Raw genomic sequence first — 55,167 nt, forward strand, 5'->3', positions numbered from 1 at the left:
TGGCGGTCGGTGAAGCCGCGGCCCCACAGACTGCCGCCGTCGTGAAACGGGTAGAGCAGCAGCCGATAGTCCCCGAACGCGCGACTGGCTCCCCCGTCCGGCAGATCGATCGGCGCCACGACTTGACTGACGCCCTGCGCTCGGAGGAAGCCGGGCAGCAGGACGGCCGCCCGGGTGAACTCGCCGAGGCGCACCTTCAGGAAGTAGCTCCCGCCGTCGGACGTGTCCACCCGGTACGCCCATGCGTGCCCGTCAAGCCCGACCGGCATGAACACGATGTTGGCGATGTCCACGGCCCAGGCGGCGGCCACCTCAGCCGCCAGCAACGATTCGTCGACGTCGGGCTTGTCGATCATGATCGGAGCGTCGCAGTCCGCTGCCCGGCCGGCAAGGCGATTTCGCTCGCATCGGTGGGCCGCGGTGGTCGAATCGGTGAAGGCCAGCGTCCCTGCCCTCGTCACTTGGCGTTGTATTGATCGAGGGTGAGGGCGTAGTCGATCAACACGGACAGAATGCCGCCTGAGCTGCCCGTTCATTGGTGGCCGGTGGTCAACGTTCGTTGCTCATAGTCCACCTCTGCCGGCCTGGAAACGGCATGATCTTGGGACTCCCTCAGGCTCCCGACCCCTCGCTTGTAAGTTCTGGGCGCTTCGTCCAGCTGAGTCCATCCGCGTTCGCGACCTCGTGGGGCGACGGTCCGCGCTCGGCCGCCGACGGCCGCCTTCGTCCCGGCTGGTTGCTGTCACCGTTGCTGTCGGCAGCTACCTCTTGCCGCAACCCGGGCACGCCGCCCCATTCGCCACCCAATTCCGGCACTCATCGGTGGAGCGCCCCGACGCGAAGCCGATTACCGTCAGGGTCTACCACCTCAAACTCACGTCCCCAGTCCTTCTGTCCGACGGCGCCCACGCCGCAGGCCGCCGCTGCGGCATCGATGTCGTCGACGTACAGGTACAACAGGGTCCCGGGCCGAGCATCCCCGGTGTGTTCAGACAGGTGGATCTCAACATCGCCTCGGGCGATGCTCACGTAGAGCGGCAGGTCAGAGGCGAACCGGTGTTCCCACTGCTTCACGAAACTGAGGCGGCCGAACCAAGTCGCGGTGGCGTTCGCGTCCGTGGTCCACAGCACAGGCGCAAGGCGTTCAGTCATCTAAGGGACGTCTCGTAACTCGGTGATCGGTCCATGGTGGATCATGTCGGGGTGCAGGTGATCTCGGCGGCCCGCCCGGAGTGGATCTTTCCGTTCACCGGGCTGCAGCCCGCCCAGTTCCGCAGGCTGGTCCGCCTGGTCGCCGAGCGTGGCGGTGACGCCATCGCTGACGGTCGACCGGGACGGCAGTGGTCTCTCGACCTCGCCGATCGGGTGTTGCTGGTCGCCGCGTACTGGCGCACGAACCTGACGATGCGCCAGATCGGCCCACTGTTCGGGGTGTCGCACTCCGCCGCACATCGCGTCATCGACACCGTCGGCCCCCTGCTCGCCCTGTCGCCGGGACGCCGACGTCGAGTCGACCAGATCACCATCGTCGACGGCACCCTCATCCCGACCCGGGACCACCGCCTGGCCGCCCCGAGTAAGAACTACCGCTACAGCACGAACCTGCAGGTCGCCATCGACGCCCACACCCGCCTCGTCGTCGCCCTCGGCGACCCCCAGCCCGGCAACCGCAACGACACCATCGTCTACCGCACCAGCGGCATCGACCAGAAACTCACGGGACGGCCAGTCATGGCCGACGGCGCCTACCGCGGCAACCCCGACGTGATCATCCCGTACCGCAAACCCGCCGACGGCAGCGAACTACCCGACTGGAAAGCGGACCTGAACAAGCAACACCGCACCGTCCGAGCACAGGTCGAACACGCACTGGCCCGCATGAAGTGCTTCAAGATCCTGCGCGACTACCGACGCGCCGCCCACACATTGACCGACACGGCCTCCGGCATCGCCCACCTCCACAACATCATCCTCGCGGGGTGACACCAACACCGTTGCCGGGCAACGCCTTCACCGAGTTACGAGACGTCCTTTAGGCAGTCTGGCACCCGTTGCGATCAGAGGGCACCTCCGCTGATCGGAAGTGCCCTCCGAACTGGTTCGGGACGGCCGGATTTGAACCGGCGACCCCTTGACCCCCAGGCAACCAACACGGCGTCTTGACCTGCTGCTTCGCGGCCGTTGGGCTGCCGAAGTTGTCCGTCAGCGTCCAGGCTTGTCCGTTGGCGTCCGCGCCGATCGTCACTCACTTTGTCACCCAACCGAACGGCATACACTGCTGCCATGCGGCGACGGGATGTGGTCTGGTGGGCCTTGTTCGGCGCAACCGCGTCGGCCTGGCTCGTCATCGGCGTCTGGGTCCATCTCGGCGGGGAGCCATCTCATCTGCTGTTTGCACTCATGGCCGCCTGCGGAGTCGCTCTGGGTGGCACCTTCCATGCCTTCCGCGTTCGTGGCATCCGGCCCAAGCACCGACCCGACGCTGTCAGACGTTGAAGCGGAACTGAGACCGGCCAGGCCACGACCTGAGGAAACTCGACCGGCCGCAGTGCCCTCCGATCGTGGCATCATCGTGCCGTGAGTCACCCGGACGAACTCGACGACAACTGGCTCAACGGCGAGGAAATTACCTGTCCGGAGTGCCACGAACGCCTTTACCGGCTCGATCACTCACCGCTGTTGGACTGCTACTTCCTCTACTGCGACAGCTGCCCAATGCGGGTGGATGTCAGTTACTACGACAGCACGTGTATCGCCATCGCGGATGCGCTCCCTGCCCGGGACGGGACCCGTTCCACGCTGATGGACGCACTTGAAGCGCGACTACGACGGTGTGACTGCGGCGGGCGGTTCCGGGACTCGGCTCCTCGGCGCTGCCACCAGTGCTCCGCCGTCCTGACGGCCATCAGTGCGCCCTCCGGTGTCGACGTCTGGCCAGGCTGGTGGACGGATGAGACGGACACGGACTCCATGGAAGAGGAGTTCACCGCCAGGTACTTCCGCACGGAGGACCTCTGGAAGCACTGACGCCGCCGGAATCCGTTGCCGGCCCAGGGACGGCCCATCTGCTGGCGTCGAGACCTCGACCACGGCGAACCCCACCATCCTCACTGTCTGCCGTCGACCCGCCCTCCTGGGGAGCGGGCCACCGCCCGGCCCGCCACGTCAAGCGGACCTTGACGGCTCGTACGGACGCTGGCGGGTCGGGCGGTGGTCTGCTCGGCTCGCCCGGGTCGATGGCAGGCGGGATGGCCTACCGCAACCACCCACGGACCGCGACTCGCCGACGGAGCCCCGGCCATCCTGGAGCCGGAGCGCCCCCGCCGGAGGCGCACTAGCCGCAACCCCGCGACCGCCGCCAGCTCGCCGACGCAGCCGGCGTGCGCTTCCCTACGCCGCGCGGGCTCGTGGCCGCGCGGCCCGGCCGGCTGCCGGCCCACCACCACCCGGTCAACGCTGCTGTCGTGCTGCGGCGGCCCCTTGGGCTTCCCGCTCTCCGCGCCAGCCGCCGGGCGTGTTGCGTGGCCGGAGCCGGAGCGCCAGCGGAGCGACGGACGCGCGCCCAGGCGGCGGCGCGTGCGGCCCGTCAAGGGCCGCCTTGAACACGTACAGAAAGTTTGAACGGGGATTCTGAGGAGGTGTTGTCCGACTCCGGTTGATGCGTTACATGGTGGCTTCGGTTGATGGGTGACACTCCGCCGAGTGCTGGTGGAGTTGAGCGTGACTGAGCAGCGTTATCGCGCAGTGTTGGAAGTCGAGGCTGGTCTGTCCGTGACGGAGGTCGCCGAGCGGTTCGGTGTCTCGCGTCAAGCGGTGCACCGCTGGTTGGGCTGGTATCGCGACCAGGGACTGGAGGGCTTGGCCGACCGTTCGCACCGACCGCATGCGCATCCCGCCCAGACCCCTGCTGAGGTGGAGGCGGCGATCTGCGAACTACGCCGTAACCATCCCCGGTGGGGTCAGCGGCGGTTGTATTACGAGCTGGGCCGCCGCGGTTGCCCGGGCCCGGTGCCGTCGTTGAGCACGATCTACCGGGTGCTGGTCCGGCACGGGCTGATCGATCCGACGCCTCGCAGGCGCAGGCGGGCCGACTACCGGCGGTGGGAACGCGGCCGGCCGATGGAGTTGTGGCAGATGGACATCGTCGGCGGTATCCGGCTGGCTGACGGTGGTGAGGCGAAGGTGGTCACCGGCGTGGATGACCACTCCCGGTTCTGCGTGATCGCCGCCGTGGTCCGGCGGGCGACGGGCCGGGCCGTGTGTCTCGCCTTCGCCGAGGCTCTGCAGCGGTTCGAGGTGCCCGAGGAGGTGCTGACCGACAACGGCAAGCAGTTCACCGCCCGGTTCGGCCGTGGTGGCGGGGAGGTGATGTTCGACCGGATCTGCCGGGAGAACGGCATCACCCACCGGCTGACCAAACCTCGCTCGCCGACCACCACCGGCAAGGTTGAGCGGTTCCACCAGACCCTGCAACGAGAACTCCTCGACAACGTCGATGTCTGGTCTGATCCGGAAGAGGCCCAAGCAGCGATCGACGCCTTCCGGCACGAATACAACACGCAGCGGCCTCACCAGTCCCTCGGGATGGCGTTCCCGGCTGACCGGTTCACCGCCCGGCCGACCCAGGAGCAGCTACCGCTGCGGCTTCCGCCAACGCTGGCCACCACCATGCCCGCACCCCGCCAGCCGCTACTGGCGCCAGTGCCGGCACCTGCGCCATCAGCCGGGCAGCCCGTCGCCCCACCAGCACCAGTGGCGACCGGCGACGACATCGACCTGGCCGTGGAGGTCACCCGCCTCGTTCCCGGCTCGGGCAACCTCACCGTCTGCGGACAGCAGTTCTGGCTCAGCCCTATCCGCGCCGGACTCCCGGTCACCCTCTGGGCCGACATCACCGTCGTCCACCTGCTCATCGACGGCGTCCGGCTCAAGACCGTCCCGTCCCGGCTCACCCCAACCCACCTGCGCCAACTCCTCGCCGACGACGGCCAACCCGCCGGACCACCACCGATCACCACAGGACCCGCCCGGGCCGGCGCCCCAATCGAGGTCGAACGGCTCGTCAACGCCACCGGCCTGATCAGCCTCGCCGGCCGGCAACACCCCGCCGGCTACCACTTCGCCGGCAGACGCGTCACCATCCGCCTCGACCACGGCCTCATGCAGATCACCGCCGACGGGATCCTGCTACGCAGCCTGCCCAACCCCCTCACCACCGCCGAGATCGCCCGCATCCGCGACGCCCGCCCCGCCGGACCCCCACCGCAACCCGCAGCCCAGCCGCTGCGGATCGAACGCCGCGTCAGCAGCCGAGGAACCCTCGTCGTCGCCAGTCAACGCATCCACGTCGGCATACGCCACGCCGGAGCGACTCTGACCGTCGAAGCCGCCGACGCCACCTTCCGCATCCACGACGGCGACCACGTCCTCACCGAAGTCCCCCGCACCACCCTCAAACCAATCGCCCGCTTCAAAGCCCGCAAGCCCGAACCTCCACGAGGTGCACCACGATGACCCAGTGACACCCGACCCAAGACCGGCCACCGACGACGACCGTCAACCGGTCATCCTGATCAACAAGCAAGGACTGACGCTCGGACTCGACCCCACCGGAGCATGGATCATCTGGGGCCCCACCAACGCGGTCAGGCCAGCGCAGGAACGTCTCCTCTGGCTGCTGCCGCTACTGGAAAGGCCACCACACGAGGTAACAACAGCAGTAACGAACACGGAAGCAGACGAGTCGATCATCCCAGCCCTGCTGCGGTTCGCGCTCGAATCGTGGAGCAGCTACTGGGCTGGCCTGGCCCTCGGGTGGCTAGAGGCCGGGGTCCCCACGACCAACCTGATCAACACTCTCGCAGACCTGAAAGACTCCCCAACCCAACCACAACCCATCCAACACCGCGCGCTGCAGTTGTGGCGCACGGCAACAACCACCTAAGTTCCCACACGAAGATCGTCTAGCCGGACGTGTCACCCAACATCCGACACCAATCCGTCACGCAACAATTGGAGCCCGACATCGCCGGCAGCCGGCCTGTCCTCCGTCGACTGATGCGCGACACTCGTCCGCCAACTGATCCGCGACACCTCACCGCGCCGATCCCGGCTAGGTCAGTGCACGTACCGCGGACGACCTGCCCGCGATTCGTGCGGCATGATCGAGGCGTGGCGAATCCAGTGCAGCGTTGGCACCAACGGGCCGAGAAGGCGCGGAAAATCCGCACCCTGGGCGATTGTCCTGTCTGCGGCCACCCGTGGGTGGAGCACGGCTTCGGCAACGACGTCAACGACACGTGCGGTGAATGCGTGTACGAGTTCGAACATGACCAGCGGGAGACTAAGGAGCCTGGCTGCAGGCTGTCGGCTCCACCTATCAATTGAGGATGCAGCGCAGGCACATCGAGCACGAGTCGGAAGGATCACCGCGACTTTCGGCCGACATCCGTGAGCGCTCGCTCACCCCAAGGTCATCGCCGCCAATTCGCGGTCATCGCCAAGGACTTGCGACGGCGGCCATCCTGTCGCCCCTAGCTTGCTGGAGCTGTCGCACATCACCTGGCGGAGCTGCGTCGCACATCAGTTGTCGGATCACACGGGCAGCCGGCCGCCTCTAGGTCTCCGCGGCTTCCGTGCGCTGGACGTTTTCGCTGACTAAAGGACGTCTCGTAACTCGGTGAAGGCGTTGCCTGGCAACGGTGCTGGTGTCACCCAGCGAGGATGATGTTGTGAAGGTGGGCGATGCCGGAAGCGGCGTCGGCCAATGTGTGGGCGGCGCGGCGGTAGTCACGCAGGATCTTGAAGCACTTCATGCGGGCCAGGGCATGTTCGACCTGCGCTCGGACGGTGCGGTGCTGCTTGTTCAGGTCGGCTTTCCAAGCGGGTAGCTTGCTGCCGTCCGCCGGTTTGCGGTAGGGGATGATCACGTCGGGGTTGCCGCGGTAGGCACCGTCGGCCATGACCGGCCGTCCGGCCAGCTTCTGGTCGATGCCACTGGTCCGGTAGACGATGGTGTCGTTGCGGTTGCCAGGTTGCGGGTCGCCGAGAGCGACAACGAGGCGGGTGTGAGCGTCGATGGCGACCTGCAGGTTCGTGCTGTAGCGGTAGTTCTTGCTCGGGGCGGCAAGCCGGTGGTCCCGGGTCGGGATCAGGGTGCCGTCGACGATGGCGATCTGGTCGACCCGACGCCGGCGTACCGGGGCCAGAGCCAGCAGCGGGCCGAGGGTGTCGATGACCCGGTGCGCGGCGGAGTGCGACACCCCGAACAACGGGCCGATCTGCCGCATCGTCAGGTTCGTCCGCCAGTACGCGGCCACCAGCAACACCCGATCGGCAAGGTCAAGCGACCACTGCCGGCCCGGCCGACCATCGGCGATCGCGTCACCGCCACGCTCGGCGACCAGCCTGACCAGGCGACGGAACTGGGCGGGTTGCAACCCGGTGAACGGAAAGATCCACTCCTGACGGGCTGCCGAGATCACCTGCACCTCAACATGATCCATCATGGACCAGCTACCGAGTTACGAGACGTCCCTTAGCTCGGCTGCCATGTCTGCCGACACCTTCGATGTGTCAATGGTGAGGTCGGCGAGGGCCAGGGGCTCTGTCTCATCCCATGCTCTGAGGCGTTCCACGGTGTCGCCGGTCCGACGTTGCGCGATGCGTCGTTGCGCCACGTCTCGGGGACATGTGAGGGCGACGACGGTCCACTGAACGTGGGGGAAGGCGTTGCGTACAGCTTCAACGGCCTCGGCCTGGCCGAGGTGCACTACAGGGATGCCGTCGTGGAGCTGCCTGTGCAGGCCATGGGCATCGACGACGTAGACGGATCCGTACCGCTGGTTCTCCCACACCACGCCGCCTGCGGAGCGTAGTGCTGCCAAGTCCTACTCACTCGCGACCGGATCGAGTACGAACTTCGGCTGCACGTGTACCCGACCATCGGTAACAAGCCGATCGCGTCGATCCAGCCGGCGACGATCCGAGCGTGGGCGCGTGGAATTCAGGAGAAGGGACTGTCCGCCGGCTACCGCCGGGTCCTGTTCAGCGACGTGTCGATGATTCTGAATGCCGCTGTGGACGACAAGAAGATCGTCAGCAATCCGTTCTCAGCCAAGAGCGTCCAACGTCCCCGCCATGTCTCTACCAAGGTCCAGCCGTGGTCGGTCGACCGGCTCGCCGCGTTCCGCGAGGAGCTGCCGGACCGCTACCGAGTCGCCGTCGACCTCGGCGCGGGCTGCGGACTGCGGCAGGGAGAGATTTTCGGCGTAAGTCCGGACGACCTGGACGCGACCCGGCCAACCCTGCGAGTCGTCCGTCAGATCAAGCTCGTGCGCGGCGCTCTCATCTTTGCCCCCGCCCAAGGGCGGCAAGACGCGGGAGGTTCCCCTGCCGGCCTCGGTAGCTCGTCGCCTGAACGAGCACGCCAAGCAGTACGCGCCCGTAGAGGTCACCTTGCCGTGGGGAACCCTCACTGGCGATCCCACGACCGTCACGCTCTACCTGACCACCGCTGACGGCCTGCCGCTCAGCCGCTCGAAGTTCAACCCCGGTGTCTGGAAACCTGCGATTCGGGCGACGGCCATCCCCGACGACCGGCGCAACGGCATGCACGTCCTGCGGCACACCTACGCCTCGGTCCTCCTGGACGCCGGGGAGAGCATCAAGGCCCTGTCGACCTATCTGGGCCACGCCGACCCGGGCTTCACTTTGCGGACCTACACGCATCTCCTGCCGACCAGCGAGGACCGCACGCGCCGGGCCATTGATGCGGCCTTCGGTGAGGACCAGGCCGCCGAGGACGTCTCGGAAGCCCTTGACGGCCTGGAGACGGCATGATCATGGTTCAGTGGCCCTCGGAACGACCGTAATTGCAGGTCAGCGACCCTGCGCCCGTCACTTGGCGTTGAAGTAACTCGCCTCCGGGTGGTGCACCACGATCGCGTCCGTCGCCTGCTCCGGAATCAGCTGGAACTCCTCCGACAACTGCACGCCGATCCGCTCCGCGCCGAGCAGCTCCACGATCTTCGCCCGGTCCTCCAGGTCCGGGCAGGCCGGATAGCCGAACGCGTACCGGCAGCCCCGGTAGTCGGTGCGCAGCAGCCCCGCCAGATCCGCCGGATCGCCGTCAGCCACCGTACGGCCGCCCGGCAGGGTCAGCTCGGAGCGGATCCGCCGGTGCCAGTATTCCGCGAGGGCCTCGGTGAGCTGCACGGACAGCCCGTGCACCTCCAGATAGTCGCGGTACTCGTTGCGGGCGAACATCTTCGCCGTGTACTCGCTGATCGGCTGCCCCACGGTGACCAGCTGCAACGCCACCACGTCCAGCTCGTCGCCCCGCGGCCGGAAGAAGTCGGCCAGGCAGAGCCGCCGCTCCTGCCGCTGCCGCGGGAAGGAGAACCGCGCCCGCTCGGAGTGCCCGTTCTCGTCCAGCAGCACCAGGTCGTTGCCCTCGGCGTACGCCGGGAAGTAGCCGTACACCACGGCCGCCTCCAGCACCTGGTCGGCGATCAGCCGGTCCAGCCAGTAGCGCAGCCGGGGCCGCCCCTCGGTCTCCACCAGCTCCTCGTAGGACGGGCCCTGCCCGCCACGGGCGCCCCGCAGGCCCCACTGCCCGAGGAAGGTGGCCCGTTCGTCGAGGAGCGCCGAGTAGTCGGCCAGCGGCACGCCCTTGACCACCCGGCTGCCCAGGAACGGCGGGGCCGGCACCTCCACGTCGGTGGCCACGTCGGAACGGACCGAGGCGTCGTCCAGCTCCGGCAGCGACTCGCTGACGATCGCCCGCTGCCGCTCCCGGCGCGCCCGGCGGGCCGCGAGGGCCGCCTCCCGCTCCGCGTCGATGACCGGCGCCCCACCACGCTTCGCGGTCATCACCCGGTCCATCAGCGACAATCCCTCGAAGGCGTCGCGGGCGTAGTGCACCTGGCCGGGGAACATCGACCGCAGGTCGTCCTCGACGTACGCCCGGGTCAGCGCCGCCCCGCCCAGCAGCACCGGCCAGCGCTCCGCGACCCCGCGCGACGCCATCTCGGCGAGGTTCTCCTTCATGATCACGGTGCTCTTGACCAGCAGGCCGGACATGCCGATCGCGTCGGCCCGGTGCTGCTCGGCGGCCTCCAGGATCGCGCTGATCGGCTGCTTGATGCCGATGTTGACGACCTCGTAGCCGTTGTTGGACAGGATAATGTCGACCAGGTTCTTGCCGATGTCGTGCACGTCGCCCCGCACGGTGGCCAGCACGATGCGGCCCTTGCCGCCGTCCTCGGCGGTCTCCATGTGCGGCTCCAGGTACGCCACCGCGGTCTTCATCACCTCGGCGGACTGGAGCACGAACGGCAACTGCATCTGGCCCGAGCCGAACAGCTCGCCGACGACCTTCATGCCGTCGAGCAGGATGTCGTTGATGATGGACAGCGGGCTGCGCCCCTTCGCCATCGCCGCGTCCAGGTCGGCCTCCAGGCCGTTGCGCTCACCGTCGATGATCCGCCGCTTAAGCCGCTCCTCCAGCGGCAGCGCGGCCAGTTCCTCCGCCCGCCCGGCCCGCGCCGAGGCGGCGTCCACGCCCTCGAAGACCTCGATGAACCTCTGCACCGGGTCGTAGCCCTCGCGACGCCGGTCGTAGACGAGGTCCAGCGCCACCTGCCGCTGCTCGTCGGGGATCTTGTTGAACGGCAGGATCTTGCTGGCGTGCACGATGGCGCTGGTCAGGCCGGCCTCCCGGCACTCGTGCAGGAAGACCGAGTTGAGCACCTGCCGGGCGGCGGGGTTGAGCCCGAAGGAGACGTTGGAGATGCCGAGGGTGAAGTTGACGCCCGGGTAGCGGCGGGCGATCTCCCGGATCGCCTCGATCGTCTCGATGCCGTCGCGCCGCGTCTCCTCCTGGCCGGTGGCGATCGGGAAGGTCAGCGCGTCGATCAGGATGTCCGAACGGTCCATCCCCCACCGCCCGGTGAGGTCCTCGATGAGCCGGCCCGCGACCCGCACCTTCCAGTCGGCGGTCCGCGCCTGCCCCTCCTCGTCGATGAGCAGCGCCACCACGGCGGCGCCGTGCTCCCTGACGATGGGCATCACCCGGGCGTACCGCGACTCCGGCCCGTCCCCGTCCTCGAAGTTCACCGAGTTGACCACGCACCGGCCGCCGAGCATCTCCAGCCCCGCCTCGATCACGGCCGGCTCGGTGGAGTCCAGCATGATCGGCAGGGTGGAGGCGGTGGCGAAGCGGCCGGCGAGCTCCCGCATGTCCTGCGTGCCGTCGCGGCCGACGTAGTCGACGCACAGGTCCAGCAGGTGCGAGCCGTCGCGGGCCTGGCTGCGGGCGATCTCCACACAGGCCCGCCAGTCGCCGGCGAGCATGGCCTCACGGAACGCCTTGGAGCCGTTGGCGTTGGTCCGCTCCCCCACCATCAGCAGGGAGGCGTCCTGGGCGAACGGCACCGGGTGGTAGACCGACGAGACGCCGGCCTCGTGCCGCGGCTCGCGGGACGCGGGGCGCGTGCCGTGCAGGCGCTCGGAGAGGACCCGGATGTGCTCGGGGGTGGTGCCGCAGCAGCCGCCGATCAGCGAAACGCCGTACTCGGTGACGAACCGCTCCAGCGCGTCGGCCAACTCCACCGGGGTCAGCGGGAAGTACGCCCCGTCCGCGGTCAGCACCGGCAGGCCCGCGTTCGGCATCACCGACAGCGGGATCCGCGAGTGCTGGGAGAGGTAGCGCAGGTGCTCGCCCATCTCGGCCGGCCCCGTCGAGCAGTTCAGCCCGATCAGGTCGACCCCCAACGGCTCGATGGCCGCCAGCGCCGCCCCGATCTCGCTGCCCACCAGCATGGTGCCGGTGGTCTCTACGGCGACGTGGCAGATGATCGGGACGTGCCGGCCCAGCCGGGCCATGGCCCGCTTCGAGCCCACCACCGCCGCCTTGACCTGGAGCAGGTCCTGACAGGTCTCCACGATCAACGCGTCCGACCCGCCCTCGATCAGGCCCTCGGCGTTCTCCTGGTAGGCGTCGCGCAGGGTCGCGTAGTCGGCGTGCCCGAGGGTGGGCAGCTTGGTGCCCGGGCCGATCGAGCCCAGCACGAAGCGGGGCCGCTCCGGGGTGCCGTACGCGTCGGCGGCCTCCCGGGCGAGGCGCGCCCCGGCCACGGAGAGCTCGCGGATGCGGTGCCCGATGTCGTACTCGCCGAGGTTGGCCAGGTTGGCCCCGAAGGTGTTGGTCTCGACGCAGTCCGCGCCGGCGGCCAGGTACGCCTCGTGCACCCCGCGCACGACGTCCGGTCGGGTGACGTTGAGGATCTCGTTACAGCCCTCATAGCCCTCGAAGTCGTCGAGGGTGAGGTCGGCCGCCTGCAGCATCGTGCCCATGGCGCCGTCGGCGATGAGAATCCGGTCTGCCAGTACGTCGAGCAATGAGGTCCGCACGGGATCAGGTTAGTGCCGCCGCGACACGATCGATTCCCCCGCACGTGTCTTCCCACAATGTGTCAGCGGGATCACGCTGTCCGGTTCATCGTGGTATGGCCGGCCGGCGCCGCGCGCGACCGGCGCGGCCGACGGGCCGCATCCCGCCCCGACCCGTAGGCTGACGGACGTGAAGGACTACAGCGACAGCACCACGCCCGGCGGGCGGACGACCGGGTCCGGTCCCGGCACCGCCTCCGACGAGCAGGGTGAGGTGACGGCGTGACCGAGTTCGACGGACTGCCGGTGCTGCGGTCCCCCGTGGCGATCGCCGCGTTCGAGGGCTGGAACGATGCCGCCGACGCGTCCACCGCCGCAGTCGAGCACCTCGAGCAGGTGTGGCAGGCGCGGCAGGTCACCGAACTGGACCCGGAGGACTTCTACGACTTCCAGGTCAGCCGGCCCACCATCACGATGGCCGAGGGCGAGACCCGCCGGGTGGAGTGGCCCACGACGCGCTTCATGGTGGCCAGCCCCGAGGGCACCGAACGGGACGTCGTGCTGATCCGCGGCATCGAGCCGAGCATGCGCTGGCGCACCTTCTGCGAGCAGGTGCTGGAGATCTGCCACAGCCTGGAGGTCGAGCGGGTGGTCGTGCTCGGCGCGCTGCTGGCCGACGTGCCGTACACCCGGCCGCTGCCGATCAGCGGCAGCGCCTCCGACGCGGAGGCCGCCCAGCGCTACCAGCTCACCCCCACCCGCTACGACGGGCCGACCGGGATCGTCGGCGTGCTGCACGACGCCTGCAACCGCGCCGAGGTCGACGCCGTGTCGTTCTGGGTGCACGTGCCGCACTACGCCAACAACCCGCCCTGCCCGAAGGCCACCCTCGCCCTGCTGCACCGCGTCGAGGAGGTGCTCGACCTGCCGGTGCCGATGGCCGACCTGGCCGAGGAGGCCGCCGAGTGGGAGCAGCGGGTGCGCAGCGCCGCCGAGCAGGACGCCGAGCTCGGCGAATACGTGCGTGAGCTGGAGGAACGCGTCGGCGACGCGGGCATCACCCCGCTGACCGGTGACGAGATCGCCCAGGAGTTCGAGAAGTACCTGCGCCGCCGTGGCGGCTCCGCCGGCCCCACCGCCGGCTCCTGGTAGCGCCCCTTTTCCTGCCCCACCGGGCCTCGGACGATTCCGTCCGGGGCCCGGTTGTTTCGCGTGTCCGGGGTGGCGCCGTCACCACCCCTAGGGCATCCTAGGAACCTAGCTGTGATCGAGGAGGCAGGCATGCAGATCAACCCGGGAGCGGCCGAGTTCCCGCACCGGCAGATCGCGGCGCAGCTCACGGCCCAGATCCGCCGCGGCGACTGGGGGCCGGGCGAGCGGCTGCCGTCCATCCCGGCCATCGCCGAAATGTTCGGCGTGGCGAAACAGACCGTGCAACGCGCCGTCGACCAGCTGCGGGTCGAGGGCGTCCTGATCACCAAGCCCGGCTCCGGGACGTACGTCCGAGGCACCCGGCGGCGGCTCAACCGGCTCTCCCGGGGCCGCTACGGCGGCTTCCGCGGCTACCACACCGACCTGGCCGCCCGGTACCGGCAGCAGCTCGTCTCGGTCGGCCGGGCCCCCGCACCGCCCGAGGTGGCCGACGCGTTCGGGGTGGCCGACGGCACCGACCTGCTCTGCCGGCGCCACCTCGTACGCACCGAGGACTCCCCGGTCGAGGTGGGCGCCTCGTGGTTCCTGCCCGCCGACACCGCCGGCACCTCCCTGGAGCGCGCCGAGGCGTTCGGCCGCCCGCTCTACCAGGAGGCCGAGGAGGCCACCGGCCGGCGGTACGTCTCCGCCACCGACACCATCAGCGCCCGCCAGCCCAGCCGGGAGGAGGCCGAGATCCTCCAGATCCGACCCGACACGCCGGTGCTGCACCTGCTGCACGTCGCCTACGACGGCCACCGCAAGCCGATCGAGGTCGCCCAGGCCACCTGGCCCGGCCCGGTCACCACGCTCACCGAGGAATACAAGATCCCCGCCCCCACCCCCGACCCACACCCGGACCCCGGCCTGGTCCTGGGCTGACCCGCCCCCTCCCCGCGCCTCGCCCTTTCGGTGCCGATCTTGCACTTGCCGCCCGGGCAAAACGGGTCAACAGTGCGTATCGAGGGCCGAAAGTGCAAGATCGCGGGTGTGGGTCAGCGGCAGGGGCGGGAGGGAGAGGGGTGGGAGGGAGAGGGGTGGGAGGGAGAGGGGTGGGGGTCAGAGGCGGAGGCCCAGGAGGGCGTCCAGGGTGGTGGCGAAGAGGGCGGGGGCGGACGGGTCGGGGGCGGTGCCGGCCAGGGTCGCCTCGGCCCATCCGTCGGCCAGGGCGAGGGCGCCCGGCGAGTCCAGGTCGTCGGCGAGGCGGGCGCGTACGCCGGCCAGGAACTCCTCGCCCGACGGACCGGCGGGCGCGGCGGCGGCCCGCCGCCAGCGGTCCAGCCGCTCCTGCGCGGTCGCGAGCAGCTCGTCGGTCCAGGTGCGGTCGGCGCGGTAGTGCCCGGACAGCAGGGCCGACCGGACCGCCATCGGGTCGACCTGGTCGGCGCGCAGCCGGGAGACGAAGACCAGGTTGCCCCGGGACTTCGACATCTTCTCGCCGTCAAGGCCGATCATGCCGGCGTGCACGTAGTGGTCGGCGAACGGCGTCACGCCCGTGAGGCGTTCGGCGTGCGCGGCGGAGCACTCGTGGTGCGGGAAGATCAGGTCGTTGCCGCCGCCCTGCACGTCGATCCGCTCGCCGAGCAGGTTGAGCGCGATGACGGCGCACTCGATGTGCCAGCCGGGGCGGCCGGCGCCCAGCTCGCCGCCCGGCCAGGACGGCTCGCCCTCGCGGGCGCCCCGCCACAGCAGCGGGTCGAGCGGGTCGCGCTTGCCGGCCCGCTCCGGGTCGCCCCCGCGCTCGGGGAAGATCTCCAGCATCTGCTCCCGGGTCAGGTTGGACTCGTAGCCGAACCGGGGCGTGGCGGCGATGTCGAAGTAGACGTCGCCGGAGCCGTCCTCCAGGCGGTACGCGGCCCCGTCCTTGAGCAGCAGGAGGACCTTGTCGGCGATGTCGGGGATCGACTCGACCGCGCCGACGTAGTGCGCCGGCGGGATCATCCGCAGCGCCTCCATGTCCTCCCGGAACAGCGCGGTCTCCCGCATCGCCAGGACCTTCCAGTCCTCGCCGTCCCGCTCGGCCCGTTCCAGCAGCGGGTCGTCGATGTCGGTGACGTTCTGCACGTAGCGCACGTCCCGCCCGGCGTCCCGCCACACCCGCTGCACCAGGTCGAACGCGATCATGGTGGCGGCGTGGCCCAGGTGTGTGGCGTCGTACGGGGTGATGCCGCAGACGTACATGGTCGCGGTGCCGGTCGGATCACTCGGGTGGACGCCCTGCCGCGCCGAGTCGAACAACGACAACGGCCCACCCCTGCCGGGCAGCCGCGGCACCTCATGTCCCGCCCAAGAGTCCATGACCGTCAGCCTAACCAGACGGCGTGGCGCGGCTGGCCCGGCCCACAGTGATCATTCCGACAAGGCCGTGGACGGGACGCCGCCCGCCCCGGATCGCCGCCCCGGCGTGCGCTCACATGGGGGGCCAGGGCACCGCCGGCCAGTCCTGCGAGGGCTGCGGAAACAGGCCGGTGTACCGCAGCCGGTCGACCCGGGCCGCCAGCGCGGCGACCTCCCGGACGGTGAGGTGCTCGGCCAGCTCGGCGCCGAGCACCCCGGCGAGCTGGCCGGCGAGCCCGTCGAGCATCTCCACGGCGTCCGCCGGCAGCCGGCCGGCCCAGCCCCAGAGCACCGTGCGCAGCTTCTCCTCGACGTGGAAGCTCACCCCGTGGTCGACACCGTGGATCCGGTCGTCCGGACCGACCAGGACGTGCCCGCCCTTGCGGTCCGCGTTGTTGATCACCGCGTCGAGCACCGCGAGCCGGGCCAGCCTCGGGTCGTCGGCGTGCGCCAGCACGTACGGTGTGCCGTCCTCGTCGCGGGCCGCGGCGATCGGAAACCAGCGCGGCGGCAGCGCGTCCGCCGGCACGAACCCGACCAGGGGCTCGGCCTCCGCCGGCTCGTCGATCCAGAGCTGGCACGACCCGGGCCCCAACGGGCCGTCGCGCAGCACCGTCGGCGGCACCAGGTCCCACCCGGTGGCCCGGGAGACCAGGTATGCCGAGACCTCCCGGCCGGCCAGCGTGCCGTCCGGGAAGTCCCACAGCGGACGCTCACCCCGCACCGGCTTGTAGACGCAGCGGGCCGTCGCCCCGTCGAGGGTCAGGATGCCGCGCAGGGTGGTGTTGGAGGCGTCGACGAGCCGCCCCTCCAGGTCGAGGTGGCCGTCCCGGAGCAACCGGAGCGCGGCCTCGCCGTCCTGTCGGGGCTGGAGATCCGACGACGTCACCGGTGGTAACCGTTGTGGCGCGGGCAGAGGTGACCGGCGGGATCCAGCGGCTGGCCGCAGAGCGGGCAGGGTGGACGACCGGCGTTGACCACCCGCCGGGCCCGCTCGATGAACTGGCGGGTCGCCTCGGGCGTGAGCCGCACCCGGAGCCGGTCGAGGTCGTCGTCCGGTTCCTCGTCCTCGTCGTCGGAGTCCTCGTCGTCGTCGGGCTCGCCGAGGTCGACCTCGACCTCCGCCTCGCCCACGGCGATGGCCTCGATCACCACGGTCGCCGTGTCGACGTCGAACGCCAGCCCGAGCGTGCCGACCCGGAACTCCTCGTCGACCGGCGTGTCCAGCGGGTCGTTGTCACCGACGGCCGCCACCGGCTCGGGCAGGTCCACCCCGAACCGGCGCTGCGCCTCGGAGAGCAACTCCTCCAGCTTCTCGGCGAGCAACGACACCTGGACCTTCTCCAGCGCGACGCTGACCAGCCGGCCACCGCCGCGCGCCTGGAGGAAGAACGTGCGCTCCCCCGGCGGCCCGACCGTCCCGGCGACGAACCGCTCCGGCGGCTCGAAGGCGTGCACCTGGTGGGTCATACCCACGACCCTATCCGGCGCGCCACAGCGCCGCGCACCCCACCGACGCGAATCACGGGACGCGCGCCGCGCCCGGCGCACCGGCCACCGCGGCCGGGCGTGGCGGCCGGGAGGGCCACCGGCCGCGCCCCGCCGGAACGCGCCGCCGCGCCGCGAGGCCGCGGGCCGGTCACCGGCCCGCTCCCGCGCCGCCGCCGACCGGCGCGTCGGAGTCGGCCGCGCCGGCCGCCCGCGCCGCCCGCCGGCGCCGTTTGCCCCGCGGCGGCACCAGCCCGGCCAGGTCGCCGCCGGTGTCGTTGAGCCGCATCAGGAACGGTCGCAGCGGCGTGTAGCGGATCGCCGTCACCGAGGCCGGATCGGCCACGATCCGCTGGAAAAGATCCAGGTGTACGCCGAGCGCGTCGGCCACGATGGCCTTGATCACGTCGCCGTGGCTGCACGCCAGCCAGACCGCCTCCGGGCCGTGCTCCGCGGTGACCCGGGCGTCCCACGTACGCACCGCGGTGACCGCCCGCGCCGCCATCGCCGCCATCGCCTCCCCCTCCGGGAAGACCGCGGCACTGGGGTGCTGCTGGACCACCGGCCACAGCGGCTCCTTGGCCAGCTTCTTCAACGGCTGCCCCTCCCAGGCCCCGTAGCCGCACTCGATCAGCCCCTCCTCCAGCACCGGGACGACCTCCGGCAACGCCAGCTCCAGGGTCTGCCGGCACCGGATCAGCGGGCTGCTCACCACCGCCGCGAGCGGCACCGCCCGCAACCGTTCGCCCACCGCGGTCGCCTGGGCCCGGCCTGTCTCGTCCAACTCGACGGGCTGGCGGCCGGCCAGCCCACCGTCCGCGTTCGCGGTCGTCCGGCCGTGTCGCAGAAGCAGAAGGGTCGCCACGGGACCACCCTATGACCTGCGCCGGGCCGAGGCGTCCTGCGGCGTGCGCGGGGTGACCGACATTCACCCGCGACCGGACCGCCGGCCGCCGGGCTGGCCGGGGCCGGGCGGACCTGGTCGGCGCCCGTCGGGGTCGGCGACGCCGGGTCACCGCCCGCCGGCCGGCCGCGCCGCGGCTCAGCGTACGTCCGTCGCGAGCTGGACGTCCTGCACGAGGCTCTCCGACCGGTCGGCGCCGTAGCGGCCCAGCACGTCCAGGACCGCCCGCACCGCTTCCCCCTCCACCACCACGTCGACCCGGGCCCGGTCCACGAGGTCCTGGTCCTGCCAGTACCCCCGGGGCAGCGCGCGGGAGGCCGGCTCGGCGGTGGAGACCGCGGCGTCGGAGATCACGATGGAGGTGGCTCCCGCGCCGAGCAGGGCCTCGCGCAGCTCCCGGGTGGTCGGCAGCAGCGCCGGATCGACCGTCGCGGTGACCAGCCGGGCGCGCTGGACCGGCTGGGCGGGCCCGCCGGCGCGCCCCTCCCGCCCGGTCCGGCGTCGGCGCTGCGGCGCGCCCGTGCCGATCAGCCCTGCCACGCCGCCCAGGTGGTAGGCGTCCGCGTCCTGCTGGGCGTGGTCGAGGTTGTCCTGCACGTCGGCCGGGGCACGGAGCCCGACGACCGCCTGCACGGCGGCGGCGATGGCCCAACTGAGCACGAAGGAGAAGGCCACCACGCAGACCACGCCGACGACCTGGTGCCAGAGCAGGGATCCGCCGCCGCCGAAGAAGAGGCCGTCCTTGCCGAGCGGGTTGATGCCGCTGTCGCCGAAGAGGCCGAGCAGCAGCGAGCCGAGCATGCCGCCGACGAAGTGGACCGCGAGGACGTCCAGCGCGTCGTCGAGCCGGAGCAGGTACTTCAACCGCAGCGCGGTGTGGCACACGATGCCGGCGATCGCGCCGATGACGATGGCGGAGATCGCGTTGACGTACCCGGCGGCCGGGGTGATCGTCGCGAGCCCCGCGACGGCGCCGGTGACGCTGCCCACCACGGTGCTGTGGCCGTCCTTCAACCGCTCCGCCACCAGCCAGACGAGCATGCCGGCCGCAGCGGCGAGATGGGTGTTGACGATCGCCTGGGCGGCCACCCCGTTGGCCTGGAGCCCGTCGCCGCCGTTGAAGCCGAACCAACCGAACCAGAGGATGCCCGCCCCGAGGATCGTCAACGGGATGGAGTTGGGCGGGGTGGCGGTGTGCGGCCAGCCACGGCGGCGCCCGACGACCAGCAGCACACCGAGGACGGCGGCTCCCGCCGAGGCGTGGACCACCATCCCGCCGGCCCAGTCCTGGGTGCCGAACCGGGCCAGCCAGCCGTCGGGGTGCCAGAGCCAGTGCGCGACCGGCGCGTAGACCACGATGGACCAGATCGCCAGGAACAGCACCCAGCCGGCGAACTTCAACCGACCGGCCGTGGCCCCGGTGACGAGGGCGGGAGTGATCACCGCGAACATCATCTGGTAGGCGACGAACGCCAGGGTCGGAATGGTCACCTGCCCGGCGACCACGTGCAGATTGGGCGCGGGCGGGACCTTGAGATCGGTCAGCCCGAGCAGTTCGAGGTTGCCGAAGAGGCCGGTGCCGGCGTCGTCGCCGAAGGCGATGGTGTAGCCGACGAGCACCCAGGTCAGGCTGACGACCCCCAGCGCGACGATGTTCTGCTGCAACATCGCGAGCACGTTGCGGGTCCGGACCATTCCGCCGTAGAAGACGGCCAGGCCGGGGGTCATGAACAACACCAGGCCGGCGCAGACCAGCACCCAGGCGGTGTCACCCGGATTCACCGCGTCCTGAGCGAGCACGGAAGCTCACCTCTCCTCTCGGTACGGTCAGACGGTGTGCTTCACCGTCGAGACGACGGTCTCCTTGACGCGTTCGTGGTTGGGCACGGGCGCGAAGTGCCGCTTGGGCAGCAGCAGCAGCCAGGTGGCGATGTTGAACGGCCCGGTCAGCACGGGGATGGCCAGCGGCGTGAGGACGGTCGCCAGGGCCATCTGGACGAAGAGCGTCAACACGATTCCGAAGAGCGTGTAGGCCGTCACCAGCGCACCGGGGCGGTGCATCACCGCGCCCACCGCGATCGCCGTCAGCACCGCGTTGAAGCCGTACAGTCCCTTGTCGAGCGAGGCCCCGTCGGCGCCGAACCAGAGTGCCAGCAGGGTCGCGCCGACGGTGCCGACCACCGCGAAGAGCGCCGACCAGCGGGAATTGACCAGCAGCGCGACCACGATGATCAGCCCGCTGACCCAACTGTTGGTCAGGTACACCTGGGAGATCCCGCGGAGGAAGGTGGGCACGAGGTCCCAGTCGAAGCTGCCGCCGGTCGACGTCCCCTCGCCGGGGAACATCGGTTTCGCGTTGGTCAGCACCGTGAACCGGTCGAACTGGTACGCGGCCATCAGCAGCACCCAGGTGGTCAGCACGAACGGAAACGTGAACGCGGTCAGGCCCCAGGTCTTGAAGACCGCGTTCAGGGCCAGGGTGACCACGGTCGTGGCCATCGCGCCGAGCACCAGGTAGAGCCACATCAGTGGCCGGTCGTCGAGGAACGTCGGCACGGCGATCCCGGTCAGCAGGGGGCTGAAGCCGAACAGCCCCTGCCGCAACGACGTCCGGTCCACCCGCAGGGCGAGGGCCGTGGCGGTGCCGACGACGAGCCCGAGGACGGCGCCGCCGAAGACCCGTGGTTGCCCATTCTCGAACGCTCCCCAGGCCACCGCGACGAGGATGAGCAGGCCGGTCAGCGGGTTGTTCTGCAGGACGACCTGCGCGGCCCCGCGCAGGCAGGCGTCGACGAACCCGACCAACGGGTTGCGGCCACTCAGGCCGTCCCAGCCCCGCGTCACACCGGTCACGGCAATCTCCTCCGCCGGGTCATCGCCAGCTGAACACCGGCGGGAAGGTCCGCCCGGTGGCCTCTTCCCGGGCAGCCACGCAGAAGGCACGTACCGCGGCGCGTACCGGCTCGGTCTCCTGTCCCAGGACCTTGAAGATGAGCCCCGCGTCGTTCGGCAGCCGGCTGACGGCGCTGGCCAGCGGGGTCTCCTCGTCCCAGACCGGCGTCGAGGTCCGGTCGAAGACCCGGGCGGCCCGCTCGGGGCTGGTGAGCAGCACGACGTTGCCGAAGACGTGGAAGCGGTCCATGACCCCGATCCGCGCCACGTCGAACCGTCCGGGGCTCACCACGAACTTCTCCACGAACAACTGCCGGCCGTCGGGTCGCTCCGCGCGCAGCGAGCAGGAGAAGAGGTCGTAGGCGAAGAGTTCGCCGTCGCGGTAGTGCTTCCGGCCGGGCTGAAGGATCTCGCCGTAGAGCATGGTGGCGCTCTCGGGCAGCCGTACCCGGCTGTCGGTGATGAACCGGCTGCTGCGGTACGGGATCACGGGCTCCGGGAGGTACTCCAGGTAGGCGTCCTCGCCGAGGGTGAACTGCTGGATCTGCGAGCCGTAGTTCGCGTCCATCTCCTGGATCTTGGTGGCGGACTGGGTCACCAGGTGCGCCTGGCTGCCGGGCGCCAGGTCGACGTCGATCCGCAGGCGGTCGCCCTGGAGCACGCCGCCGGAGGTGGTGAGGATCATGACGCACGGCAGTTCCGGCATCTCCTCGTCCCAGTAGAGCGCCCGCTGGACCAGCAGCGGTGACTGCCGGTAGAGGTCGTGCAGGATCGTGCGGTCCCCGCGCCGCTCGAACCCGAGGCGCAGCACCCCGACCTTGCCGTTGGCCGCGGCGGGCAACTGTGCCGGTTGGTCCTGGTACGGCTCCAGTTCCCGTGCACTGTCCAGTGTGATCATGCGACCACTTCGGCGTCGAAGAGCGCGTTGCGGCGGATCAGCGAGACCAGGTCGTCGATGCCCTCGCCCGTCTTGCAGTTGGTGAACACGACCGGCTTGCCGTTGCGCATCACGTCCGCGTCGCGCGCCATGACGTCGAGGTCGGCGTCCACGTAGGGCGCGAGATCGGTCTTGTTGATCACGAGGATGTCGGACTTGGAGATCCCCGGGCCGTTCTTGCGGGGGATCTTGTCCCCGGCGGCGACGTCGATGACGTAGATGAAGTAGTCGACCAGGGCGGGGCTGAAGGTGAGGGTGAGGTTGTCTCCGCCGCTCTCGATCAGCACCACGTCGCTGTCCGGGAACCGGGCCTCCATGTCCTCCACGGCGGCCAGGTTCATGCTCGGGTCCTCGCGCACCGCCGTGTGCGGGCACGCGCCGGTCTCCACCCCGATGATCCGCTCCTCGACCAGGACCCCGGTCAACGCGCGCCGTACGTGCTTCGCGTCCTCGGTGGTGACGACGTCGTTCGTGATCACCAGGACCCGCAGTCCGTTCTCCACGAGCCGGGGCACGACGGCCTCGATGATCGCGGTCTTGCCGCTGCCCACGGGGCCGCCCACGCCGATACGACTAGCCGACTTCATGATGTGACCTGTCCTTCTGGGAAGACGTTTCAGATTCAGGGAAGGGGGTGGACCGCGGGACGCTCAGCTCATGAACATCCGCACGTGGGTGTGCTGGTGCGCGGCGGCCAGGACATCCAGGTGGGGGCCGAACGTCTGCATGTCGTCGAGGCTCGCGGTGCGCACCTCGCGGTAGTCGTCGGCGACCTTCTCGTTGACCGCGAAGAGGATCGACTGTGCGTCGAGATGGTCCACCCGCATCAACCGGATCGCCGCGCCGAGCACCGTGGACGCCGTGCCGTACTGGTGGGCCGCGAAGGCGTCCTCCTCGGACACCCCGAGATCGGCGAAGACCACCCCGAGCGCGACCGGGTAGGTGACCGGCACGCCGTTGGCCGCCTCGCCGATGCGCGTCTTGAGCAGCGTCTCCCCGACGATTCGGGTCGAGGCCTCGGCCAGCTTGCGCCCCATGCGTACGGACATGGTGCGCGTCTCTTCGTTGATCTTGCGCAGGTGGACGGCCTCGTCCGCCTGCCGGATCCGGTCGAGGTCCCCGGCGGTGGCGCCACGGTGCCCGGCGAGCAGGGCGACGCCGTCCCCCGTGGCGGCGAGCCGGGTGACCGTCCGGACGAAGTCCTGAAGGGTGGCCCGGTCGTGGACGACCTCCTGCTGGACGGCCATCTCCAGCCCGTTCGAGAAGGAGAAGGCGCCGACCGGGAAGACCGAGTCGCCGAACTGCAACAGCTTCAGGGTCTCGACCATCGTGCGCACCGTCCGGCCCTGCTCAGTTGAGGTCGGCGGGTAGATGCGAGTGCGGCGTCGAGTCGGCGCCACCGAACAACCGCCGCGACTCGTGCGGCGCGAGGTACGCGATGACCTCGGTGCCGGGGACGAACTCGTGGGTGATCCCGGTGAACGCGTGGGTACGCATCACCGAGTCCATGACCTTGCGGTCCACGGTCAGCGGGACGTACATCTTCGCGCCCTTGACCACGGCCGGCCAGTGCTGGTTGCCGATCGCGTGACCGAGTTCGACGGCCGAGCGGATCAGCAGCTCGGCCGACTCGCCGCGCAACTTGTCGAGGTCGACCACCATCACGTCGCCCAACTGCACCCGGGCCACCACCGCCGTGGCCGTCAGGTCGTCCCAGGCGAGCACGTCGCCGTCGCGCAGCCGGACGCCACGTGCCAGCGAGACCGCCAGCTCCGCCCCGGAACTCGTCATCTTGCGGATGCGGCTCTTCTGGGCGTCCCACTGGTCGAGCACCAGATCGTCGATGCGCGCTTCCTTCAGGCGGGCCGTCCAGTCCGGCTCGTTCATGTTGCCCAGCACCGATTCGACGAGCACTGGCTTCTCCTTTCAGTCGGTGTGCGGAGACCGCGCGGCTGCGGGGCGGTCCCGGCGGTGTCAGCTGAAGAAATAGAGCTGGCTCAGGGGAAGGTTCCTGGCGGGCGGCACGGTGGCGTGCACGCCGTCCAGCTTCACCGCGAAGGTCTCGGGGTCGACCTCGAGCTTCGGCGTCCGGTCGTTGCGGACCATGTCCCGCTTGGTGAGGCCCCGGGTCCGGTACACCGGCATGACCTGCCGCTGCAGGCCGAGCTGCTCGGCGATGCCGGCCTCGTGCGCGGCCCGGGACACGAACGTCACGCAGTTCTTGGCGAGCTGGCTGCCGTACGCGCCGAAATTCGGCCGGTAGTAGACCGGCTGCGGCGTCGGCAGCGAGGCGTTCGGGTCACCCATGATCGACCAGGCGATCATGCCGCCCTTGAGGACCAGCTTCGGCTTCGTGCCGAAGAAGGCCGGCTCCCAGAGCACGAGGTCGGCCATCTTGCCCGGCGTGACCGACCCCAGCACGTGCGAGATCCCCTGGGTGATCGCCGGGTTGATGGTCATCTTGGCCACGTACCGCAGCACCCGGAAGTTGTCGTTGCCGGCGGCGTCCTCGGCGAGCTTGCCGCGTACCGTCTTCATCTGCCCGGCGAGCTGGATGGTCCGCAACCAGGTCTCGCCGACGCGCCCCATGGCCTGCGAGTCGCTCTGCATCATCGAGATGACGCCCTCGTCCAGCAGGACGTCCTCGGCGGCGATGGTCTCCGTCCGGATCCGGCTCTCGACGAAGGCAACGTCCGAGGGAACCTGGGGGTTGAAGTTGTGGCAGACCATGATCATGTCGTACAGCTCGGCCTGGCTGTTGATGCCGTAGGGAACCGTCGGCGTGGTCGAGCTCGGCAGCACGTTCATCTGGCCGGCGACCTTGATGATGTCCGGCGCGTGCCCGCCACCGGCGCCCTCGGTGTGGAAGGTGTGGACGGTCCGGCCCTCGAACGCCGCGATGGTGTCCTCGATGTAGCCGCTCTCGTTGAGGGTGTCCGTGTGGATGCTGACCTGGACGTCGAATTCGTCGGCGACCTCCAGGCAGGCCCGGATCACCGCCGGCGGCGCACCCCAGTCCTCATGGATCTTGAAGCTCGGCGCACCGGCCATGATCTGTTCCACCAGGGGTCCACGGCCGGAGCTGTTGCCCTTCGCCATCAGGCCGATGTTGATCGGGATGTTCTCGAAGGCCCGCAGCATCGCGTGGATGTTCCACGGGCCGGGGGTGATGGTGACGCCGTTGGTGCTGTCGGTCGGGCCGGTGCCACCTCCCCAGAGGGTGGTCACGCCGTTGCTCAGGGCCGCTTGCGCCTGGAACGGCGTCACCAGGTGCACGTGCGCGTCGATGCCCCCGGCGGTCAGGAGGAGGTGCTCGCCGGAGATGGCCTCGGTGCCCGGTCCGGTCACCAACTCGGGGGTGACCCCGTCCATGATGTGCGGGTTGCCGGCCTTGCCGATGCCGGCGATCTTTCCGTTCTTGACACCGACGTCGGCCTTCACCACGCCGATGGTCGCGTCGACGACGGTCACGTTCGTGATGACCAGGTCCAGGCCACCCTCGGCATTGGTGTACTGGTTGTTGACCCCCATGCCGTCGCGCAGCGTCTTGCCCCCGCCGTACATCACCTCGTCGCCGAGGACACGCAGATCCTTCTCGATCTCGATGTGCAGGTCGGTGTCGCCGAGCCTGATCTGGTCGCCCGTCGTGGGGCCGTACATTCCGGAATACTCTTGCCGAGAAATCTGGCTCATCTGGTCTTCTCTCCTGCCCGAGGCTGGCAGCCCTACGGAATAGTGGTTCTACTGCTTCTTGCCCTTGGGGTTCTCCTGCTTGTCCGGGGCGAACTTGAAGCCCCGGGTCTCGGCGTTGTGGATCGCCTCGGCCCGATCCGGCCGGTAGCCGGGGATCGGTCCGTCACCGCTCCAGCCCTGGACCAGACCGTTGAACCCGTAGACGCGCTGCTGCCCGCCGAAGGGGACGAGCTGCACCGTCTTCTTGTCGCCCGGCTCGAAGCGGATGGATGTCGTCGCCGGAATGTTCAGCCGCTTGCCGAAGGCCGCCTCCCGATCGAACGCCAGCATCCGGTTGACTTCGAAGAAGTGGAAGTGTGAGCCGATCTGGATCGGCCGGTCGCCGGTGTTGTGGACGACGATCTCCGTGACCGGTCGGCCCGCGTTCAACTCCAGCGGCTGGTCGCTCAGGATGTAGCCGCCGATGGGTCGAAGGTGCTTCGAGTTGGGTCCGGGATGCTGCTTGGTCATTTCTCCTCCGCCTTCCTGGAGACCGTCTGGGCTCCTACGCCTATCGGATCGGTGAGTGCACGGTGACCAGCCGGGAGCCGTCGGTGAACACCGCCTCGACCTGCACCATGGGCAGCATGTCCGGCACGCCCGGCATCACGTCGTCCGCGCTGAGGGTGCTGCGGGCGTCGTTCATGACCTCTTCGACGGTCTTGCCCTCCCGGGCCCCCTCCAAGGCGGCGGCGCAGATCACCGCGACCGCCTCCGGGTGGTTGAGCTTCACCCCTCTGGCCCTCCGGGCGTTGGCGACGACGGCCATCGAGAGAATCGTCAGCTTGTCGAATTCCTTCGGTGTCAGATGCACTGTCCTGGTCCTTCGCGACTGTCGATGGGGAGCCGCCACCCGGCCGGACACGCCGTCCAGACGCCGGCGCTCGGTCCGATTTGAACTATCCGACCGCTAGGCCGGATTCGTGCGGCTTCGCTGGAAATGTACGCTTCTCGCCTGCACGTCGGGTCAGAACCGGAGAAACCGGGGCGCCGCACCGCGACCGCCGCCCGCCTCACGACGGCCGGCCCACGGCGGCGCGCTCACCGCGACCGGCCGCCGGCACCCGGCACCCGGCCGGTAAACGGCAAACGGAACCGGCCCCCGGTCCCACAACGGGGTCCGGGGGCCGGCGGGCGCGGGCGGATCAGGTCGCGCTGATGGTGCCCGTCATCAGCAGGGCGAGCACCAGGGTGCCCACCGCGACCCGGTACAGCACGAAGACGTACAGGGTGTGGTGCGCGACGTAGCGCAGCAGCCAGGCGATGGCCGCGTATCCGACGCCGAAGGCGATGATCGTTGCGACGACCATCTGGGCCATGCTCGGCACCGAGGTGCCCGGGGCCGCCGGCTCGAAGACGTCGCCGACGCTGAAGATCCCGGACATCACCACCGCCGGGATGGCCAGCAGGAACGAGTAACGCGCCGCCGCCTCCCGGGTGAGGTTGAGGAACAGCCCGGCGGTGAGCGTGCCGCCGGAGCGGGACACCCCGGGAATCAGCGCCATGGCCTGGGCGAAACCCATCACCACGCCGTCGCGCATCCGGAAGTTCTCCAGGGTGCGGGTCTGCCGCCCCCAGTACTCGGCGAACGCCAGCACGAACGCGAACACGATCAGCGTGGTGGCCACCAGCCAGAGGTTGCGGCCGGCGGTGCGGATCTGGTCCTTGAACAGGAAGCCGAACAGCCCGATCGGGATCGAGCCGACGATGACGTACCAACCCATCCGGTAGTCGAGGCTGGAACGCACGGACTTGTCCCGGATGCCGACCACCCAGGTCCGGGTGATCCGCCAGATGTCCTTCGCGAAGTAGATCAGCACCGCCGCCTCGGTGCCCAGCTGGGTGACCGCGGTGAACGACGCCCCGGCATCACGGTCGAAGAAGATCGCCGAGGTGATCCGTAGATGCCCGGACGAGCTGACCGGCAGGAACTCGGTCAGGCCCTGCACGATGCCCAGGACGATGGCCTCGACCCAGGTCACTCGCCGACTCCCGAGAGGTCCAGCGCCTCGGCGACGGTACGCAGGGTCTGCACGCCGCTGTCCCGGTCGGCGGCGAACAGGGTCACGGACAGGGTGGTGACGCCGGCGGCGGCGTACTCCCGCATCCGCTCGGCGATGCGCTCCTTCGGGCCCAGCAGCGAGGTGCGGTCGATGAACTCCAGCGGCACCGCGGCGGCGGCGTCGCGCTGCCGCTTGGCCAGGTAGAGATCCTGCACCTCACGGGCGGCGTCGCCGTAGCCCATCCGGGTGGCGAGCTGGTTGTAGAAGTTCTGCTGCCGGCTGCCCATGCCGCCGACGTAGAGGGCGGCGTACCAGCGGACCAGCTCGGCGCAGGTGGCGATGTCGTCGCCGACCACCACTGGCACCGACGGAACCACGTCGAAGCCGGCCAACTCCTTGCCGGCCTTCGCCCGCCCGGCACGGACCGAGGCGAGCTGCTCCTCGGCGAACTCGGGGGCGTAGAAGATCGCCAGCCAGCCGTCGGCGACCTCGCCCGCCAGCTCCAGGTTCTTCGGGCCGACGGCGGCGAGGTAGATCGGGATGTGCTCGCGCGGCGGGTGGAAGCCCAGCTTCAGCGCCTTGCCCGGGCCGTCGGGCAGCGGCAGCGTGTAGAACTCGCCGTCGTACGCGACGCTCTTGCGCGCCACGGCGAGCTTCACGATGTCCACGAACTCGCGGGTCCGCGCCAGCGGCTTGCCGAACCGGACGCCGTGCCAGCCCTCGGAGACCTGCGGGCCGGACACGCCGAGGCCCAGCCGGAACCGGCCCCCGGAGAGCGCGTCGATGGTCGCCGCGGTCATCGCGGTCATCGCCGGGGTACGGGCGGGGATCTGCATCACCGCGCTGCCCAGGTCGATCCGCTCCGTCTGACCGGCCATCCAGGCGAGCATGCTCGGCGAGTCGGAGCCGTAGGCCTCCGCCGCCCACACCACCGAGTAGCCGAGCCGGTCCGCTTCCTGAGCGAAAGCCAGGTGATCAGCCGGTGTGCTCCACGCCGTCTGATATCCGAGGCTGAGCCCGAGTCGCACTAGGTCCTCCCCCATTTGCACCACAGGTCGCATCAGGTTACGCAATGCCGGAAGGTGGCTCGTCCACCGGCTCACCACAACCGGACACGGCCCCGAACGGTCAGAAACGCGACGCGCCCGGCAGACTTGACGGGAGCGAGGATATCGGCGGGGCCTCGTTCGAAATAAGGTTCACCCATGCAACAGCGACCGCTCGGCCGAAGCGGGCTGGCGGTTTCGCGGCTCGCGCTCGGCACCATGACGTGGGGCCGGGACACCGACGCCGACGATGCGGCCGCCCAGCTGAAGAGTTACCTCGACGCGGGCGGCAACCTGATCGACACCGCCGACGTCTACGGCGACGGCGACGCCGAGTCGGTGATCGGGTCGCTGCTGGGCTCGCTGGTGCCGCGCGAGGACCTGCTGATCGCCACCAAGGCGGGGCTGCGACCGGGCACCGGTCGACGTCGGGACGCCTCCCGGGGGCACCTGCTGCGCACGCTGGACGCCTCGCTGCGCCGGCTCGGCACGGACCACGTCGACCTGTTCCAGCTGCACGGCTACGACCCCGACACCCCGCTCGAGGAGACGCTCGCGGCGCTCGACCACGCGGTGGCCAGCGGCCGGGTCCGCTACGTCGGGGTGTCGAACTTCGCCGGCTGGCAGACCGCGCGGGCAGCCGCCTGGCAGACCGCCTGGCCGGGGCGCGCCCCGGTGGTGGCCGCACAGGTGGAGTACTCGCTGCTGGAGCGGGGCGTCGAACGGGAGGTGCTGCCCGCCTGTGAGGCCCTCGGGCTGGGGGTGCTGCCCTGGTCGCCGCTGGGTCGCGGGGTGCTCACCGGCAAGTACCGGCACGGCCGGCCCGCCGACTCGCGGGCGGCCTCGCCGCTCTTCGAGCGGTTCGTCGCCACCTACCTGGAGCCCCGCTGCTCCAGCATCGTGGAGGCGGTCGCCACCGCCGCCGGGGGGCTGGGCGTCTCGCCGTCGGAGGTGGCGCTGGCCTGGATCCGCGACCGCCCCGGGGTGGTGGCCCCGATCCTCGGCGCCCGGACGGTCGGCCAACTGCTCGGCGCGCTCCAGGTCGAGCGGATGACCCTGCCGGAGGAGATCGTCACCGCGCTGGACGACGTGTCGGCCGTGCCGGTCGGCTACCCCGAACGCGACGGTTGACCCGCCGGCCGCCGGGCGGGCAGATCGCAGGCCGGCACCGTCCGCTCAGGTCGTGGGGCGCCGGCCGGGGAGCTCGCGTACGGCGGCGAGGAAGCGGGACTGGTCGTCGCGGGTCGCCGGGTTGACGATCCGGATCCAGGAGCCGTCGTCGAACACGATGGTGGACGGGAACTGCACGACGCGGGCCGCGCCGTGCTCGGAGTCGATCCGGGCGATGCGCCGCCGCTGCACGCTCCAGAGCACCTGGGGACGTCGCCGGTCCTCGCGGTCCGGATCGGGGCGGCGGCCCATCCGCAGCAGGTGCAGGTGGGTGTCGGTGACCACCAGCGGAGTGCCGGTGTAGCGCTCGAGGAAGAGCAGCAGGCTGCCGGCGAGCGTGGCCAGGTCGCCGCTGAAGACGTACCGCCGCCGGTAGGCGATCTCGGCGAGCTGGTCGGCCAGCGGCCGGTAGCGGCTGAGCCGGAACAACGCCCGGAACGCCTCCTGCTCGGCGGGGAGCGGCAGCGGTTCCCGGGGCGCGGCGCCCGGCGCGGGCTCCGGCTCGGCCGCCTCCGGCGTGCCCGCGGCGAGGACGGCGGCCTTGCCGGGCAGCAGCAGGACGCCCGCGGCGATCCGGACGGGCGTCATCACGGCGTCCACCCAGGCGACCGGGTTGACGACGTTGAGCAGCCCGAACAGCGCGCGCGGATCGAGTGCCTCGGCGAGTTCCGTGTTCACCCGGTCGGCGAGCTGGCTGCCGGCCCGGTGGTTCTCGGGGGCCCGCACCGGCGCCAGGCCGACGTAGCGGATCTCCTCGCCGGGCAGCAGGGGCGCGACCAGGGTGCGCTCGGGCTCGTCGGTGGTGCGGAACTCGTCGCGCAGCTCACGGGCCTTGTCCCGGGCGGCCCGCGCACCACCCAGCACCGCCTCGGTCAGCCGACTCAGCCGGCTGCGCCCGTCGGACATGCTCCACCCCCTGGATCGGTCGTCACCGGCCGGCCGGCTGCTGCGCCGGCGGCTGCCCGAAGACATTCTGGTCGACCCACTCGGCGCCGTCCTGCACCGCCGCCTCGACCTTGTCGCCGACCTGCTCCATGCCGGGCACCGACAGGCCGGAGACCATCGCGACGGTGCCCCAGGTGGCGCCGTGCACCACGGAGTTCGGGATGTTCCACGGCAGGTTGGTGACCCAGTCCCGGCCGATCATCCGCGCCCCGTCGGCCATGCCGTGCGCCCGCAGCGCCCCGAGGCGTTCGAACGTGCTCATGTCGAACGGCGTCCCGGACTTGCCAAGCTTCCAGCTGCCCTTCGCCGGGTCCATGAACTTGTGGAACCACTTGTCGGCGTCGCCGGCCGCGCGGCGCTTGTCGGCGTACTTCTGGCCGGTGCGCAGCGCCTTCTGCTTGTCGACCAGCTTGTCCAGGTGGTTACGCAGCTTGCGCAGGTGCAGGAGGACCCGTTGCAGCAGCCGGATGACCTTCTGCAGGTGCGTCGCCAGCGGCCTGATGATCTTCAGCATCCGGGCGAGCGCGATCATGCCCCGGGTGACCCCCAGCGCCACACCGGCCGCCCAGGACGCCCCGGCGGTGAACGGGGCCATCAGCAGCGCGGTCACCAGCGTCACCAGCAGGAAGTTGACGAACTCGACGCAGATGTCGACCAGCACGTCGTGCACGGTCTGCAGGGCGTCGGCGACGCCGCGCAGGTACTCGGCGGTGGCGGCGAACTGCTCGGCGACGTCCAGCAACTGCTGCTCGACCTCGGCCATCCGCCTGCCGTACGCCTCCCCGGACGGGGAGCGCCAGCCGGCCTGTTCGGCCTCGCGCACACTGCGGTGGTTCACCGCCAACTCGCGCACCTGGGCGGCCAGCGCGTCCCACTCGGTGGCCTTGGCGCGCAGCGCGGCCGGCTCCCCGTCGACGAGGTCGACGAGCTGGATCAGCGGCCAGGCGAGGGTACGGCAGACGCTGTCGACCGCCTTGTCCACGCTGGACAGCGCGTTGTCGACACCGTTCCAGAGCTCGACGGCGGTTCCCGCGGGCCCGCTCACCGGGGCATTCCGGTGCCGATGGCCTTGAACGAGGCGTCGATGTCCTGCTCGTTGCGCTCGTAGGCCTCGGCCGTACCGCCGAGCGCGCCGCCGACCCGTTCGAACGCGTCGTGGCCGGACCGGAACAGCTCCATCCCCCCGGTGACCTGCTCGGCGTACTTCTCGCGGAGCATGTCGCTGACGAACGGCAGATGCCCGAAGGCGCCGTCCGGGATGTCCCCCGCGGACGTGATCCGGCTCTCCAGCGCGGTCAGCGAGGTGGCCACCCCCTTCGCCGCCGCCTCGAGCCGACGTACCGCCCGCACGTCGACGTCAATGTCAGGCACGCCGTTCCTCCCCCAGTTAGCCCGGCGGGACGACGATACGATCATGCCGCCGCCGGCCGCCACCCCGGGCGGCACCGCGTACGGGAGGTTCTCATGTCTGACCCGCTGTCCGCGTTCGACGCCCTCGCCGGACGGCTCGCCGACATCGAACGCCGCTTCGCCGGGCTCAAGGACGACCTGGACGAGCTGACCGGCACCGCCACCGACGACAGCGGCCTGGTGTCCGCGACCGTCGACGCCACGGGCGAGCTCACCGACCTGAGCCTCGCGCCGACCGCCTTGCGCGCGGGCACGGAGGACCTCGCGGCGATGGTGCTACAGGCGTACCGACAGGCCCGCGCGGCGGCGACCGCGCAGCTCAACGAGCGCACCGAAGGCCTCGACGCGACGTTCGGCGCGGGCCTGAACGAGATCTTCGGCACCCCCGGCGACTTCGCCTCCCTGGGCCGCCTGGACGAGGCCATGGGCCGACTCGGGCGGCTCGACGGCCGCCTCCCGGGCTCGCCGGCATGACATCGCCGGGCTGGTCCGACGTCGTCGCCCGGCTCCACGACACGCTGTCGGGCTGCGACCGCGACACCGACCTGGAACTCGCCGCCGGCCCCCGCCGGCTGCACCTGATGGTGCGCCGCGACGCCGTGCGCGGGGTCTGCCCGCCCTACGACGAGCGACGCCTCGCCGAACTCGGCTGGCAGGCGCCGCGCGGGCCCGGCGGTTGGTGGCACGAGACGCCGCGCACCGCCGAGGGACTGCGCTGGTGGAGCGGGTTCGCGGCGCGGACCGCCGCCACGGTGCTCACCACGGAGCCCGGCGCGCTGTCCTGCCAGATCCTTCCGCCCACCGGTCCCCGGGTGCGGCCGGAGCCGACCATGCCCCCGGCGCACCGGGTCCGGGCCACGGCGTCCACCGTCGCGCCGACGGCGGCCGGTGCCACGCCTCCCCCGGCGCCGGTGCCGTCCGAGCCCGCCGACCGGCAGGCGACCGCGCCGACGCCGGAGGCCGGCTCCGCGCGGGAACCCGGGGCAGCTCCCCCTGGCCCGCCCGGGACCGGTGCCGACGACGGCCGGGTGGTGGCCGAGCGCGCGGGCGGGGCGGAGGACGGGCCTGTCCCGGACGGCCCGACCGTGCTTGATCTCCTCGGCGACGCCGCCGCGCGGCGGGACCTGCCGGGCTATCTCAGCGTCCTCGCCGCTTCGGCGGTCTGCGTACCGCTGGCGGCGGAGCCGGGCCCGGAGCGCGACGTGCCGTGGACGATCGTCACCGGCCCGACCGGTGCGCCGCTGCTGCCCGTCTTCACCTCCCCGGACGCGCTGACCGCGTTCGCCGGGGAGGGCGTGCCGTTCGTCGCCGTGCCCTGCGCGGACCTGCTCGCGGAATGGCCGAACCCGGCGTGGGGGCTGGTGGTGGACGCGGGCACCCCGCGCGCGCTCGCCCTGGCCGCGGCGGCGCTGACCGCCCTGCTGGCGGCGAACCCGCCCGCCGGGTGACCAGTCCGCTCCCGGTCGCGCTACCTGCCGCGCCGGACGACCCGTACGCCGAACGCGACCGCGCCGACGACGAGCACGACGCCCAGGAGTTGGAGGCCCGGCGAGTCGTCCGCCTCCCCGAGCACCACGCCGGCGACGCCGAGCGCGGCGGCGACGACGGCGAGCAGGTACCTCATGGCGTCTCCTCGACCCATTCGAGCAGGTCGCCGGGCTGGCAGTCGAGCACCCGGCACATGGCCTCCAGGGTGCTGAACCGGACGGCCTTGGCGCGACCGTTCTTCAGCACCGCCACGTTCGCCGGCGTGAGACCGACGCGTTCGGCGAACTCGCCGACGCTCATCTTGCGTTTCGCCAGCTCGACGTCGATGCGGACGACGATGGGCATCAGATCACCGCTTCCATGTCGGTACGCAGCGTCGTGGCCTGCCGCAGCAGCGCGCGCATGACGACCATCAGCAGGCCCAGCACGGCGACGCCCACCAGCATCAGGAACAGCAGAAGCGGCAGGCCGGGGTCCGTCGCCCCGAAACCGACATAGAGGAACACGCCCAGCAGTACCATCCAGGCGGCGACGATCGCCCACACGATCGTGTCCACCCACGCCAGGGCGGCGTCGCTGAAGATGCGGTCGTTCCTGACCAGGGTGAGCAACTTCCAGGTGGACACGATCACCACCTGGATGCACAGCACCCAGAACACCGTGACGGCGGTCATCGGCCACCTGAGGTGGGCCTGGTCCGGGGACTCCTCGGCCATGTGCGCGAACTGCCCGGGCAGCGAGAGGGTCTGGAACACGACCAGGATCCCGAACAGCACCACGAGGAACACTCTGAGCGGCGCCACCGCTCGATGCTCGTTCAACATGCATCGACTATCGCTTGCAACCTATCGAATGTCAATCGGTTCTGCGATCCCCTGCCATGCTCTCGCGCGGGCGCTCGGGCCGCGGCACGCTCGGCCCCCGCCCGGTGGCGGCGGCGAGGGGGTGGCGGACGGCCGGTCGGCTGGGCAGCATGGGTCCCATGGACTACGAGTACGCGCCGCTGCGCCTGCCGCCGAACGTCGACCGGTTGACCTGCGCGGCGCAGTTGGCGATCCAGGCGGAGTTCTCCGGGTGGGAGTTGGCGCGGGTACGGCTGTACCGCGACGGCACGCGGCAGGTGATGCTGCGTCGCCGTCGGGTGAACCAGCCGCAGCCCGGACTGTCGTACTGAACACGACGCAAGGCCCGGGGCCGACCATCCGATCGGACCCCGGGCCTTCGCCGCGTGGCGGGCGTGCCGTCAGCGCCTAGTGGGCGTGGTCGTGCTCCTCGTCGAGCTCCATGAACGGGTGCTCGTCGAGCCGGCCGACCAGCCGGTCGTCGGCGGCCGGCTGGAACGGGCCGACCGGGTCGTCGTCGTCGAAGGACTCCAGGTCGACCGGGGTGCCGACCTCGCTGACCATCACCACACCGTCGAGCGGCTCCAGCTCCGGCACGTCCAGCGCGCCGAGCGAGCCGTCGCCGCTCTGGAGCAGCTCCAGCACCGCCTCGCCGACCCCCTCGACGGGCTCCGGCTCGTCCTCGGCCGGGGTGCCCTCCCGCCGGGCGGCCTCGGCGACCCGGATCAGCGCCGACACGCTCGGCACCCGGTAGTCGCGCCGCTGGCGCACCGAGATGACCCGCGGGTGCGGGTCGGTGGGCTCCACGCCCTCCACGGCGCCGAAGCGCTGGTCGGCCTCGTCCGGGTCGATCGACTCGACGTCCCACGGGGTGACCTCGCCGAAGGCGTCCAGGAGTTGCTCGTCGTACGCGAAGGACGCGTTGTTCAGCGCGACGTACGCCTGCCAGACGTCGTCGTCGTCGATGCGGCCCTGCGCGGCGCGGACGGCGGCCAGGTGGTGGCGGGCCGCATCGATCACGCGCTCGAGGGCGGCGTCCAGCTCACCGTGCTGGTCGGTCATGTGGGTCAGTCCCTTCACGATGGGAGGTTCCCGCCGGAACACGGGGGTGTCCGGCGGGGGCTAGCAGGTGCGGAGGAACCGGTCGAGAACCCGCACGCCGAACTGTAGTCCGTCGACCGGAACCCGCTCGTCGATGCCGTGGAACAGCGCGGAGAAGTTCAGGTCGGCGGGCAGCCGCAGCGGCGCGAACCCGAAGCAACGGATGCCGAGCTGCGAGAACGCCTTGGCGTCGGTGCCGCCGGAGAGCATGTACGGCACCGGTCGCGCCCCCGGGTCCTCCGCGCGCAACGCGGCGGACATCGCGTCGACCAGGTCGCCGTCGAACGTCGTCTCCAGCGCCGGCTGGCGCTGGACGTACTCGATGGCGATGTCCGGGCCGACCAGCTCGCGCAGCTGCCGCTCCAGCAGCTCCGACTGCCCGGGCAGGCTGCGGCAGTCGATGGTGGCGGTGGCCCGGCCGGGGATGACGTTGTCCTTGTAGCCGGCGGCGAGCCGGGTCGGGTTGGCGGTGTTGCGGATCGTCGCGCCGATGATGTTGGCGATCGGCCCGAGCTTGGCGATGGCGGTCTCCGGGTCCTCCGGGTCCAGCTCGATGCCCAGCAGGTCGGAGACCTCCTCCAGGAACGCCCGCACGGTGTCGGTGACCACCACGGGGAAGCGGTGCCGGCCGATCCGGGCCACCGCCTCGGCGAGCGCGGTGACCGCGTTGTCGTCGTGCACCATCGAGCCGTGCCCGGGGCGGCCCCTGGCGTGCAGGCGCAGCCAGTCGATGCCCTTCTCGGCGGTCTCGATCAGGTAGAGCCGCTGGCTGTCGTTGACCGAGTACGAGAAGCCGCCGACCTCGCCGATGGCCTCGGTGCACCCGTCGAAGAGGTCGCGGTGCCGCTGGACCAGGAAGTGCGCGCCGTAGTCGCTGCCCGCCTCCTCGTCGGCGGTGTACGCGAGCACGATGTCGCGGGGCGGGCGGACCCCGGTGCGCTGCCAGTGCCGCACCACGGCCAGCACCATCGCGTCGAAGTCCTTCATGTCGATGGCGCCCCGGCCCCACAGGTAGCCGTCGCGCAGCTCCCCGGAGAACGGGTGCACCGACCACTCGTCGGCGTCGGCGGGGACGACGTCGAGGTGACCGTGCACCAGCAGCGCCCCGCGGCTCGGGTCGGTGCCGGGGATGCGGGCGAGCAGGTTGGCCCGGCCGGGCGCCGACTCGTGGATGACGGACTCGACGCCCACCTCGGCCAGCTTCTCGGCCACGTACTCGGCGGCGAGGCGTTCCCCGGCGCTGGTGTCGTTGTCCCCGGTGTTGGTGGTGTCGATCCGCAGGAGGTCGCGGCAGAGGTCGACGACCTCGTCGGTGGGGTCCGGTCTGGCGGAGGCGGTGTTGCTCGTCATCGGCTCTTCATACCAGCCCACGGGCCCGGCGCGGTCGCCCGTCCCGCCTGGTCGTCTCCCCGCCGGCAGGGGACGGCCGGCGGCAGGCCCGGTTTCGCCGCCGACGCGGCCGGGTACCGCCGCTCGCGACCGCACCCCACCACGTGCTCCGCCCGCCACCAGAGGAGGGCACCATGACCGTTCCCCTGCCACCGCTGCCGCCCACCGGAGAGGACGAGGGCTTCCGGCCGGGCGGGCGCAGCATCGCCGACATCGTCGACGCCGAGCACCGGCAGCTGCGTGAGCTGCTGCGGCGGCTCGCCGACCCGGGGCCGGAGCCCGCTCCCGAGCACGGCCTGGAGGTGCTCACGGCGGCACTTTCCCGGCACCTCTCCGCCGAGGAGCAGTACCTGCTGCCCGCCGTCCGGGCCGCCCTGCCCGACGCGGCGGACCGCATCGACCGGGCCGTCACGGACGACCGGGCCCTGCTGACCGCCCTGAAGGACCTCGACGGCGACAGGCTCGCCGATGTCGCCGCCCGGGTCCACCGCCACGTCCAGGAGGCGGGCGCGCTGGTCGCGGCGCTGCGCGAGGTGGCCAGCGCCGAGGAGCTGATCCGCCTGGGCAACCGGCTGGAGATCGCCGAGGAGGCGGCCCCGACGCGCCCGCACCCGGGCACCCCGGCGACCCCGCCGTGGAACCGGGTCGTCGAGCCCGCGGTGGGCGTGGTCGACAAGGTCCGCGACGCCGTCACCGGCCGACCCACCTACCTGGCCGACCTGACCGAACCGCCGCCGGGCTGAGCCGGCGGCCTTCACCGCGTCGCCCCGTAGCGGATCGGACACACATCGGAAGGTGTTGATTCGTTCGGGGCCTTCCGCCGGCCGCTACGGGGTCATACCGTCTCGGTATGAATCTGGAGCTGCGACACCTGAGGGTGATCTGCGCGATCGCGGAGACGGGGAGCGTGACCAAGGCGGCATCGACGCTCGGCCTGGCCCAGCCGGCACTCACCGCCCAGCTCCAGCGCATCGAACGGACCCTGGGCGGGCCACTGTTCGAGCGGGACCGCCGCGGTGCCCGCCCCACCGCCCTCGGCGAGCTGGTGCTCGCCCGGGCCCGGGTGCTGCTGCCCGCGATGAAGGGCCTGCAGGACGAGGCGGCGCGGCTGGCCGGCGCCGGGGACGCGCCCCGCCGGTACCGGTTCGGCGGGGTGAACAGCCCCATCCTCGGCCGGCTCGTGCACCGGCTCGCCGCCGAACCACCGCCGGCCCAGATCACCATGCACGCCTCCTGGTCCGCCGACGAGCTGGCCCAGCTCGTCGCCGGCGGCCGGCTGGACTTCGCGCTGATCGGGGTGTGCGGCGACGCGGCCCCGCCGGCCGAGTCCGGGTTGAGCTGGCGGGAGGTGGCGGTCGACCCGGTGCTCGTGCTGCTGCCCGAGCAGCATCCACTGGCCGGCCGGGCCGAGGTGAACCTGGTCGACCTGCGTCGCGAGCAGTGGGTGGCCGCACCGGGCGACGGCTGCTTCGGCGACTGCTTCGCCGCCGCCTGCGCCCGGGCCGGCTTCACCCCCCGCAAGGTGTACGAGACCGACGTGCGCTGCTGCATCGACATGGTGGACTCGGGTGAGGCGATCGCGCTCTGCCAGGCGATCTTCCGCCCGGTCGCCGGGCTGGTCACCCGGATGCTGGCCGGGACGCCGCTGCGCTGGCGGCTGATGCTGGGCTGGCATCCGGACTCCCCCGCCGCCCGGGACGCCGAACTGGTGCTGGAGACCGCGCTGGCCGCGTACACCGACTCGCTGGCGGCCCACCCGGACTACCTGTCCTGGCTGCTGCGCAACCCGACCTACGGGGCGCGGCGGCTGACGGCCGCCGGGGCCGACGGGGTGCGAACGGCGTGACGTCGGGTAACAGGCGGACATGACCGATCTCTACCCAGCCGCCGACGACCGGGAGATCCTCCGGCAGGCGGCCGCCGCGCACACCGCCGCCGCCCGCGACGTGGAGGCTTTCCTGCGTCGCCTGCCCGAGGTACCCGACCCGGCCGACATCACGGAGTACGCCAACCTGCTGACCCGCGAGGCACAGACGCTCGGCGACCGCGAGGCGGCGGCCGACGCCACGGGCCTGACGGTCGGCAGCCTGGAGAGCGACCACGGTTGACCACGGAGTCGGCGGCGCCCGGAGCGTGCCAGGCGCCGCCGATCCCCTGCCGCTCAGCGTTCGACGAGGACGTCGTGGCCCAGGTCGAGCAGGGAGTGCCGCCACTCGTCGTCGGCGTTGCCGCGTGGCGGCTTCTCGTCCAGCAGGGACTGGATCTCGTCGATCGCGTCCCGCATCACCCTGATGTCCTCCGGGGTGAGGTCGACCTTGCGTTTGGTCAGCACCCGGAGGATCCGCCGGCCCAACCCGGGCAGGTCGAGATCCGGGTCGGGCCCGAACGACTCCTCCCCGGAGCCCCGGGTGAGCAGCCACTGCCGCAACTGCTCCGAGGGGACGTTGACCTGGGCGTGGAAGTCGTCCCAGAGCACCTCCACCTCGGGTTCGAGCCGCTGCTCGCGTACCATCAGCCCTCCTCTCGACGGCGGTCGGACTCCGCCTGCTCCGGGTCGTCGCCCTGCTGGCCCAGGCCCTCCGGGGGCACCCGCACCCGGGCCGGATTGGCGGTCGGCGGGGCCAGGATCGGATCGGTGCGGTCGGTCTCGTCCCGGGTCTGCTCGGGTTCGCTCATGTCCGCCCTCCGGTCATCGGGGATGGGACGTGGCGGCCGGGGTGTAGCCGCGCTCGCCGGCTGCCACGTCGAAGGCGAGTCGCCCGTCGCGGGCGTCCACGGTGACCTTCTGGCCGGGTGAGATCGCCGACTCCAGCAGCATCCGGGACAGGTGGTTGTCCACCTCCCGCTGGATGACCCGGCGCAACGGCCGGGCGCCGAACTCCGGCTGGTAGCCGTTCTCGGCGATCCAGTCGACGCCGGCGGTGGTGAACTCGACCTGGATGTCCTGGGCGTGCAGCCGGCGGCGGGTCTCCTCCAGCAGCAGGCCGGTGATCTGGCGCAGCTGCTCGGCCTCCAGCCGGCGGAAGATGATCACCTCGTCGATGCGGTTGAGGAACTCGGGCCGGAAGTTCTCCTGGAGCCGGCGCATCAGCCGCTCGCGCAGCTCGTCGCTCTCCTGGTCGCCGCCCTCCGCCCCGGCGCCGAACCCGACCGCGCGCTGGGCGCCGGTGATCAGCTCCGAGCCCAGGTTGCTCGTCATGATCAGCACGGTGTTCTTGAAGTTGACCGTACGACCCTGACTGTCGGTGAGCCGCCCGTCGTCGAGCACCTGGAGCAGGATGTTGAACACGTCGGCATGGGCCTTCTCGATCTCGTCGAGCAGCACCACCGCGTACGGGCGGCGACGCACCGCCTCGGTGAGCTGACCGGCCTCCTCGTAGCCGACGTACCCGGGCGGGGCACCGACGAGCCGGCTGACCGTGTGCCGCTCCTGGAACTCGCTCATGTCCACCCGGACCATCCGGTCGGCCTCGCCGAACAGCGCCTCCGCGAGGGCCCGGGCCAGCTCGGTCTTGCCGACGCCGGTGGGCCCGAGAAAGAGGAAGCTGCCCATCGGGCGGTCCGGGTCGGCCAGCCCGGCACGCGAGCGGCGGACCGCCTCGGCGACCGCGGTCACCGCGTCGTCCTGGCCCACCACCTTCTCGTGCAGCTGACCCTCCAGTCGCAGCAGCCGGTCGCGTTCCTCCTCGGTGAGCTGGCTGACCGGGATGCCGGTGGCCCGGGAGACCACCTCGGCGATCTCCGGCGGGCCGACCGACGGCACCTGCGAGGAGACACCCTCGTCGCCCCGGGCCCGGCGGATCTGCACCTCCAGCTCGGCGAGCCGGTCGCGCAGCGCGGACGCCTTCTCGTACTGCTCGTCGGCGACGGCCTGCTCCTTGTCCCGGCGTACCTCGTCGAGCTGCGTCTCCAGCTCCCGCACGTCGGAGGCCGGGGTGCGGGTCCGCAGCCGGACCCGGGCGCCGGCCTGGTCGATCAGGTCGATCGCCTTGTCCGGCAGGAACCGGTCGGTGACGTACCGGTCGGACAACTCGGCCGCGGCGACCAGCGCCTCGTCGGTGAACCGCACCTGGTGGTGGGCCTCGTAGCGGTCGCGCAGCCCGCGCAGGATCGACACCGTGTCCTCGACCGTCGGCTCCGGCACGAACACCGGCTGGAACCGGCGGGCCAGCGCCGCGTCCTTCTCGATGCTCTTGCGGTACTCGTCCAGCGTGGTCGCGCCGATCACCCGCAGCTCGCCCCGGGCCAGCGCCGGCTTCAGCATGTTCGAGGCGTCCATGCCGCCCTCGCTGCCCGCCCCGCCCGCGCCGACCAGGGTGTGGATCTCGTCCAGGAAGACGATCAGCTCCTCGCGGTGCGCCCGGATCTCGTCGATGACCTTCTTCAGCCGCTCCTCGAAGTCGCCCCGGTACCGGGTGCCGGCCACCAGCCCGGCCAGGTCGAGCTGGATCACCCGCTTGCCGAGCAGCGTCTGCGGTACGTCGCCGTCGCAGATCCGCTCCGCCAGTCCCTCCACGATCGCGGTCTTGCCGACGCCGGCCTCGCCGATCAGCACCGGGTTGTTCTTCGTACGCCGGGAGAGGATCTCGACGGCCTGCTCGATCTCGTCGGCCCGGCCGATCACCGGGTCGATCTGGTCGTTGCGGGCCAGGTCGGTGAGGTCCTGGCCGTACTGGTCCAGGGTGGGCGTGCCCCGGTCGGGTTTCGGCCCGGTCATCGGCCCGCGCTCGGCGCTGGCCGCCTGCAACGACTCGGGCTGGATACGGCCGGCGGCGAGCATCCGCCCGGCCGGCGACTCCGGGTTCAGCGGCAGCGCCATCAGGATGTGTTCGGGGCCGATGTAGTTGGCGCCCATCGCCCGGGACAGCTGGTGGGCGTCGAGCAGCGCCCGCTTGGCCGCCGGGGTGAGCGACAGGTTGGGCGGTACCTCGCCCCGGGGCGCGCCGTCGCCGCGCCCGCCGAGCGCGTTGAGCAGCGTGTCCGGGTCGGCGCCGGCGCGGCGGACGAGGTCGCGCAGGGGTTCGCGTTGCAGCGCCGCCCAGAGCAGATGGTCGGTGTCCAGGTCGGTGCTCTGCCGCTGGGCGGCCCGGCGGGCCGCGTCGGCCAGCATCTCCCGGGCGTCGGCGGTCATCAGCCGGGTGATGTCGACCCGGTGCGCGGGTCGGCGCCCACCCTCACCCCGGCCGAAGTACCGGGCCAGGAACTCGTCCCAGGGGTCGGAGCCGAAGTCACCGGGTCCCATCATGTCTGTCCTCCGCAGTCGGGCGCGACACGGTCGCCAGGGGCTACCCGGCGACCGTCCCGACAAACGCCACCACCCCGCCACGACGGACACGGGGGTAAGGAAGGGCACCTTAGTTAACGCCCGCGGTATAGGAAGGGTCCCTTCCTTACCTCCGGGGCGGGTGGGTGGCAGGCTGGTGGGATGGAGCCGACCATGCCGCTGCTGATCGTGGACGCCGCGAACGTGGTCGGGTCCCGCCCGGACGGCTGGTGGCGGGACCGCGCCGGCGCGACCGCCCGGCTGCGCGACTCGCTGACCCCGGTGGCCGCCGCCGGGCTGCCCCCGGAACTGCCGCCCCCGATCGAGGTGGTGCTGGTGGTGGAGGGCCGGGCGCGGGACGTGCCGGGCACGGCCGGGGTACGGGTGGTCGCCGCGTCCGGGTCCGGGGACGACGCCGTCGTCGACCTCGTCGCCGCCGCGCCGCAGCGTCGGCGGCTGGTCGTCACCGCCGACCGTGAGCTGCGGGAACGGGTCACCGCGCAGGGTGCCGAGGTGCACGGACCGCGCTGGCTGCGGGACCGGGTCACCCCGCCCGCGCAGTCCCATTAATCGGACTCCCGGCGCTCGCGGTCGACAACCGGTCAGCGGGGCAGGAACACTGACAGGGCGGATGTTCTCTCACCGCAAGGGATAGGCTCTAATGGAGGCCTCCCCGCCCCCAGGAGGTTCCGCCGTGGCGAGCGTCGCCGAGCTCAAGGCAGCCATCGATGTCGCGCTGCAACAGATCGGCGACGGCCAGAGCGCCGTGCAGGCGGCCGGCGAGAAGCTGGCCGAGGCGCAGCAGACCCTGGCCGGCGCCCTCGAGGGCAGCGGGCACGAGACCGTCGAGGCGGCCCAGTCCTCACTGACCCAGGCCAGCCAGGAGCTGGAGGAGTGCCTCGCCGCGACACTCGTCGCCGTCGAGCAGGCGCAACTCTACGTCGCGACGCTCTGAGGCCCGGTCGTGTCCATCGTCGAGGACGTCGGCGCGCAGGTCCGCTCCGCCGCCGACGACCTGCCGCTCGCACAACTGGCCCTGGCGCTGGAGAAGTTCGGGCTGGCCGCCGAGCGGCTGCGCTGGGTCCGTCAGGAGTCGGCCGACCCGATGGGGGTGCCGGAACTCTCCGCTGCCACCGAGCACGCCGAGACCGCCGGGTACGCGCTGCGCGTCGCACAGGAGCAGTTGTCGGCGTACCTCGCCGCGATCGGGCTGGCCGCCGACGGCTCCCCGGCCCCTCGGCCGCAGGAGCAGCAACGCCGGCCCGCGCACGACGCGCCGCGCGAGGCGGGCCCGGGCGCTCCGGCGCCGGAGCCGGCCGCCGAGGTGGCACCGCGCCGCTGGTGGTCGGTACGGGTGGCCGAGCTGACGGGCGGCCGGGAGGGTCCGCCGGACGAGCCCGACGAGAAGGTCGACGACGCCCGCGAGCTGCTGCGCCGGGTGGTCGGCGGGGTCCGTGCCGGCGACCGGGACCGGCTGCACACCGAGTTGCGCCGCGCGCACGCCGACGTGGGCCTCGGTCTGGCCGCGGTGGCTCCGCCGCTGCTGCGTGAGCTGGCCGGGGAGCTGCTCGGGCACCCGCCGCGCGCCGATGATCTGGGGCGGTTGCACCGCGAGCTGGACGGCCGGGTCCGGGACCTGCTGCCCGGCCTGCCTCCCGCGGTACTGGACACCCTGCTCACCCGGATCTGCCGGATGCCTCCGCCGCGGCGCGGCGAGGCGGATCAGCCGCACGCCGCCGACCCGGCGGTCACCGCGGGGGTGCTCACCGGGGTGCTGCTGGCCCGGCTCGGCCGGGACCTGCCCACCGACGACGAGCGGACCCGGCACGCCGAGACCGCCCGGGAGCGGCAGGCCTCCGCCGAGCGGGACCGGCAGGCGGAGACCGCCCGCGACCGGGCCGACGACGCCGGGTGGCAGCGTCGCGCCGCCGCCGCGAAGGGCCGGGTGACCGCCGCGCGGGAGCGGGTCGCGGCGGCCCGGGACCGGGCGGAGGCGGCGCACGACCAGGCCGCCGCAGCACGGGAGCGGGCGACCCGCGCCCGGCCGGACGGGCCACCAGCCAGCGCCGGCGCCCCGGCGGGATCCCGGAGAGCGGCCGCCGAGGATGCCTCGGCCCGGGCGGGCGGACCGGCCGCCGAGGGCACCCGGGCGGGCGGGGCGGGCGTCGACGGTGCCGCCGCGGGCCAGGAGACATCGCCCGGCGGCGCGAGGTCGGGACGAGAGGGACCGGTTGCCGGCGGAAGGCCGGCGGGGTCGGCGGGCCGCGTCTGGTCGAGTCCGCCCGCCGGCCGGCCGGCACCGGGCGGCAGCACGGACCCGCGCGGGCGGGGCGTCGATGGCTGACCGGCGGACCCAACTGGTCACCCGGGTCCGGGGCATGCTCGGCGAGGCCCTCGGCGCTACCCGGACCCGCCTGGCCGACGCGCAGGCCGAGCTGACCACGGCCCGGGAACGGCTGGCGAAGGTCAGGCGGGCCGCGGCGGTCGTACCGGAGCGGGTGGGCGCGCAGCGCGACCGGCGGCTGGCCGAGATCGACGACCGGCATGCCGAGCGGATCGCGGACCTCGCCCGGCGCGCGGCCGACGCGGCGCAACGGGAGGCCCCCGGCGCCGCCTCCGCTGACTGGGACCGGTGGCGGCCCACCCCGACCCGGCGGGCCGAACCGCCGGGCGCGCTGCGCATCGGCACGGTACGCATCCCGGCCGCCGAGCCGGTGCCGGCGCTGGTGCCGCTGCTCGACGCCGGGCACGTCGAGCTGACCGGTGACGACCGGGAGGGCTGCGAGGCGGTGGTGTCGGCGCTGCTGTTGCGCGCCGTCGGGCGGGCCGACCCGGGCGCCGTACGGCTCGTCGGCTACGACCCGGAGCACCTGGGCGGCGGCCTGGCCGGGTTCGCCCCCCTCGGCACCGCCGGGCTGCTCACCTTCGTCGGCCCGGGCGGGCTGGCCCGGCTGCTCGACGACCTGGTGGAGCAGATCCGCCGGATCAACGAGACGGTGCTGGCCGGCGAGTACGGCTCGCTGCGCGAGTTGGCCGCCGCCACCGGTCGCCGGCCCGAGCCGTGGCGGGTGGCGGTGCTGCTGGGCGGAGACGAACTGTCCCGGCACGAGCGCGGTCAGCTCGACCGGGTGGTCCGCACCGGGGCGGCCTGCGGCGTACACCTGGCGGTCCGGGGTGTCCCGCTGCCCGAGGACACCACCGTGACCCGGGTGGGCGCCCAGACCGACGGCGCCCGGATCGGCGGGCCCGCGGGCCTGCCCGTACGCCTCGATCCGCCGCCCCCACCGGCCCTGGTCACCGAGACCTGCCGGGAGGTGGCGGCGCGGGTCAACGCCGGCCCCGCGCCGACCCCGTTCACCGACCTGCTGCCGCCCCCGGAGCAGATGTGGCGGGAGGATTCCGCCACCGGGCTGACCGCCCCGATCGGCGAGGGCCCGCACGGCCGGCCGGTGCTGCTCGACCTGGGCGACTATCCGCCGCACGCGCTGATCGGCGGCCCGTCCGGCACCGGCAAGACGAACCTGATCTTCGCCTGGATCGGCGCGCTGGCCGCCCGCTACTCCCCCAGTGAGCTGGAGTTCTACCTGTTGGACTTCAAGGAGGGGGTGTCCTTCGCACGGTTCGCCCAGGGCCGGCGGGATCCGAGCTGGCTGCCACACATGCGGCTCGTCGGGATCAACGTCAACACCGACCGGGAGTTCGGCCTGGCGCTGCTGCGCTTCCTCGCCGAGGAGCTGCGCCGGCGGGCCGACGCCGCGAAGAAGCACGAGGTCACCAAGCTCGCCGAACTGCGTGCGGTCGACCCCACGGGGCACTGGCCGCGGATCGTCGCGGTGGTCGACGAGTTCCAGATGCTGCTCGCCGGGCGGGACGTGGTCGCCCGGGAGGCCGCCGACCTGCTGGAGGACCTGGCCCGGCGCGGCCGGTCCCAGGGCATCCACCTGGTGCTCGCCTCGCAGGACGTGCGCGGCATCGAGGCGCTGTGGGGGCGCCCGGCCCTGGTCGCGCAGTTCACGTTGCGGATCGCGCTGCCGAAGGCACTGCGGATCCTCGCCGAGCGCAACGACGCCGCGCAGTCCCTGCCGCGTCACCACGCGGTGGTCAACGCGGAGTCGGGCATGGCGGAGGGCAACCAGGTGGCCCGGATCCCGTCGGCGAGCGACTGGGAGACGTGGAGCGAGTTGCAGCACCGGCTGTGGCGGATGCGGCCGCAGGACGCCGCCCCGGCCCGCCTCTTCGACGGCGACGCGATCCCCCGGCTCGCCGACGCGCCGGACTTCCGGGCGCTGTCCGCGCCGGAGACGGGGCACCCGCGTACGCCGGTCGCGCTGCTCGGCGAGATCATCGACGTGCAAGCCCGTTCGGCGGCGCTGCGGCTGCCCCGGGCTCCGGGCCGCAACCTGGCGGTGCTCGGTACCCGGGTGGACGAGGCGTGCGCGGTGCTCGACGCGGCGGCCCGCTCCCTGGCCCGCCAGCATCGTCCCGGCACGGCCCGGTTCTCCATCGCCTGCCTCGACCCGGACGCCGATCCGGCCGCCCGGTCCCTCTACGAGGATCTCGCCGACGACGCCGCCTGGTACGACGAGGAGACCGTCGGCGAGCTGATGGTCGAGACCGCCGAAGGGCTCGGCGCGCCGGGCCCCCCGCACTACCTGCTGCTGTTCGCGGTCGACGCGGCGGCCGGGGCGCTGGCGGCGCGGATCGGCCGGCGCACCGGGCTCGAGGAACTGCGCCGGATCCTGTACGACGGGCCGGAGCGACGCACCCACGTGCTGGCCTGGTGGCGGGGGGTGGCCCGGATGCGGGCCGACCTGGGCGGGCCGGCCGCCCGAACGGACATGATCGGCGCCTGGGTGGCGCTGGACGCCCACGGCGGCGAACTGGGTTCGTCGCTGTATCCGGGCACCGGCGGCCCGGACTGGTATCCCCGCCCCTGGCGGGGGTTGTTCTTCGACCGGGCGGTGCACCGCACCGGTCAGGTGATCATCCCCTACGGGCCGGCCCGATGAACGAACCGGTGACCAGTCAGTCGTACGCGGCCCAGATCCGTCGGCTGGCCGAGCTGAGCGCGAGGGTGCGCGCCCAGCGGGCCGAGGCGCACACCTGGCACGCGCAGCAGTGCGCCGCCGCCGAGCGGGCCGTCGCCGAGGCGGAGGCCGATCTCCGGCGCGCGGAGCAGGAACTGGTGGACGCCCGGGAGGAGCAGGAGCGGGTGGACGCCGAGGCCGCCGACCTGTGGCAGCTGCTGCGCGGTCGGCTCGGTGGGTCGGGCCGCCGGGCGGGCGGGCCGCCGGCACCGGTGCCGGGCGCGACGGGTGACCCGGCCCCGCTGCTGGCCGGGGTGCGGGACCTGCTCAACCGCACCCGCCAGCCGGGAGACCTGCCGGGCTCGGTCAACCCGCTGCTGGCGTTGTGCGGGGTGGCCGGCGCGGTGCTCGCGTACGCCCTCGGTGGCGCGGCGCGGGCGGCGGGCGACCGGTACGGCGGCGACCTCGGCGTCGGGCTGCCGGTGCTGGCCCTGGTGGTGACGCTGCTGGGCCCGCTGGTCGGCCTGGTGCCGGCGAAGGTCCTCGCCGACCGCCGGCACGCCGTGCTCGGCCCGCGGCCGATGACCGTCGTGCTCGTCGCCGGGTTGGTGACCACCGTCGGCCTGCTGGCCGCGGGCCGCTGAGCCGCGGGCGGCGCGGAGCGGCCGGACGGCGGTGGGACGCCGTCTGAGCTGACACCCCGCCGGGCGAGCGGGCCCTGACGGCACCGACACTCCGGCACGGTGGCGACCAGCGCGGCCCGGCGGCGTCCGCCGGTGCCGCTCAGGCGGGGACCAGCACGGCCTCCCGCAGGAGGCGGCGGGCCAGGGTGAGCCGGTCGGCGTCGTCGTCCAGGCCCGGCAGGTCGCCGACCCGGACGGAATCGGCGGCGAGCAGGGCACGCACGGCCGGCGCGCACGACGCGGGCAGGGTGATCGTGCGGTCGAACAGCACCAGCGCGACCTGATCCCCCCGCACGGTCAGCCGCCAGCGCAGGCCGGGTCGCGGGGCGAGCCGGGTGTCGGCGTCCAGTGCCGCCAGCGCGGCGGCCTGCGCCAGGGGCCGGATGGGCGCGGGCCGGGCGGCCGGCCAGGCCCGCTGCCGCAGCCGGGCGGCGACCGCCGCCGGGTCGGCCCGCAGCAGCCACTCCCGCAGCGCCTCCACCGTCTCGGTCAGCTCCGGCTCGATCGCGTCCGGGTCGGCCACGTCGGTGCCGAACGGCAGGGTGGCGCGCAGCCGCTGGTCCTCGGCGGCGAGGGCGAGCAACTCCTCGACCATCGCGTAGCGGGTCAGCGCCCGCACGCCGACGGTCAGGTGCAGTGAGCTGGACTCCTGGGCCTGCGCGCTGTGCAGCCAGCCGCGGGGCAGGTAGAGCGCGTCGCCGGGGGCGAGCACCACGTCGAGCGCGGCGGGGCCGTCGGCGGTGGCGGCCACCTCGTCGGCCCGGCCACCCCAGGGCTGCTTCTCCAGCGGGTCGGGCAGCACCGGCGGGTGGATCCGCCAGTGCTTGCGGCCGTCGACCTGGAGGACGAAGACGTCGTGGGTGTCGTAGTGGGTGGCGAAACCCTGGCTGCCGGCGGGGGTCAGGTAGGCGTTGACCTGCAACGGCTGCCCGACCGCCGTGCCGAGGTCGCGGGCGAAGTCGATCAGGGCGGGCCAGGTGCGGTGCAGTCCCTGCAACACCAGGGTGGCGCCGCCCGCGTACAGCTCCAGGATCCGCTCGTCGAGGACCTGGTCGGCGATCTCGGCGCCGGCACCGCCGCCGCCGGTGAAGCGGGCCGCCGGCACGAGCTGGCCGTCCTTGGCGACCCGCAGGAAGGGTGTACGCAGGCCGCGACGGCTGAGCAGTTCGTCGGCGTCGGCGGGGCTGAGCAGGTCGGTGAAGCCGGCCCGGTTGGGTAGTTCGTCGGCGCGGGAGAGCAGCGGCGTGCGTCCCCAGTGGGCGGCGGCGAACTTCGCCGACTCGACCGACACGCAGCGGGCGAGTGCGGCGGCGGCCTCGGACGGGACCGCCGGGCGGCCGTGGCCGCCCGGCGGGTCGATGTGTGTCACGGCGAACCGTCAGGCGGCGCGGCCGTCGGCGCCACCATCGTGCTGGCCGGGGGTCGCGCCGCCGTCGGCGGGACCCTCCGCGCTGCCGTCGGCGCCACCGTCGTGCTGGCCCGGGGTCGCGCCACCGTCGGCGGGACCCTCCGCGCCCTGATCGGCGCCCCGGTCGGCGCCACGTTCGGCACCGCGGTCGGCACCACCGTCGGCGCCGCCGTCCTGCTGGCCCGGGGTCGCGCCACCGTCGGCCGGGCCCTCAAGGCCGCCGCCACTGGTGGTCTGCATGTCGTCGTCGTTGAGTGCCATCGGTGCTCCCTAGGGATGTGCCGCCCCGCCGTTACGCCGGGGTCCGTCGTGCAGCGGGTGGTACCCCACGCGCGATCTTCTCTAACCCCACCGTAGACGTCCTATCCGGCTCACACCGGCGGTTCGCCGGGCCCGGCCGGGCGTGATGAGGTGCGGCAGGGCGAGCCGTTCGAGTTGAACCTTCGAAGACGCGTGGCAGGATGGTCCTGCTCGATCAGGAGGTGGCGATGACCGAGACGACCGGGCCCCGCCCGCTGGAGCCGGTGACCGAGCAGTGGCAGCGCGCGCTCGCGATCGTGGCGCACCCCGACGACCTGGAGTTCGGCGCCGCCGCCGCGGTCGCCCGCTGGACGGCGCAGGGCAGACAGGTCGCCTACTGCCTCGTCACCAGCGGCGAGGCCGGCATCGACGCGATGCCGCCGCCGCAGGCCAGGGAGGTCCGCGAACGCGAGCAACGCGAGTCCGCAGCCCTCGTCGGGGTGGAGACCGTGGAGTTCCTCGGCTTCCCCGACGGCGTCCTGGAGTACGGCGTGCCGCTGCGCCGCGCCCTGGCCGGGGTGGTCCGCCGGCACCGCCCCGAGATCGTCATCACCAACAACTTCCGCGACACCTGGGACGGGGCGTACGCGCTGAACCAGGCCGACCACATCGCCACCGGCCGGGCGGTGCTGGACGCCGTCCGCGACGCCGGCAACCGGTGGGTGTTCCCGGAGCAGCTCACCGACGGGGTCGAACCGTGGAACGGGGTGCGTCAGGTCTGGGCCGCGTCGTCCCCCCTCGCCGGGCACGGGGTGGACGTCACCGACACCTTCGACCGGGGCGTGGCCTCGCTGCGGGCGCACGACGCGTACCTGGCCGGGCTGGGCGACGGCAGCTTCGACGCCGAGGAGTTCCTCGACGGGCTCAGCCGCCCCGCCGGCACCCGGCTGGGCGTCCGCCACGGCGCGGCCTTCGAGGTCTTCCACTTCGACCTCTGGTAGACCGACGGGCCCGGGGCGACCACACGGCCCGCCCCACCGGAGGTGGAGCGGGCCGTCGCGGCGCACACGGCGTCAGGGAATGATCTTCGCCAGGTCGCGGGGCATCGTGGCCTTCACGTCCTCCCACTCGCCCTGGGTCACGTGCCGGCGCAGGGTGTCCAGCACCACCTGCACCACGCGTTCCGGGCCGCCCTCGACGTCGTACGGGAAGCCCTGCCGGACCTCCAGCAGGAAGTCGTCGCGGTTGAGCTTGATCGGCACGTCCGCCGGACTCCAGCCGTCGAAGTAGATCCCGCGCACCAGCACAGGCAACTGCGCGGCGAACTCCACGCTCTCCTGCACCGGCATCCGGTCGCGCAGCAGGTGCAGCACCGTGCGCAACGCGCAGTAGGACTGGTTGCGTTGCTCCTTGGGCCAGCCGTAGGCCTGCTCGATGTCCTTGAGGATCAGGTTGGTCTTGTCCATCGAGGACTCGAACGCGGAATGCAGCTGCTCAGCCATCTGTCCACCCCCGTACGTCGGTCTCCCACCGTCGGTCGTCGTCACGTCGCGGCGGCCCGGCCGGGCCGCGCGGCTGCCGGATCGGGCTGACCCGGGCGGGGCGCGGCGCCCACCGGGCGTCGCCGGACGACCCGACGACGTGCAGCACGGCGTCTCGTCGTCGATCCGGTACCACCCGAACCGTCATCTCCACCCACCTCCGTGGTGTCGCCTTCCGCGGCCACGGTGGACCGCACGCACCGTCCATGCTGCGCGGTGACAGGGTGAGCGGCCCTCACCCGGACCGGGTGAAGAACCGGGCACCGCCTCAGCCGGCGTCGAGCAGCCCGGCGAGGGTGGCGGCGTTGGTCTGCGCGAAGTCCCGAAAGCAATTGTTCAGAAGAACGTGGGTCTGCCCGGTGGAGTCGGCCAGCTCGCGCAGCTTCGGTGCCCAGTCGCGCAACTCCCGGTCGGAGTAGCGGTAGCCGAACTTCTCGTGGATGTCGCGGCTGGTCCACTTGTCGCTGTGCCCGTGGAAGCGGACCACCGCGAGGTCCGCGGTGGCGGCCAGCACCGGGGGCACCGACGAGCGGTGCCCCAGCGGCATGTCCACGCAGACGTACGCCAGCCGGTGCTGGCGCAGGAAGTCGAGGGTCTCGTCGGCGTTGTCGCCGTCGAACCAGGAGGCGTGCCGGAACTCGTAGACCGGGCGCAGCGGGGCGCACCGCTTCGCCACCTCCAGCAGGTACTGCTTGTTGTCCCGCCGGATGGTGAACCAGGGCGGGAACTGGAACAGCAGCGCGCCGAGCTTGCCCGCCGCCACCAGCGGGTCCAGCGCGGCGAGGAAACGCGTCCAGACCTCCTCGTACGCCTGCGGCGGCAGGTCGTCCGGGTAGAGGTTCTTCTTCCCCGTGTCCGGCCGGAGGTCCTTGTAGAGCGCGCCGGCCCGGGTCGGGTGCCCGGTGAGCAGGCTGAACGCCTTGACGTTGAAGGTGAAGCCGGCCGGGGTGCGCTCGGCCCACAGCCTCGCCGTCCGCTCGGCGGGCGGCGAGTAGTAGGTGGCGTCCACCTCGACCAGCGGGAACTGGCGGGCGTAGAACGCCAGCCGCTTCTCGGGCGTGTCGGCGGTCTGCGGGTACCAACCGGAGTCCAGCAGCGTCCGGTCGGTCCAGGAGGCGGTGCCGACCATGATCTCACCCATCCGTCGACCTCACCGCGTCCCGGACCGACCGGCAACCGCAGGCAGGGTTCAGGCCGCCCGGCGCTCCCGGTTCTGCTTGCACTGCACGCAGGTCGTGGCGGAGGGGAAGATCTCCAGGCGCTCGACGGGGATCGCCGAGGTGCAGCCCTCGCAGAAGCCGTAGGTGCCCTCCTCCAGCCGGGTGAGGGCGTGCTCGTACTGGGCGCGGCGGTCGAGGATGGTCCGCAGCAGGGACTGCGCGGTGTCCCGCTCCGCCGTCTTGGTGCCGCTGTCGGCCTGGTCGTCGCCGGCGGTGTCACCCACCTCCACCAGCCGCAACACCTGGCTCTGCAGCACCGCCTGCTCGTACTCCGCGGACAACTCGTCGTAGCGGGCCTGCAGGGAGCGCCGGATCTGGTCGATCTCCGCCTGGGATCGGCCCGTACCGATCGTGTCGTGGACGAGCATCGCTGCCTGCCTTTCTGGCCTCAGGATCCGCCGGTTCACCGGATACGTGCGCCCGGCGCCGGGTCGGTCTTGGCACGGGTGGATCACCCGCGCTCTGTGAGCCGGGCGAATACCCCCGTCCGGCGAGGATCAAACCGGCGACTTTTCGGACGCCGTGGCGTCAGGGCGACACGGGGGACTCCACCAGGGCCGGGTGCCGGGGATCGTCGGCACGGACCACGACGTCGGCGAACGACGCCGGGGCGACCTCGTCGGCGTACCGGGCGAACGCGGGCAGCGTCCAGCGCAGCGCCGGGTCGGTGCGCCGCGCCAGGGCCGCCGGGGAGAGCGACAGGTGGACCGTGACGTCGAAGGGCAGGCCCCCACCGAGCAGCAGGGCCCCGCTGACCAGCAGGACGCCCCCGGGCGGCAGGTCGACGTACGCGGCGCGGCTGGCCCGGTCGGCGGTGGCGTCCCACAGTGAGGGCAGCACCCGCCCGGAGCCGCCGGGCCCGGCAGGGTCGAGCACCTCCCGGCGCAGCCCCGGCTCGTCGACCCACCCCTCGTAGTACGCGTCGGGGTTGGTCCGGCCGTACTCCAGGCGCACCGACGCGGGGCGGAGGAAGTCGGCGGCCCGTACGTGCAGCGCGGGCCGCCCGAGCGCGCGCAGCGGGTCGACCAGCGCGGCGGCGAGTTCGTCCGGGCCGGCCGCCGGGGCGCCGTCCACGGCCACCCGCAGCCGGCCGGAGGCGGCGGTGCCGGCGAAGCGCTCGGTCAGCTCGGCGACGAGCCGGTCCGGGGAGATGGGTCGGATGCGCATCCGACCATGGTGCCCCGCCGGGTGGCCCGTCAGCCGGTGCGGTCGATGGTGACGCGGGCGTCGTCGGCGAGCCGGTAGCCGACGCCGTAGACGGTGGTGACCAGCGGGACGTCGACGCCGACCTTGCCGCGCAGCCGGCGGACGTGCACATCCACGGTGCGCACGCCGGCGTGCTCGTAGCCCCAGACCGCGTTGAGCAGTTGCAACCGGGTGAACACCCGGCGTGGATGGGCGACGAGGTGCAGCAGCAGGTCGAACTCCAGCCGGGTCAGGGGCAGGGGCTCGCCGTCGCGCAGCACCGACCGGGACGAGGCGAGGATGTGCAGGGTGGGGACCATGGCGGCGACCGGGCGGGACGGCGGGCGGCCCGCCGGCACCTGCTCGGGGCGGCGTTCGACGCTGGTGGTGGCGACGATGGTGCCCTCGCCGCGTTCCAGCATCTCCCGGGCGGCCTCCAGCAGCCGCCGGGCGGGTGCGGTCAGCGACTCCTCGGATGCCAACGGGATGTTCAGGGTCACCGTGAGCATCGGTGCGGCGGTGTTGGCGGGGCGACGCTGGCCCCCCGGGGGTCGACCGGGAACAGCGGGCTGGGACGTATGCCATCCGGCGCGCGACGAGGCGGGGCTGACCGACATGGTCCTCCTTGGCTGGTCCGGGTATCTCCCCACGGCCCGGGACGCCGCTCCACCGATGCTTCCCGGCGCCCGGGCGAGGGTCAAGGGGCGGCTGCGTTGCATGAATGTGACAATTGACGAACGCATCGGAGCCGAATGCTCGCTCTGCGTACGAAGCCTGATGATTACAGCAGAGCCGTCGGGTTGACCCGATACGGGGGGTGCCCGCCCGGTTGACGGTGGTCGGCACCGCTGCCGCCCGGGGCCGGCGAGCGGGAGTCACGTCCGCCCGACGGGCTGCCACGGGCAGACGACGGGGCCCGCCAGCGTACCGGGGGCGGGGCCCACAGGCCCCGGACGCGGCGGCGCGGCGCGCCCGTCGTCGGGGCACGCCGCGCGGGTGGCGCCGTCAGCGACTGGGGTCGAGCTCGATCCGGGCCTCGTCAGCGAGGCGGTAGCCGACGCCGTAGACGGTGGTCACCACCGGCATGTCGGCGTCGAGCTTCGCGCGCAGCCGGCGGACGTGCACGTCGACGGTGCGCGCCACCGCGTGCTCGTAGCCCCAGACCCGGCTCAGCAACTGGAGACGGGTGAAGACCCGCCGGGGCTGCTCCGCCAGGAACAGCAGCAGGTCGTACTCGATCCGGGTCAGCGGGATCGCGCGGGAGCCCTGGTGGACCACCCGCGAGCCGGTGGCGATCCGGATCGCGTGCGGGTCCGCGGCGACCGGCAGCAC

57 protein-coding genes and 2 pseudogenes (2 of these 59 cut by a window edge) are annotated in these 55,167 nt (G+C 72.1%); 20 read left to right on the forward strand and 39 right to left on the reverse strand.

What is annotated here, in order from left to right; all coding sequences use genetic code 11:
- On the reverse strand, nt 1-356 hold the 5' portion of the coding sequence (locus AB0D32_RS23040; protein ID WP_357093655.1) for an aminoglycoside phosphotransferase family protein. The gene continues 628 nt to the left of window position 1, outside the view; 356 of the gene's 984 nt are visible here — the first part of the coding sequence; its start codon is at nt 354-356; its stop codon lies beyond the left edge, outside the window.
- 460 nt (nt 357-816) lie between these two features.
- Nucleotides 817-1,152 (reverse strand): glyoxalase superfamily protein, encoded by a 336-nt coding sequence (locus AB0D32_RS23045; protein ID WP_357093658.1) that lies wholly within the window; start codon nt 1,150-1,152, stop codon nt 817-819.
- Nucleotides 1,153-1,203: 51 nt separating this feature from the next.
- Between AB0D32_RS23045 and AB0D32_RS23050 the strand changes: the two genes are divergently transcribed.
- The 4 genes from AB0D32_RS23050 (at nt 1,204) to AB0D32_RS23065 (ending at nt 5,944) form a co-directional block, all read left to right on the forward strand.
- Entirely contained in the window at nt 1,204-1,983 is a 780-nt protein-coding gene (locus tag AB0D32_RS23050) for a transposase family protein (RefSeq protein WP_357093840.1), read from the forward strand.
- 594 nt (nt 1,984-2,577) lie between these two features.
- Entirely contained in the window at nt 2,578-3,027 is a 450-nt protein-coding gene (locus AB0D32_RS23055; protein ID WP_357093660.1) for a hypothetical protein, read from the forward strand.
- A gap of 693 nt (nt 3,028-3,720) precedes the next feature.
- Entirely contained in the window at nt 3,721-5,514 is a 1,794-nt protein-coding gene (locus AB0D32_RS23060; protein WP_357093663.1) for an IS481 family transposase, read from the forward strand.
- A gap of 4 nt (nt 5,515-5,518) precedes the next feature.
- Nucleotides 5,519-5,944, forward strand: a complete 426-nt coding sequence (locus AB0D32_RS23065; RefSeq protein ID WP_357093666.1) for a hypothetical protein — start codon at nt 5,519-5,521, stop codon at nt 5,942-5,944.
- Nucleotides 5,945-6,710: 766 nt separating this feature from the next.
- On the opposite strand, the gene AB0D32_RS23070 is transcribed toward AB0D32_RS23065, so the two are convergent.
- Both AB0D32_RS23070 and AB0D32_RS23075 read right to left on the reverse strand, forming a co-directional pair.
- Complete coding sequence (locus AB0D32_RS23070) at nt 6,711-7,490, reverse strand: transposase family protein (protein WP_357093843.1); 780 nt, start codon at nt 7,488-7,490, stop codon at nt 6,711-6,713.
- 33 nt (nt 7,491-7,523) lie between these two features.
- The gene (locus tag AB0D32_RS23075) at nt 7,524-7,856 is read right to left on the reverse strand and encodes a hypothetical protein (RefSeq protein WP_357093669.1); all 333 of its coding nucleotides are present in this window, start codon (nt 7,854-7,856) and stop codon (nt 7,524-7,526) included.
- 496 nt (nt 7,857-8,352) lie between these two features.
- On the opposite strand from AB0D32_RS23075, the gene AB0D32_RS23080 reads away from it, so the two are divergent.
- On the forward strand, nt 8,353-8,841 hold the full coding sequence (locus tag AB0D32_RS23080; protein WP_357093671.1) for a site-specific integrase: 489 nt from the start codon (nt 8,353-8,355) through the stop codon (nt 8,839-8,841).
- 57 nt (nt 8,842-8,898) lie between these two features.
- On the opposite strand, the gene metH is transcribed toward AB0D32_RS23080, so the two are convergent.
- Nucleotides 8,899-12,414 (reverse strand): methionine synthase, encoded by a 3,516-nt coding sequence (metH, locus tag AB0D32_RS23085; protein WP_357093673.1) that lies wholly within the window; start codon nt 12,412-12,414, stop codon nt 8,899-8,901.
- A 261-nt stretch (nt 12,415-12,675) separates the two neighbouring features.
- Here metH and AB0D32_RS23090 point away from each other — a divergent pair, with 261 nt between their 5' ends.
- A complete protein-coding gene (locus AB0D32_RS23090; protein WP_357093678.1) occupies nt 12,676-13,545 on the forward strand; it encodes a PAC2 family protein in 870 nt (289 codons plus the stop codon).
- Nucleotides 13,546-13,674: 129 nt separating this feature from the next.
- The gene (locus AB0D32_RS23095) at nt 13,675-14,466 is read left to right on the forward strand and encodes a GntR family transcriptional regulator (protein ID WP_357093681.1); all 792 of its coding nucleotides are present in this window, start codon (nt 13,675-13,677) and stop codon (nt 14,464-14,466) included.
- A 177-nt stretch (nt 14,467-14,643) separates the two neighbouring features.
- Here the strand turns inward: AB0D32_RS23095 and mshC are convergent, their stop codons facing one another.
- From mshC to AB0D32_RS23170, 15 genes and pseudogenes are all read right to left on the reverse strand, one after another.
- Entirely contained in the window at nt 14,644-15,882 is a 1,239-nt protein-coding gene (mshC, locus tag AB0D32_RS23100) for a cysteine--1-D-myo-inosityl 2-amino-2-deoxy-alpha-D-glucopyranoside ligase (RefSeq protein WP_357093684.1), read from the reverse strand.
- A gap of 112 nt (nt 15,883-15,994) precedes the next feature.
- Nucleotides 15,995-16,810, reverse strand: coding sequence for an SCO1664 family protein (locus AB0D32_RS23105; RefSeq protein ID WP_357093687.1), 816 nt, complete (start codon nt 16,808-16,810; stop codon nt 15,995-15,997).
- Entirely contained in the window at nt 16,807-17,391 is a 585-nt protein-coding gene (locus AB0D32_RS23110) for a DUF3090 domain-containing protein (RefSeq protein WP_357093690.1), read from the reverse strand. The genes AB0D32_RS23105 and AB0D32_RS23110 overlap by 4 nt, the downstream gene beginning before the upstream one ends.
- A gap of 169 nt (nt 17,392-17,560) precedes the next feature.
- Nucleotides 17,561-18,274, reverse strand: coding sequence for a histidine phosphatase family protein (locus tag AB0D32_RS23115; protein ID WP_357093693.1), 714 nt, complete (start codon nt 18,272-18,274; stop codon nt 17,561-17,563).
- A gap of 177 nt (nt 18,275-18,451) precedes the next feature.
- Nucleotides 18,452-20,113: an ammonium transporter gene (locus tag AB0D32_RS23120; protein ID WP_357093695.1), complete on the reverse strand. Its 1,662-nt coding sequence runs from the start codon at nt 20,111-20,113 to the stop codon at nt 18,452-18,454.
- A 27-nt stretch (nt 20,114-20,140) separates the two neighbouring features.
- Nucleotides 20,141-21,166: an urea transporter gene (yut, locus tag AB0D32_RS23125; RefSeq protein ID WP_357093698.1), complete on the reverse strand. Its 1,026-nt coding sequence runs from the start codon at nt 21,164-21,166 to the stop codon at nt 20,141-20,143.
- A 19-nt stretch (nt 21,167-21,185) separates the two neighbouring features.
- Nucleotides 21,186-22,103, reverse strand: coding sequence for an urease accessory protein UreD (locus AB0D32_RS23130; protein ID WP_357093701.1), 918 nt, complete (start codon nt 22,101-22,103; stop codon nt 21,186-21,188).
- Nucleotides 22,100-22,729, reverse strand: coding sequence for an urease accessory protein UreG (gene ureG, locus AB0D32_RS23135; RefSeq protein ID WP_357093704.1), 630 nt, complete (start codon nt 22,727-22,729; stop codon nt 22,100-22,102). Before ureG ends, AB0D32_RS23130 begins: the two co-directional genes overlap by 4 nt.
- A gap of 63 nt (nt 22,730-22,792) precedes the next feature.
- Complete coding sequence (locus tag AB0D32_RS23140) at nt 22,793-23,470, reverse strand: urease accessory protein UreF (protein WP_357093707.1); 678 nt, start codon at nt 23,468-23,470, stop codon at nt 22,793-22,795.
- A 22-nt stretch (nt 23,471-23,492) separates the two neighbouring features.
- Nucleotides 23,493-24,056 (reverse strand): urease accessory protein UreE, encoded by a 564-nt coding sequence (ureE, locus tag AB0D32_RS23145; RefSeq protein WP_357093710.1) that lies wholly within the window; start codon nt 24,054-24,056, stop codon nt 23,493-23,495.
- A gap of 60 nt (nt 24,057-24,116) precedes the next feature.
- Nucleotides 24,117-25,835 carry an urease subunit alpha gene (locus AB0D32_RS23150; RefSeq protein WP_357093713.1) on the reverse strand — a complete coding sequence of 573 codons (1,719 nt, stop codon included), beginning with the start codon at nt 25,833-25,835 and terminating at the stop codon, nt 24,117-24,119.
- 174 nt (nt 25,836-26,009) lie between these two features.
- A pseudogene (locus tag AB0D32_RS23155) lies at nt 26,010-26,345 on the reverse strand (urease subunit beta); the annotation flags it as partial.
- 40 nt (nt 26,346-26,385) lie between these two features.
- Nucleotides 26,386-26,688 (reverse strand): urease subunit gamma, encoded by a 303-nt coding sequence (locus tag AB0D32_RS23160; RefSeq protein WP_357093715.1) that lies wholly within the window; start codon nt 26,686-26,688, stop codon nt 26,386-26,388.
- A 331-nt stretch (nt 26,689-27,019) separates the two neighbouring features.
- The gene (locus AB0D32_RS23165) at nt 27,020-27,856 is read right to left on the reverse strand and encodes an undecaprenyl-diphosphate phosphatase (protein WP_357093718.1); all 837 of its coding nucleotides are present in this window, start codon (nt 27,854-27,856) and stop codon (nt 27,020-27,022) included.
- Complete coding sequence (locus AB0D32_RS23170) at nt 27,853-28,905, reverse strand: LLM class F420-dependent oxidoreductase (protein WP_357093721.1); 1,053 nt, start codon at nt 28,903-28,905, stop codon at nt 27,853-27,855. The genes AB0D32_RS23165 and AB0D32_RS23170 overlap by 4 nt, the downstream gene beginning before the upstream one ends.
- A 177-nt stretch (nt 28,906-29,082) precedes the next feature.
- On the opposite strand from AB0D32_RS23170, the gene AB0D32_RS23175 reads away from it, so the two are divergent.
- Nucleotides 29,083-30,054 (forward strand): aldo/keto reductase, encoded by a 972-nt coding sequence (locus AB0D32_RS23175; RefSeq protein ID WP_357093724.1) that lies wholly within the window; start codon nt 29,083-29,085, stop codon nt 30,052-30,054.
- A gap of 45 nt (nt 30,055-30,099) precedes the next feature.
- On the opposite strand, the gene AB0D32_RS23180 is transcribed toward AB0D32_RS23175, so the two are convergent.
- Genes AB0D32_RS23180 through AB0D32_RS23190 form a run of 3 tightly spaced genes read right to left on the reverse strand, consistent with a single transcriptional unit; the run spans nt 30,100 to nt 32,409 of the window.
- Nucleotides 30,100-30,999, reverse strand: coding sequence for a hypothetical protein (locus AB0D32_RS23180; RefSeq protein ID WP_357093727.1), 900 nt, complete (start codon nt 30,997-30,999; stop codon nt 30,100-30,102).
- A 22-nt stretch (nt 31,000-31,021) separates the two neighbouring features.
- On the reverse strand, nt 31,022-32,083 hold the full coding sequence (locus AB0D32_RS23185; RefSeq protein WP_357093730.1) for a PPE domain-containing protein: 1,062 nt from the start codon (nt 32,081-32,083) through the stop codon (nt 31,022-31,024).
- Nucleotides 32,080-32,409 carry a hypothetical protein gene (locus tag AB0D32_RS23190; RefSeq protein WP_357093733.1) on the reverse strand — a complete coding sequence of 110 codons (330 nt, stop codon included), beginning with the start codon at nt 32,407-32,409 and terminating at the stop codon, nt 32,080-32,082. The genes AB0D32_RS23185 and AB0D32_RS23190 overlap by 4 nt, the downstream gene beginning before the upstream one ends.
- Before the next feature lie 93 nt (nt 32,410-32,502).
- Here AB0D32_RS23190 and AB0D32_RS23195 point away from each other — a divergent pair, with 93 nt between their 5' ends.
- On the forward strand, nt 32,503-32,922 hold the full coding sequence (locus AB0D32_RS23195) for a YbaB/EbfC family nucleoid-associated protein (RefSeq protein WP_357093736.1): 420 nt from the start codon (nt 32,503-32,505) through the stop codon (nt 32,920-32,922).
- Nucleotides 32,919-33,896 (forward strand): SseB family protein, encoded by a 978-nt coding sequence (locus tag AB0D32_RS23200; protein WP_357093739.1) that lies wholly within the window; start codon nt 32,919-32,921, stop codon nt 33,894-33,896. The genes AB0D32_RS23195 and AB0D32_RS23200 overlap by 4 nt, the downstream gene beginning before the upstream one ends.
- 20 nt (nt 33,897-33,916) lie before the next feature.
- On the opposite strand, the gene AB0D32_RS23205 is transcribed toward AB0D32_RS23200, so the two are convergent.
- The 3 genes from AB0D32_RS23205 to AB0D32_RS23215 are packed head-to-tail and all read right to left on the reverse strand — an operon-like array spanning nt 33,917 to nt 34,739.
- The gene (locus AB0D32_RS23205) at nt 33,917-34,072 is read right to left on the reverse strand and encodes a hypothetical protein (RefSeq protein ID WP_357093742.1); all 156 of its coding nucleotides are present in this window, start codon (nt 34,070-34,072) and stop codon (nt 33,917-33,919) included.
- The gene (locus tag AB0D32_RS23210) at nt 34,069-34,281 is read right to left on the reverse strand and encodes a helix-turn-helix transcriptional regulator (RefSeq protein ID WP_357093745.1); all 213 of its coding nucleotides are present in this window, start codon (nt 34,279-34,281) and stop codon (nt 34,069-34,071) included. The genes AB0D32_RS23205 and AB0D32_RS23210 overlap by 4 nt, the downstream gene beginning before the upstream one ends.
- Nucleotides 34,281-34,739: a DUF2975 domain-containing protein gene (locus tag AB0D32_RS23215; protein WP_357093748.1), complete on the reverse strand. Its 459-nt coding sequence runs from the start codon at nt 34,737-34,739 to the stop codon at nt 34,281-34,283. Before AB0D32_RS23215 ends, AB0D32_RS23210 begins: the two co-directional genes overlap by 1 nt.
- A gap of 179 nt (nt 34,740-34,918) precedes the next feature.
- Between AB0D32_RS23215 and AB0D32_RS23220 the strand changes: the two genes are divergently transcribed.
- A complete protein-coding gene (locus tag AB0D32_RS23220; RefSeq protein WP_357093751.1) occupies nt 34,919-35,110 on the forward strand; it encodes a DUF5703 family protein in 192 nt (63 codons plus the stop codon).
- A gap of 76 nt (nt 35,111-35,186) precedes the next feature.
- Here AB0D32_RS23220 and AB0D32_RS23225 read toward each other — a convergent pair whose 3' ends face one another.
- A complete protein-coding gene (locus AB0D32_RS23225; protein ID WP_357093845.1) occupies nt 35,187-35,840 on the reverse strand; it encodes a hypothetical protein in 654 nt (217 codons plus the stop codon).
- Between the two features lie 60 nt (nt 35,841-35,900).
- Nucleotides 35,901-37,229: a M20/M25/M40 family metallo-hydrolase gene (locus AB0D32_RS23230; RefSeq protein WP_357093754.1), complete on the reverse strand. Its 1,329-nt coding sequence runs from the start codon at nt 37,227-37,229 to the stop codon at nt 35,901-35,903.
- Between the two features lie 173 nt (nt 37,230-37,402).
- Between AB0D32_RS23230 and AB0D32_RS23235 the strand changes: the two genes are divergently transcribed.
- The 3 genes from AB0D32_RS23235 to AB0D32_RS23245 all read left to right on the forward strand — a co-directional run bounded on the left by AB0D32_RS23235 (nt 37,403) and on the right by AB0D32_RS23245 (nt 39,376).
- The gene (locus AB0D32_RS23235; protein WP_357093757.1) at nt 37,403-38,011 is read left to right on the forward strand and encodes a hemerythrin domain-containing protein; all 609 of its coding nucleotides are present in this window, start codon (nt 37,403-37,405) and stop codon (nt 38,009-38,011) included.
- A gap of 107 nt (nt 38,012-38,118) precedes the next feature.
- Nucleotides 38,119-39,114, forward strand: coding sequence for a LysR family transcriptional regulator (locus tag AB0D32_RS23240; protein ID WP_357093760.1), 996 nt, complete (start codon nt 38,119-38,121; stop codon nt 39,112-39,114).
- Between the two features lie 19 nt (nt 39,115-39,133).
- Nucleotides 39,134-39,376, forward strand: a complete 243-nt coding sequence (locus AB0D32_RS23245) for a hypothetical protein (protein WP_357093763.1) — start codon at nt 39,134-39,136, stop codon at nt 39,374-39,376.
- A 53-nt stretch (nt 39,377-39,429) separates the two neighbouring features.
- On the opposite strand, the gene AB0D32_RS23250 is transcribed toward AB0D32_RS23245, so the two are convergent.
- The 3 genes from AB0D32_RS23250 to AB0D32_RS23260 are packed head-to-tail and all read right to left on the reverse strand — an operon-like array spanning nt 39,430 to nt 42,513.
- Nucleotides 39,430-39,780: a DUF3140 domain-containing protein gene (locus tag AB0D32_RS23250; RefSeq protein ID WP_357093766.1), complete on the reverse strand. Its 351-nt coding sequence runs from the start codon at nt 39,778-39,780 to the stop codon at nt 39,430-39,432.
- Nucleotides 39,780-39,944, reverse strand: coding sequence for a hypothetical protein (locus AB0D32_RS23255; protein ID WP_357093769.1), 165 nt, complete (start codon nt 39,942-39,944; stop codon nt 39,780-39,782). Before AB0D32_RS23255 ends, AB0D32_RS23250 begins: the two co-directional genes overlap by 1 nt.
- 13 nt (nt 39,945-39,957) lie before the next feature.
- A complete protein-coding gene (locus AB0D32_RS23260; protein WP_357093773.1) occupies nt 39,958-42,513 on the reverse strand; it encodes an ATP-dependent Clp protease ATP-binding subunit in 2,556 nt (851 codons plus the stop codon).
- 180 nt (nt 42,514-42,693) lie between these two features.
- On the opposite strand from AB0D32_RS23260, the gene AB0D32_RS23265 reads away from it, so the two are divergent.
- The 5 genes and pseudogenes from AB0D32_RS23265 (at nt 42,694) to AB0D32_RS23285 (ending at nt 48,202) form a co-directional block, all read left to right on the forward strand.
- Entirely contained in the window at nt 42,694-43,101 is a 408-nt protein-coding gene (locus AB0D32_RS23265; protein ID WP_357093776.1) for a hypothetical protein, read from the forward strand.
- A gap of 124 nt (nt 43,102-43,225) precedes the next feature.
- On the forward strand, nt 43,226-43,486 hold the full coding sequence (locus tag AB0D32_RS23270; RefSeq protein WP_089000636.1) for a hypothetical protein: 261 nt from the start codon (nt 43,226-43,228) through the stop codon (nt 43,484-43,486).
- Between the two features lie 9 nt (nt 43,487-43,495).
- Nucleotides 43,496-44,509, forward strand: a pseudogene (locus tag AB0D32_RS23275) (hypothetical protein); the annotation flags it as partial.
- Nucleotides 44,510-44,867: 358 nt separating this feature from the next.
- Complete coding sequence (locus AB0D32_RS23280; RefSeq protein ID WP_357093779.1) at nt 44,868-47,540, forward strand: FtsK/SpoIIIE domain-containing protein; 2,673 nt, start codon at nt 44,868-44,870, stop codon at nt 47,538-47,540.
- Nucleotides 47,537-48,202 carry a hypothetical protein gene (locus AB0D32_RS23285; protein ID WP_357093782.1) on the forward strand — a complete coding sequence of 222 codons (666 nt, stop codon included), beginning with the start codon at nt 47,537-47,539 and terminating at the stop codon, nt 48,200-48,202. Before AB0D32_RS23280 ends, AB0D32_RS23285 begins: the two co-directional genes overlap by 4 nt.
- Before the next feature lie 139 nt (nt 48,203-48,341).
- Here the strand turns inward: AB0D32_RS23285 and AB0D32_RS23290 are convergent, their stop codons facing one another.
- Nucleotides 48,342-49,610, reverse strand: a complete 1,269-nt coding sequence (locus AB0D32_RS23290; protein WP_357093785.1) for a cupin domain-containing protein — start codon at nt 49,608-49,610, stop codon at nt 48,342-48,344.
- 9 nt (nt 49,611-49,619) lie between these two features.
- The gene (locus tag AB0D32_RS23295; RefSeq protein ID WP_357093788.1) at nt 49,620-49,910 is read right to left on the reverse strand and encodes a hypothetical protein; all 291 of its coding nucleotides are present in this window, start codon (nt 49,908-49,910) and stop codon (nt 49,620-49,622) included.
- A gap of 227 nt (nt 49,911-50,137) precedes the next feature.
- Between AB0D32_RS23295 and AB0D32_RS23300 the strand changes: the two genes are divergently transcribed.
- A complete protein-coding gene (locus AB0D32_RS23300; RefSeq protein ID WP_357093791.1) occupies nt 50,138-50,890 on the forward strand; it encodes a PIG-L deacetylase family protein in 753 nt (250 codons plus the stop codon).
- A 72-nt stretch (nt 50,891-50,962) separates the two neighbouring features.
- Here AB0D32_RS23300 and AB0D32_RS23305 read toward each other — a convergent pair whose 3' ends face one another.
- The 6 genes from AB0D32_RS23305 to AB0D32_RS23330 all read right to left on the reverse strand — a co-directional run.
- Nucleotides 50,963-51,391, reverse strand: coding sequence for a DUF2267 domain-containing protein (locus AB0D32_RS23305; protein ID WP_357093794.1), 429 nt, complete (start codon nt 51,389-51,391; stop codon nt 50,963-50,965).
- A 307-nt stretch (nt 51,392-51,698) separates the two neighbouring features.
- Nucleotides 51,699-52,571 carry a DUF72 domain-containing protein gene (locus AB0D32_RS23310; RefSeq protein WP_357093797.1) on the reverse strand — a complete coding sequence of 291 codons (873 nt, stop codon included), beginning with the start codon at nt 52,569-52,571 and terminating at the stop codon, nt 51,699-51,701.
- Between the two features lie 48 nt (nt 52,572-52,619).
- Nucleotides 52,620-53,018, reverse strand: coding sequence for a TraR/DksA C4-type zinc finger protein (locus tag AB0D32_RS23315; protein ID WP_089000644.1), 399 nt, complete (start codon nt 53,016-53,018; stop codon nt 52,620-52,622).
- A 160-nt stretch (nt 53,019-53,178) separates the two neighbouring features.
- The gene (locus AB0D32_RS23320) at nt 53,179-53,817 is read right to left on the reverse strand and encodes a uridine kinase (RefSeq protein WP_357093801.1); all 639 of its coding nucleotides are present in this window, start codon (nt 53,815-53,817) and stop codon (nt 53,179-53,181) included.
- 29 nt (nt 53,818-53,846) lie between these two features.
- On the reverse strand, nt 53,847-54,452 hold the full coding sequence (locus AB0D32_RS23325) for a winged helix-turn-helix domain-containing protein (RefSeq protein ID WP_357093803.1): 606 nt from the start codon (nt 54,450-54,452) through the stop codon (nt 53,847-53,849).
- A gap of 388 nt (nt 54,453-54,840) precedes the next feature.
- A protein-coding gene (locus AB0D32_RS23330; protein ID WP_357093805.1) for a winged helix-turn-helix domain-containing protein crosses the window boundary here: on the reverse strand, nt 54,841-55,167 show its 3' portion. The gene runs 228 nt beyond the window's last position; 327 of the gene's 555 nt are visible here — the last part of the coding sequence; its start codon lies off the right edge, out of view — the gene reads right to left on this strand; it ends in the stop codon at nt 54,841-54,843.

It is taken from the genome of Micromonospora sp. NPDC048170 (assembly GCF_040652795.1).
GTDB lineage: Bacteria > Actinomycetota > Actinomycetes > Mycobacteriales > Micromonosporaceae > Micromonospora.

Excerpts from the sequence above, each read along its gene's own strand:
- AB0D32_RS23265 (WP_357093776.1), top strand. The coding sequence starts at position 42,694 with ATGGAGCCGACCATGCCGCTGCTGATCGTGGACGCCGCGAACGTGGTC.
- AB0D32_RS23235 (WP_357093757.1), top strand. The coding sequence starts at position 37,403 with ATGACCGTTCCCCTGCCACCGCTGCCGCCCACCGGAGAGGACGAGGGC.
- AB0D32_RS23225 (WP_357093845.1), bottom strand. The coding sequence starts at position 35,840 with ATGACCGACCAGCACGGTGAGCTGGACGCCGCCCTCGAGCGCGTGATC.
- AB0D32_RS23220 (WP_357093751.1), top strand. The coding sequence starts at position 34,919 with ATGGACTACGAGTACGCGCCGCTGCGCCTGCCGCCGAACGTCGACCGG.
- ureG (WP_357093704.1), bottom strand. The coding sequence starts at position 22,729 with ATGAAGTCGGCTAGTCGTATCGGCGTGGGCGGCCCCGTGGGCAGCGGC.
- AB0D32_RS23280 (WP_357093779.1), top strand. The coding sequence starts at position 44,868 with ATGGCTGACCGGCGGACCCAACTGGTCACCCGGGTCCGGGGCATGCTC.
- AB0D32_RS23320 (WP_357093801.1), bottom strand. The coding sequence starts at position 53,817 with ATGCGCATCCGACCCATCTCCCCGGACCGGCTCGTCGCCGAGCTGACC.
- AB0D32_RS23245 (WP_357093763.1), top strand. The coding sequence starts at position 39,134 with ATGACCGATCTCTACCCAGCCGCCGACGACCGGGAGATCCTCCGGCAG.
- AB0D32_RS23300 (WP_357093791.1), top strand. The coding sequence starts at position 50,138 with ATGACCGAGACGACCGGGCCCCGCCCGCTGGAGCCGGTGACCGAGCAG.
- AB0D32_RS23175 (WP_357093724.1), top strand. The coding sequence starts at position 29,083 with ATGCAACAGCGACCGCTCGGCCGAAGCGGGCTGGCGGTTTCGCGGCTC.
- AB0D32_RS23045 (WP_357093658.1), bottom strand. The coding sequence starts at position 1,152 with ATGACTGAACGCCTTGCGCCTGTGCTGTGGACCACGGACGCGAACGCC.
- mshC (WP_357093684.1), bottom strand. The coding sequence starts at position 15,882 with ATGGACTCTTGGGCGGGACATGAGGTGCCGCGGCTGCCCGGCAGGGGT.
- AB0D32_RS23200 (WP_357093739.1), top strand. The coding sequence starts at position 32,919 with ATGACATCGCCGGGCTGGTCCGACGTCGTCGCCCGGCTCCACGACACG.
- AB0D32_RS23140 (WP_357093707.1), bottom strand. The coding sequence starts at position 23,470 with ATGGTCGAGACCCTGAAGCTGTTGCAGTTCGGCGACTCGGTCTTCCCG.
- AB0D32_RS23180 (WP_357093727.1), bottom strand. The coding sequence starts at position 30,999 with ATGTCCGACGGGCGCAGCCGGCTGAGTCGGCTGACCGAGGCGGTGCTG.
- AB0D32_RS23210 (WP_357093745.1), bottom strand. The coding sequence starts at position 34,281 with ATGCCCATCGTCGTCCGCATCGACGTCGAGCTGGCGAAACGCAAGATG.
- AB0D32_RS23285 (WP_357093782.1), top strand. The coding sequence starts at position 47,537 with ATGAACGAACCGGTGACCAGTCAGTCGTACGCGGCCCAGATCCGTCGG.
- AB0D32_RS23310 (WP_357093797.1), bottom strand. The coding sequence starts at position 52,571 with ATGGGTGAGATCATGGTCGGCACCGCCTCCTGGACCGACCGGACGCTG.
- AB0D32_RS23295 (WP_357093788.1), bottom strand. The coding sequence starts at position 49,910 with ATGGCACTCAACGACGACGACATGCAGACCACCAGTGGCGGCGGCCTT.
- AB0D32_RS23195 (WP_357093736.1), top strand. The coding sequence starts at position 32,503 with ATGTCTGACCCGCTGTCCGCGTTCGACGCCCTCGCCGGACGGCTCGCC.
- AB0D32_RS23250 (WP_357093766.1), bottom strand. The coding sequence starts at position 39,780 with ATGGTACGCGAGCAGCGGCTCGAACCCGAGGTGGAGGTGCTCTGGGAC.
- AB0D32_RS23130 (WP_357093701.1), bottom strand. The coding sequence starts at position 22,103 with ATGATCACACTGGACAGTGCACGGGAACTGGAGCCGTACCAGGACCAA.
- AB0D32_RS23325 (WP_357093803.1), bottom strand. The coding sequence starts at position 54,452 with ATGTCGGTCAGCCCCGCCTCGTCGCGCGCCGGATGGCATACGTCCCAG.
- AB0D32_RS23315 (WP_089000644.1), bottom strand. The coding sequence starts at position 53,018 with ATGCTCGTCCACGACACGATCGGTACGGGCCGATCCCAGGCGGAGATC.
- AB0D32_RS23095 (WP_357093681.1), top strand. The coding sequence starts at position 13,675 with ATGCAGATCAACCCGGGAGCGGCCGAGTTCCCGCACCGGCAGATCGCG.
- AB0D32_RS23240 (WP_357093760.1), top strand. The coding sequence starts at position 38,119 with ATGAATCTGGAGCTGCGACACCTGAGGGTGATCTGCGCGATCGCGGAG.
- AB0D32_RS23110 (WP_357093690.1), bottom strand. The coding sequence starts at position 17,391 with ATGACCCACCAGGTGCACGCCTTCGAGCCGCCGGAGCGGTTCGTCGCC.
- AB0D32_RS23205 (WP_357093742.1), bottom strand. The coding sequence starts at position 34,072 with ATGAGGTACCTGCTCGCCGTCGTCGCCGCCGCGCTCGGCGTCGCCGGC.
- AB0D32_RS23150 (WP_357093713.1), bottom strand. The coding sequence starts at position 25,835 with ATGAGCCAGATTTCTCGGCAAGAGTATTCCGGAATGTACGGCCCCACG.
- AB0D32_RS23305 (WP_357093794.1), bottom strand. The coding sequence starts at position 51,391 with ATGGCTGAGCAGCTGCATTCCGCGTTCGAGTCCTCGATGGACAAGACC.
- AB0D32_RS23260 (WP_357093773.1), bottom strand. The coding sequence starts at position 42,513 with ATGATGGGACCCGGTGACTTCGGCTCCGACCCCTGGGACGAGTTCCTG.
- AB0D32_RS23230 (WP_357093754.1), bottom strand. The coding sequence starts at position 37,229 with ATGACGAGCAACACCGCCTCCGCCAGACCGGACCCCACCGACGAGGTC.
- AB0D32_RS23255 (WP_357093769.1), bottom strand. The coding sequence starts at position 39,944 with ATGAGCGAACCCGAGCAGACCCGGGACGAGACCGACCGCACCGATCCG.